This is a genomic window from Allobrachymonas sp. (assembly GCF_041912815.1).
Taxonomy (GTDB): Bacteria; Pseudomonadota; Gammaproteobacteria; order Burkholderiales; family Burkholderiaceae_C; genus Brachymonas.
Window position 1 is genome coordinate 57,672 of record NZ_JAYRLV010000008.1, and the last position, 56,566, is coordinate 114,237.

The following is a 56,566-nucleotide window of genomic DNA, read 5'->3' on the forward strand; positions in this document are numbered from 1 at the left end:
CACCAGAACGTCGTAGGCGTCTTCACCCGCATCGAGTGCAGGCGCGACGGGCGCGGAAGCGGCGATAGGAGCTGGCGAGGGGGTGGATATGGGCGCCGTCTGCATCGCCTGCCCGGAAGCCAGGGTCGCGGGAGCCTCGGGAGACGGCGCAGCAGCACCGTCTGACTGGGTTTCCAGCACGACCAGGGGCGATCCCTCGCTCACCCGGTCTCCCAGCTGTACCAGCACCTGCCTGACGATGCCTGCTTGGCTGCAGGGGATTTCCATGCTGGCCTTGTCGCTTTCCACCGTGACCAGGCTCTGCTCTTCCTGCACGGCATCGCCGGGCTTGACGAGGAGCTCGATGACGGCCACGTCCTTGAAGTCTCCAATATCGGGGACCTTGATCTGCACTTCGCTCATGATGGGCTCCCCTTTCACAGCAGCACGCGGCGGAAGTCCGCCAGGACCTGGGCCAGATAGGCGTTGAAGCGCGCAGCAGAGGCTCCGTCGATGACGCGGTGGTCCGCGCTGAGCGACAGGGGCAGCATGAGGCGCGGCTCGAAGGCGGTCCCGTTCCAGCGTGGCTTCATCTCGCTGCGGCAGACGCCCAGAATGGCCACTTCGGGCGCATTGATGATGGGACTGAAATACGTCCCGCCGATGCCGCCGAGGCTGCTGATGGTGAAGGAGGCACCGGTCATGTCGGCCGGGCCGATCTTGCCGTCGCGAGCCTTCTTGCTGAGTTCGGCCAGCTCGCGGCTGATTTCCAGGATGCCCTTCTGGTCCGCATTCCTAATGACGGGGACGACGAGGCCGTTGGGCGTATCGGCGGCAAAGCCGATGTGGTAGTAGTGCTTGCGGATCAGGCTGTCGCCGTCGAGCGAGGCGTTGAAATCGGGAAACTCCTTGAGGGCAGAGACACAGGCCTTGATGAGGAACGACAGCATGGTGACCTTGATGCCTGCCTGCTGGTTCTTCTTTTCGGCATTGAGCTGCACGCGCAGGGCTTCGAGGTCGGTGATGTCGGCGTCCTCGCAATAGGTGACGTGCGGAATCATGACCCAGTTGCGGCTCAGGTTGGCTCCGCTGAGTTTCTTGATGCGCGACAGCGGCTGCGATTCGATGGCCCCGAACTTGGTGAAATCCACCTTAGGCCATGGCAACAGGTCGAGTCCGGCTCCACCACCTGCTGGCGCAGTGGGTGCGGGCGCTGCAGCCTGCTGGGCCTGGGTGCGGGTAGCCCCGGTCATGACAGCCTTGGTAAAGGCCTGCACATCCTCCTGCAGGATGCGTCCCTTGGCGCCGGAACCCCGCACCTCGGCAAGCGAAACTCCCAGCTCGCGGGCGAACTTGCGCACGGTGGGAGAGGCATGCGGCTGCCCCACGGCGCCTGCGGCGGCCACATAGGGTGCCACCGGCGCCACGGCCGGCGCCGCCTGGACAGACGGTGCCGGCATCGGGGCCAGTGCCGGCTGCCCGGAAACCGCCGCCGGAGCCGCTTCCTGCCCGGACGCCACGGCTGCAGGCGCTGCCGCTTCTGAGGTTCCCTGCAGGGTGAGCACCAGATCCCCCTGATTGACCCTGTCGCCCAGGGCGACCTTGATGTCCTGCACGATGCCTGCCGCAGAAGAGGGAATCTCCATGCTGGCCTTGTCGCTCTCGACGGTAATGAGACTTTGCTCGGCCTCCACCCGGTCGCCTGGCTTGACCAGCACCTCGATCACCGCAACGTCGTGAAAGTCTCCGATGTCCGGCACCCGCACTTCGATGGGCCCCACCGGCGGCACTGCAGCGGCAACAGCGGCAGCAGCAACGGTCGCCGTGACTGCTGCAGGAACGGCTGCCTGGGGCACCGAAGGTTCGGTGTCCGGCACGGCCGGGGCCGCAGGAGCAGGAGCAGCCGCCTCTGCTGCCGTTTCGAGCAGCAGGAGGGTGGAGCCTTCGCTCACCTTGTCGCCGAGGCCGACCTTGAGCTCCCGAACGATGCCGGAAGCCGACGACGGGATTTCCATGCTGGCCTTGTCGCTCTCTACCGTGACCAGGCTCTGTTCGGTGCGCACGGTATCACCCGGCTTGACGAGCAGCTCGATGATGGCCACGTCCTTGAAGTCCCCGATGTCGGGGACCTTGACTTCGATGATTGCCATGGGTTGTCTCCTTGTGCTCGCACGTCAGGCGTTGAGCGGATTGATCTTGTCGGCATCGAGACCGTATTTCTCGATGGCCTCCTGCGCCTTGGAAGCAGGCAGCGAGCCTTCGTCCGCCAGCGACTTGAGCGCAGCCACGACGATGTAGTGGCGATCGATCTCGAAGTGGCGACGCAGGCGGGAACGGAAATCGCTGCGACCGAAACCATCGGTGCCCAGCACGCGGTAGCCCCGGCCGGCCGGAATGAACGGGCGGATCTGCTCGGCATAGGCCTTGATGTAGTCGGTCGATGCCACCACCGGGCCGATGGTCTGTCCGAGCTGGGACTCGACAAACGACGGACGGCGCTCCTCCAGCGGATGCAGCAGGTTCCAGCGCTCGGTGGCCTGGCCGTCGCGGGCCAGTTCGTTGAAGCTCGGGCAGCTCCACACATCGGCGGCCACGCCCCAGTCCTGAGCCAGCAGCGCCTGGGCGGCAATGCTCTCGCGCAGGATGGAGCCGGAGCCGAGCAGCTGCACCCGCAGCAGCGGCTGCCCCTCGACCCCGTGCCGGCACAGGTACATGCCCTTGATGATCTGCTCCTCGGTTCCGGCCTGCAGGCCGGGCATGGCGTAGTTCTCGTTGAGCAGCGTGAGGTAGAAGAACACGTTGTCCTGTTTCTCGACCATGCGCTTGAGGCCATGGTGCAGGATCACAGCCACCTCATGGGCGAAGGTGGGGTCGTAGGTGACGCAGTTGGGAATCGTGCCCGCCAGAATGTGGCTGTGGCCATCCTCATGCTGCAGCCCCTCGCCGTTGAGAGTGGTCCGACCGCTCGTGCCACCGAGCAGGAAGCCGCGCGCCTGCATGTCGCCTGCGGCCCATGCCAGATCGCCCACCCGCTGGAAGCCGAACATCGAGTAGTACACATAGAACGGGATCATGATCCGGTTGCTCGTGCTGTAGCTCGTGGCGGCCGCCATCCAGCTGGCCATGCCGCCGGCCTCGTTGATCCCTTCCTGGAGGATCTGGCCGTTTTCCTGCTCCTTGTAGTACATCACCTGGTCCCGGTCGACCGGCGTGTAGAGCTGGCCCTTGGGGTTGTAGATGCCGATCTGGCGGAACAGCCCTTCCATGCCGAAGGTACGAGCCTCGTCGACCAGAATGGGCACCACACGGGGGCCCATCGCCTTGTCGCGCAGCAGCTGGGTGAGAAAGCGCACATAGGCCTGGGTGGTGCTGATCTCGCGCCCCTCGGCCGTGGGATCGAGCACGGCCTGGAAGGTGTCAAGCGCAGGCACGGTGAAGCTCTCGTCGCTGCGCACGCGGCGATGCGGCAGGTAGCCGCCCAGCGCCTTGCGGTGCGCGTGCAGGTACTGGATCTCAGGCGTGTCGTCAGCGGGCTTGAAGTACGGAATCTTGTGCAGCTCGCTGTCGGGAATCGGTACGTTGAAGCGGTCGCGGATGTACTTCACATCCTCGTCGCTGAGCTTTTTGGTCTGGTGCACGGTGTTCTTGCCCTCGCCGGCCTTGCCCATGCCATAGCCCTTGATGGTCTTGACCAGCAGCACGCTCGGCTGCCCACGGTGGGCATTGGCCGCATGGAAGGCAGCGTACACCTTCTGGGGATCATGGCCGCCGCGGCGCAGATCCCAGATTTCCTCGTCCGTCATGTGCTCCACGAGCTTGGCGGTCTCGGGGTACTTGCCAAAGAAGTGCTTGCGCACATAGGCCCCGTCGTTGGCCTTGAGCGCCTGGTAGTCGCCGTCGAGCGTTTCCATCATCAGCTGGCGCAGCCTGCCTGTGGTGTCGCGGGCGAGCAGCGGATCCCAGTTGCTGCCCCAGATGAGCTTGATCACGTTCCAGCCCGAGCCACGGAATTCGCCTTCGAGCTCCTGGATGATCTTGCCGTTGCCACGCACCGGGCCATCGAGCCGCTGGAGGTTGCAGTTGATGACGAAGATGAGGTTGTCCAGCCCCTCGCGCGCTGCCAGGCCGATGGCTCCCAGGCTCTCCGGCTCGTCCATCTCGCCGTCGCCGCAGAAAACCCACACCTTGCGGTTGGCCGTGTCGGCAATGCCGCGTGCATGCAGGTACTTCAGGAACCGTGCCTGGTAGATGGCCATCAGCGGCCCGAGGCCCATGCTGACCGTGGGAAACTGCCAGAAGTCATGCATCAGCTTGGGATGCGGGTAGCTCGACAGACCATGCCCACCCACTTCCTGCCGGAAGTTGTCGAGCTGCTCCTCGGTCAGGCGCCCCTCCAGAAAGGCCCGCGCATAGATGCCCGGTGCGCTGTGCCCCTGAATGTAGATGCAGTCGCCGCCATGGGACTCGCTCTCGGCGTGCCAGAAATGGTTGAAGCCCGCCCCCAGCATGGACGCCAGCGAGGCAAAGGACCCGATATGTCCCCCCAGATCCCCGCCATCTTCGGGATGCAGGCGGTTGGCCCGCACCACCATGGCCATGGCGTTCCAGCGCATGTAGGCACGCAGCCGCTTTTCGATGGCGATATTGCCGGGGCAACGCGCCTCCTGCTCCGGTTCGAGCGTGTTGACGTAGCCGGTCGTGGCGGAAAACGGCATGTCGATGCTGTTCTGGCGCGCGTGTTCGAGCAGCTGTTCGAGCAGGAAATGTGCCCGGTCCTTGCCCTCGTTCCGGATCACGCTTGAAAGCGCATCCATCCACTCGCGGGTTTCCTCGTGATCGACATCGCCCGGCACCTGGCCGGGGTACGGTTGCTGTGCAGAGGACATGTCTTGTCTCCTTGTCTCTGGGTGTCTGGTATGTGGGCGCCCGGCCATGTGGCATAGGCATGTTCCGGGTGCCTGTGCAAGAGTTTGCCAGCGAAGTATCCCATAAGAAAGTCAAATTCCAAATTGCGATTATTGATTTCTCACTGTGAAATAAAATCACACCACTGCAAGGTGCTGGAAAGAAAAATCCTTGAAAATCCAATGCATACACCGCTCCCTCATGTCACATAAACGTCCTGAGACAGGTGTCATCCGCCCTTTTTCCCCCTCTCCTGCACTGTCCATACGGGAATATCCTGATCTGATCCATGCCACGCGTGCCGTGTCGTGGCCTGCCTGCGCACAACCATGTTGAACACCGTCCTGCCCAGCCCCTGGCGCGCCGCCTTCCAGCGGTGGTGGGGCACCCTGCCCGCCCATCGGCAGGACCGCGTCGCCAGCCTGCTGCCACTGCTGGCAGTGGCCATGTTCGCCATGGCTGTCGTGAGCGCCATCGGCTACCTGCGCATGGAGGAATGGCACACCGAGAACCAGACCCTCCAGCGCGACGGCGAATACTCCCGCCAGCGCATCTCGGTGCGCCTGGCCGAACGGCTCGAACTGCTGCAGAAGTTCGGCCATGAGCTGACCCTGCCGGCTGGGGCGCTGATGCACTTCAATCGGAAGGCCGATCTTCTGCTGGCCGACAACCCCGAAATCCGCGATCTCACCTGGCTCGACGCACAGGGACGCGTGGTGGCAAGCCGCGACCTCATGGGCGCCATGGCGAGCCAGCCGCTGCCCGACGGCGAAGGTGCCGCCCCTGCCCTGCATCCCGATCCGGCCCTGCTGGCCCGGGCCGGCAGCGAAAAGCGCGCGCTCTACCAGGTCACGCGTGCCTCGCAGGGCAACGACGCCGTGCTCGGCATGGTGGTGCCGCTGTATGCACACGGCAAACTCTCGGGCTATCTCTATGCCCGCCAGCTGCTGAGCTCGCTGCTGTACTACGCAGTTCCCTCGGACATCTACGCCCGCTACACCGTGGCGCTAGTCAACTCCGCCCAGCAGGTGCTGGCGGGACAGGTGGCCACGCAGCACGCGGCAGCGCCCTCCTCGTGGCCCGTATGGCTGTCGCAGTCCGGCAATGCCTACAGCGCTCCCATTGCACCGCTCGGCGGCGACATTGCCCTGCACCTGCAGTCCTACCGTGCCGATGACCGCATGGTCAACCGTTCCATGCTCCTGGTGCTGCTGGCCATGAGCGTGCTGACCGCCTGGGCGCTGCTCGCCAACTGGCGGCACCTGCGGCGGCGCCAGCGCTCCCAGCATGCCCTGGAACAGGAAACCAGCTTCCGCCGCGCCATGGAGGAATCCATGGTGGTGGGCATGCGCGCGCTGGACATGGAAGGCCGCATCCAGTACGTCAATGCCGCCTTCTGCCACATGACAGGCTGGTCGCCCGAGGAACTCATCGGCGAGGCCCCGCCCTACAGCTTCTGGCACCGGGACGACTACGAGCGCAACACCCGCATCCTGCAGAAGACCCTCGACGCCCAGATTCCCCAGGGCGGCTACGAAATGCGCGCCCTGCGCAAGAACGGCACCACTTTCGACGCCCGCATGTACATGGCGCCTCTCATCGGAGCCGACGGCGTGCAGACCGGGTGGATGTCCTCCATGACCGACATCACCGAGCCCAACCGCATCAAGCGGCAGCTCTCCAGTGCCCACGAACGGTTCGCCCGCGTGCTCAACTCGCTCGACGCCACGGTCTCGGTCGCCCCGCTGGGCGGCAAGGAACTGCTGTTCGCCAACAACGTCTACCGGCAATGGTTCGGAGACGACGGAGCCTCCGGCCATCTCCAGATGCTCACCGAGGCCGCCACCCAGATCCCCGCCCACGTCGAGGCCGATGCCTCCTCTTCGGAAGGACTGCACCCCAGCATGCTGCCCGGCATCTCCAGCAACAACACCGAGGTCTTCATCCCCGAGCTCGACCGCTGGGTGGAAGTGCGCTCGCGCTATCTGGAATGGGTCGATGGCAGCCTGGCCCAGCTCGTCATCGCCACCGACATCACCGCCCGTCGCCACGCAGAGGAACTCAGCCAGCAGCAGGAAGCCCGTGCCCAGGCTGCGAGCCGGCTCATCACCATGGGAGAAATGGCCTCCAGCGTGGCCCACGAGCTCAACCAGCCCCTGACCGCCATCACCAACTACTGCAACGGCATGACCAGCCGCATCCGGGCCGGCACCATGGACGACGGCGCCCTACTCGACGCCCTGGCCAAGACCAGCCGCCAGGCCCAGCGCGCCGGCCAGATCATTCAGCGCATCCGCTCCTTCGTCAAGCGCAGCACCCCCAACTACGCCGAGGCAGGCGTGGCTGGCATGGTCACCGAGGCCGTGGAGCTGGCCGAGATCGAAATGCGCCGCCGCCACGTCCGCCTGCGCTCGCGCATCACCCCCGGCCTGCCGCTGCTGCATGTCGACCGCATCCTCATCGAACAGGTGCTGGTCAACCTCATGAAGAACGCTGCAGAAGCCATCGACACGGCAGGCATGCCCACCGACCGGCGCCTGATCGACCTGGATGTGGGACTGGCCATGCGCGAGCAGAGAACGGTGGTCGAATTCCGCATCACCGACACCGGCAAGGGCCTCTCGCCCGACACCCAGCAACACCTCTTCGAGGCCTTCTTCACCACCAAGACCGAGGGCATGGGCATCGGGCTCAACCTCTGCCGCAGCATCGTGGAATCCCACCATGGCCGGCTGCGCGCGGAGAACCTCTACAATGAAGGCCAGGTGACAGGGTGCTGCTTCAGCTTCTGGCTGCCCGTGCCGGAAACTGGTCATGCCGGGTGATGGCAGGCGGCATCCTCCGTCTTTTTCCTAGTGCTTCTTCCCGAATGGCGTTGCAACGATGAGCTTGATTCCCGACAAAGGCACCCTGTATGTGATCGATGACGACGAGGCCGTGCGCGACTCGCTCCAATGGCTGCTCGAAGGCAAGGGCTACCGGGTGCGCTGCTTCGACTCGGCCGAATCGTTCCTGTCGCGCTACGATCCCCGCGAAGTGGCCTGTGCCTTCGTCGACATCCGCATGGAAGGCATGAGCGGACTGGAACTGCAGGATCGCCTGATCGAACAGAAGTCCCCGCTGCCCATCGTCTTCATCACCGGCCATGGCGACGTCCCCATGGCCGTGGACACCATGAAGAAGGGCGCACTCGACTTCATCCAGAAGCCCTTCCGCGAGGAAGACGTCGAAGTGCTGGCCGAGCGCATGCTGGCCCGGGCCCGCACCGCCTTCGTCGAGCACCAGCAGGCCAGCACGCGCGAAAGCCTCCTCGGCAAGCTCACCAACCGCGAATCCCAGGTGCTCGAACGCATCGTGGCCGGCCGCCTCAACAAGCAGATCGCAGACGACCTCAACATCAGCATCAAGACTGTGGAGGCCCACCGCGCCAACATCATGGAAAAACTCCATGCCAACACCGTGGCCGACCTGCTCAAGGTGGCCCTGGGCTCCGGCACTCCCAAGGCGTGACGCCGCAGGCGCTCCACCTTCCGCATTCCCGCTTCCGGCGGGAATGTTTTTTTTGAACCATCCCTTCCGCCCATTTCACTCCCATGACCGCCCAACTCATCAACGGCAACGAACTCTCCAAGCAACTGCGCGCCGAAGTGGCCCAGCGCACCACGGCCCTGCGCGCGCGCGGAATCACCCCAGGCCTCGCCGTCATCCTGGTGGGAGACAACCCCGCCAGCCAGGTCTATGTGCGCAACAAAGTCAAGGCCTGCGAGGAAGCCGGTCTGCACTCCGTGCTCGAAAAGTACGACGCCTCCATGACCGAAGCCGAACTGCTGGCCCGCGTCGAGGCCCTCAATGCCGACGCGTCCATCCATGGCATCCTCGTGCAGCTGCCTCTGCCGGACCATATCCATGCCCAGCGCGTGATCGAGGCCATCAGCCCCGCCAAGGACGTCGACGGCTTCCACGTGGCCAGCGCAGGCGCTCTCATGACGGGCATGCCCGGCTTCTGGCCCTGCACGCCCTACGGCTGCATGAAGATGCTCGAATCCATCCACTATGATCTGCGCGGCAAGCATGCCGTGGTCATCGGACGCAGCAACATCGTGGGCAAGCCCATGGCCCTCATGCTGCTGGCCAAGGACGCCACCGTCACCATCTGCCACAGCCGCACCCCCGACCTCAAGGCACAGACCCTGCAGGCCGACGTGATCGTGGCAGCCGTGGGGCGCCGCAACACCGTCACGGCCGACATGGTCAAGCCCGGTGCCGTGGTGATCGACGTGGGCATGAACCGCAACGATGCCGGCAAGCTCTGCGGCGATGTCGACTTCGATGCCGTCAAGGAGGTGGCCGGCTACATCACCCCCGTGCCGGGCGGTGTCGGCCCCATGACCATCACCATGCTTCTGGTCAACACCCTGGAATCGGCCGAACGCGCCGCCCAGGCCGCAGGCGTCTGAGCCCCATCCGGCCGGCACACAGAAAAGCCAGGGGGAGCATCAGGCGGCTCACCGCTTGAAGCCGGGAGTTTTGCCCATAAACTCCCCACATGAACCTCACGACCACTTCCCCCTCCCTTTCGGCCGATCTCGCGTCCAATCCGCTGCTGCAGGACAGCGCGCTGCCCCTGTTCGACCGCATCCGCCCCGAGCATGTCGGCCCTGCCATTCAGTACCTGCTGCAGGCCTGTGACCAGGCACTTGCCCAGGTCACTGCACCCGACTTTCCGGCCGACTGGCACCAGCTGGCCCTGGTGCTCGACGTGGCCACCGAACGGCTGGGCCGTGCCTGGGGGGCAGTGGGACACCTCAAGAGCGTATGCGACACGCCGGAGCTGCGTGAAGCCTACAACGCCATGCTTCCGGCGGTCTCCGACTTCTTCACCCGCCTCGGAGCAGATGAACAGCTCTACGCCAAGTACAAGGCCATTGATCCGTCGGGACTCGACTCTGACCAGCGTCAGGCCCTGCACAATGCCCTGCGGGACTTCCGGCTCGGCGGCGCCGAGCTCCAGGGGGATGCCCGCGAGCGCTACGCCACCATCCAGGACCGCCTGGCTGCCCTGACCCAGAAATTCAGCGAAAACGCGCTCGACGCCACCGACGTCTGGTCCCTCTACGTCGAGGAATCCGACCTGGCAGGCGTGCCGGCCGATGTGGTGGCAGCCGCCCGTGCAGCTGCGCAGGCCGATGCGCATGCAGGCTACAAGCTCACGCTCAAGCTGCCGTGCTATCTGCCCGTCATGCAGTTTGCCCAGAGCAGCTCCCTGCGTGAAACGCTCTACCGCGCCTATACCACCCGCGCAAGCGAACAGGCACAAGGAGATGGTCGCCGCTTCGACAACAGTGCCGTCATTGCCGAAATCCTGGCCCTGCGCGACGAAGAGGCCCACCTCCTCGGCTACCCCAACTACGCAGCCATGTCGCTCGTGCCCAAAATGGCGGAAAGCCCCGAGCAGGTCATCGCCTTCCTGCGCGACCTGGCCGCCAGGGCACGCCCCTTTGCCCAACAGGACATGGCCGATCTGCGTGCCTATGCCCAGGAGCATCTCGGCCTGCAGGATCCGCAGCCCTGGGACTGGACCTATGTGGGCGAAAAACTCAAGGAAGCCCGCTACGCCTTCAGCGAGCAGGAGGTGAAACAGTATTTCCCGGCACCGCGTGTGCTCGCCGGTCTGTTCCGCATCGTCGAACAGCTCTTCGACGTCCAGGTGCTGCCCGACCAGGCACCCGTGTGGAACGAAGGGGTCACGTTCTACCGCCTCGAACGCCAGGGCCAGCTGGTCGGCCAGTTCTATCTCGATCCTGCTGCACGCAAGGGCAAGCGCGGTGGCGCCTGGATGGACGACGTGCGTGCCCGCTGGCTGCGCCCGGACACCGGCACCCTCCAGACTCCCGTGGCCCAGCTCGTGTGCAACTTCGCCAGCGGCGTGGACGGCAAGCCCGCCCTGCTCACCCACGACGATGTCATTACCCTCTTCCACGAAACCGGACACGGACTCCACCACATGCTCACCCGGATCAACGAGCACGATGTCTCCGGCATCAGTGGGGTGGAATGGGATGCCGTGGAGCTTCCGAGCCAGTTCATGGAAAACTTCTGCTGGGAATGGAAGGTGCTCGAAGGCATGACGGCGCATGTCGACACCGGCGCGCCCCTGCCCCGCGCCCTGTACGAACGCATGCTCGCTGCACGTAACTTCCAGAGCGGTCTGCAGACCGTGCGCCAGATCGAGTTTGCCCTGTTCGACATGCTGCTGCACAGCCAGCCGGTCCCTCCCGCGGACATCATGCCCCTGCTGGAGGAAGTGCGCCGCGAAGTGGCCGTGATCCAGCCCCCGGCCTACAACCGCATGGCGCACACCTTCAGCCATATCTTTGCCGGAGGCTATGCGGCCGGCTACTACAGCTACAAGTGGGCCGAGGTGCTGAGCGCCGATGCCTATGCCGCCTTCGAGGAAACGGCCGCTGCCGACGGCAGCGCAGACCCGCAGACCGCCCTGCGCTACCGCCAGGAAATCCTGGAACGCGGTGGCAGCAGACCCGCACTCGAATCGTTCGTGGCCTTCCGTGGACGCAAGCCTACGGTCGATGCCCTGCTGCGGCACAGCGGCATGGCAACCTCATCGGCCCAATGCCCCATGCGGGAGGCCTCGGGCCGACGCCTTTCCTGACGCTCCAAGGACAAGGCGCATCCCCTGCTGCCCCCTGCAGTCGGGAGTGACAGGCAGCAGCAGGGCTGCCTGCCTGCGTGGTGATGCCGGCAGCTTGCTGCGACAGCGGAGGACTTGAGCTTACTTGAGCCGGAACTCGGCTGCACGGGCGTGGGACTGCAGTCCTTCCCCGTTGGCAAGCACGCTGGCGATGCGTCCCAGCGTCTGAGCTCCGGCTTCGCTCACCTCGATCAGGCTGCTGCGCTTCTGGAAGTCATACACGCCGAGCGGCGAGGAAAACCGGGCCGTCCCGCTCGTGGGCAGCACATGGTTGGGGCCTGCGCAGTAATCCCCCAGGCTTTCGCTCGTATAGGCCCCCAGGAAGATAGCACCCGCATGCCGCAAGAGCGGCTCCCAGCGGTGCGGCTCGCGGCTGCTCACCTCCAGGTGCTCGGGCGCGATGCGGTTGCTGATGTCGCAGGCTTCTTCCATGCTGCGGGTATGAATCAGGGCACCGCGTCCTTCCAGACTCTTGGCGATGATGGCGGCGCGGGGCATTTCGGGCAGCATGCGCTCCATGGCCTCGGCCACAGCGTCGATATAAGCAGCATCGGGACACAGCAGGATGCTCTGCGCCAGCTCGTCGTGCTCGGCCTGACTGAACAGATCCATGGCAACCCATTCGGCGGGCGTGCTGCCATCGGCCAGTACGAGGATCTCGCTGGGCCCCGCAATCATGTCGATACCGACCGTGCCGAACACACGGCGCTTGGCGCTGGCCACATAGGCATTGCCGGGCCCGGTGATCTTGTCGACCTTGGGAATGGTGGCCGTGCCGTAAGCCAGCGCTCCCACAGCCTGCGCACCGCCCACCGTGAAGGCGCGTGTGACACCGGCCACATGGGCTGCCGCCAGCACGAGCGGATTACGCTCGCCCCGGGGCGTGGGCACCACCATGAGAATTTCGGGCACCCCGGCCACATGGGCCGGAATCGCGTTCATGAGCACACTGCTCGGATAGGCGGCCTTGCCGCCGGGGACGTAGATGCCCACCCGATCCAGTGGAGTGACCTTCTGTCCCAGCAGGGTGCCGTCCGCGTCGCGGTAGGTCCAGCTTTCACCGCTGGCCTTCTTCTGTGCCTCGTGGTAGCTGTGCACGCGCCGGGCCGCTGCCTGCAGAGCGTCGCGCTGATCGGTGGGCAGTCCTTCGAAGGCCACCCGAAGGGTATCGGCTCCGAGTTCGAGCTCGGCCATGGACTGCACACCCAGACCGTCGAAGCGCTGGGTATAGTCCATCACCGCCGCGTCACCCCGCGTCTGCACATCTGCCAGGATGTCCGCCACGCGCTGCTCGATCTCGGCGTTGGTATCCGCACTCCAGTGCAGCCGCGCCTGAAAGGCGGCATCGAAATCTGCCTGTGCAGTAGACAGGCGCAGGGGACGGGCGTGCAGGGTCATCTTGGTATACCTTCGGAGCAGATGCGAAATGAAGACACGGCCCTCCCCCACCGCCTTTTCTTCAGAAAGGCTGCGGGGGGACGAGACCGCAGGCAGAAAACCGGCAGCAGGATCAGGCTGCTTCCTTCTGATGCTGAACCGCCTGTGCAAAGGTGTCAATCAGGCGGCGGATGGGCTGCTGCTTGAGCTTGAGCGCAGCCTGGTTGACCACCAGGTGGGAGCTGATCGGCATGACATGCTCCACTTCCACCAGGTTGTTGGCGCGCAGGGTATTGCCGGTCGAAACCAGATCGACGATCGCATCGGCCAGTCCCGTGAGCGGAGCCAGCTCCATGCTGCCGTAGAGCTTGATGATGTCCACATGCACCCCCTTGCCGGCAAAGAAGTCACGGGCGATGTTGACATACTTGGTGGCCACGCGCAGGCGGGCGCCCTGCTTGACCTTGCTGGCATAGTCGAACCCGGCAGGCACGGCCACACTCATGCGGCACTTGGCGATGCGGAGATCCAGCGGCTGGTACAGTCCCGTCTCGCCCCACTCGGCACAGTGCTCGATCAGGGTGTCGCGTCCCACCACACCCATGTCCGCCCCGCCGTACTGGACATACGTCGGCACGTCGGTGGCGCGCACCATCACCACCCGCATGTCGGGCTGGTTGGTGGGCAGAATGAGCTTGCGGGACTTCTCGGGGTCTTCCAGCACCTCGATGCCGGCTGCTGCCAGAAAGGGCAGCGTTTCCTCGAAGATGCGACCTTTGGAAAGGGCTAGGGTAATCATTCGGATACTCGTTCAATGTCAGCCCCGAGCGCGCGGAGCTTGACTTCCATCTGGTCATAGCCGCGGTCGAGGTGGTAAATGCGATCGATGGTCGTCTGGCCTTCGGCCACCAGGCCGGCAATCACCAGGCCGGCAGAGGCACGCAGGTCGGTGGCCATGACAGTGGCACCGGAGAGCTTGCCCACGCCTTCGACCATGGCGTTCTTGCCGTCGATCTGGATGTTGGCACCCAGGCGAGCCAGCTCGCTGACGTGCATGAACCGGTTCTCGAAAATGGTTTCGGTCACCATGCTGCTGCCCTGGCTCACGGCATCGAGTGCCATGAACTGGGCCTGCATGTCGGTGGGAAATCCGGGGTACTCGGTGGTGCGGAAGCTCTGGGCCTTGAGATGCTGCCAGGCCGGGCCGGACGAATGCACGCGCAGGCCCTCCGGCACTTCGGTGATGTCCACTCCGGCGTCGCGCAGCTTGTCGATGACGGCATCGAGGTGGTCACGCCGTCCGTGCCGCAGCACCACGTCGCCCCCCGTGGCAGCCACCGCGCACAGGAAGGTGCCGCACTCGATGCGATCCGCCACCACGGCATGCTCGCAGCCGTGCAGCCGCTCCACGCCCTCGATGACGATGCGGCGGGTGCCGTGCCCCTGGATGCGCGCCCCCATGCGGATGAGCATGTCGGCCAGGTCAGTGATCTCGGGCTCCTGTGCCGCGTTCTCCAGCACGGTGGTGCCTTCGGCGAGCGATGCCGCCATCAGGAAATTCTCGGTGCCGGTGACCGTGATCATGTCGGTGGTGATGCGCGCGCCGCGCAGGCGGGACTGTCCTTCCGGCAGTCGGGCCACCATGTAGCCCTGCTCCACGTCGATGATGGCCCCCATGGCCTGCAGCCCCTTGATGTGCTGCTCGACGGGACGCGCACCGATGGCGCAGCCTCCGGGCAACGACACCCGTGCCCTGCCGCAGCGGGCAAGCAGCGGCCCCAGGGCCAGCACGGAAGCCCGCATGGTCTTGACCAGCTCGTAGGGGGCTTCGGGATGGATGGGGTCGAGAGCATGAAAACTCATGCCGCCGCGTTCGCCATGCGTCTCGATGGTCATGCCCATGTTTTCAAGCAGGCGCCGCATGGTCGCGACATCGCGCAGGCGGGGCACGTTCGTGAGCTTGACGGGCTCATCGGTCAGCAGGGTGGCGCACATCTCGGGCAGGGCGGCATTCTTGGCCCCGGAAATGTCGATGGCGCCATGCAGGGAGCGGCCGCCCCGGATCAGGAGTTTGTCCATACGCGTCGTTTCCTTTGTTGGTTCTACTAGTCTTGGAGCTGTGCCCACTCCGTGGGAGTGTAGGTCTTCATGGACAGGGCATGGACCTCGTCGGTGTGCATGCGTGCACCGAGGGTGGCATACACCTGCTGGTGGCGTGCCACGGCACGCCTGCCCTCGAAGGCAGGCGAGACGATGGTCGCAAACCAGTGCCGGCCATCCCCTTCCAGGGTGATGTGGTCACACGGCAGTCCGGCGGAGATGAGTTGTCGCAGTTCGTCAGCAGTCATGGTGCGAGAGGAAAAAGAAGGAGATGCGATGTGCGTCCACTATCGGAGAACAGCGCACGGGGCGGCACACGCACGCCCCGGCGCGTCAGCCGCGCAGCTTGTATCCCGTGCGCAGCAGATGCATGCACAGAGCCGACAGCAGCAGCAGCGTGGTTCCCGACACGCCCAGACTCCACCAGGGCGACACGTCGCTCACCCCGAAGAAGCCGTAGCGGAAGCCATCGATCATGTAGAAGAAGGGATTGAAGTGGCTCAGTACCTGCCAGATGCCCGGCAGGGAATGGATCGAGTAGAACACCCCTGCCAGGAAGGTCATGGGCATCACCACGAAGTTCTGGAACATGGCCATCTGGTCGAACTTGTCCGACCACAGTCCGGCGAGCAATCCCAGGGTTCCCATGAGCCCGTTGCCGATCAGGGCGAACACCGCGATCCAGAGCAGCGAGGCGGCCTGGGCAGGCGCATACAGCAGAGTGACCAGATACACCCCGATGCCCACAAGAAGCCCCCGGGCCATGGCAGCCCCCACATAGGCCACGAACCAGTTGCCCGCCGACAGCGGCGTGAGCAGGATGAAGACGAGGTTGCCCATGATCTTGCTCTGCACCAGGCTGGAGGCGCTGTTGGCGAAGGCATTCTGGAGCATGCTCATCATGACCAGGCCGGGCACGAGGAAGGCGATGTAGCTCACGCCCGGGTACACCTGCACCCGGTTGCTGAGCACCTGCCCGAAGATGAGCAGATAGAGCACGGCCGTCAGCACGGGCGCGGCGATGGTCTGGAAGGCGACGCGCCAGAAGCGCAGGACTTCCTTGTAGAGCAGCATCTTCCAGCCGTCGGTGGCGGCCGGAGGAACCTGCAGGCCGGCAAAACCGCTGCCGCCGATGGTGGTCGTGGCCGGTGCGTCATGGGGAATTCGGTCGAGGGCGCTCATGGCTTCTCCGTGGCGTGCGCTGCAGGAGGCGCTGGCTCGTGCATGAGATGGATGAAGACATCCTCCAGATCCGGCTTGCGGATCTCGATGTCTTCCACGGTCACTCCTGCCTCGCGCAGCACGGCCAGATCGTGCTCGATCTCTGCAGGGGTCTGGGCTGGCAGCTCCACCGAGCGCCCGGTCTTGCGGGCACGGGCCGCCAGTTCGGGCGGAAGGCTGCCATCGGTCTTGAAATGCAGCATGGTCGAGGTCGCGCTCGCCAGCAGGGTGCTGGTTTTTTCCAGGGCGATGACGCGCCCGTTCTTGAGCATGGCAAGGCGGTGGCACAGGGCCTCAGCCTCCTCGAGATAATGCGTGGTCAGCAAGACGGTATGGCCCTTGCGGTTGAGGTCGGCCACGAACTGCCACAGTGTCTGGCGCAGTTCGACGTCGACGCCTGCCGTGGGCTCGTCGAGCACGATCACGGGAGGACGATGCACCAGCGCCTGGGCCACCAGCACCCGCCGCTTCATGCCGCCCGAGAGCTGGCGCATGTTGGCGTCCGCCTTGTCTGCGAGACCCAGCCCTTCGAGCAGGGTATCGATCCAGGTGTCATTGTGGTGCAGGCCGAAATAGCCCGACTGGAAGCGCAGCGCCTCGCGCACCGTGAAGAACGGGTCGAACACCAGCTCCTGCGGCACGATGCCCAGATGCCGACGGGCCTGGGCGTAGTCGGTGCGCACATCAAAGCCGTGCACCCGCACGGTTCCGGAGGTGGCCTGCGCAAGGCCCGCGAGAATGGAGATCAGTGTGGTCTTGCCTGCACCATTCGGCCCCAAGAGGCCAAAGAACTCTCCGTGGGCAATGTCGAAGCTCACATGATCGAGCGCAGCCACGGCAGGCACATGTCCGCGTGGCGGATAGGTCTTGGTGAGCGATTGAAGGGAGACAGCAGGCATAAGGCAGCAATTGTAGCTTTCCGGCGCCCTGCCCACCGTCCACCCCGCGCATCGCGGCAGATCAGGTCTGCTGCGAGACCTTGATGGTGGGGAACTTGTGCGTATAGTCACGCCCCGATCCGGCAATCTCGGCCGCGACACGGCGCGCGATGTCGCGGTAGATGCCGGCTTCCGCACTCGCGGGGGCAGCCACCACAGTGGGCTGTCCGCCATCGGCCTGCTCTCGAATCTGCAGCGACAAGGGCAGCGCACCCAGATATTCAAGACCCTGTGCCTGCGCCAGGCGCTTGCCGCCTTCCTGACCGAAGATGTGCTCCGCATGACCACACTGGCTGCAGATGTGCACGGCCATGTTCTCCACGATCCCCAGAATGGGCACTCCCACCTTCTGGAACATGTTGATGCCCTTCTTGACGTCGAGCAGCGCAATGTCCTGCGGGGTAGTGACCATCACCGCCCCCGTCACCGGCACCCGCTGGCTCAGGCTGAGCTGGATGTCGCCCGTGCCGGGAGGCATGTCCACCACCAGATAGTCGAGCTCGTCGTCCGGTGCCGTGCCCCAGTGGGTCTGGTGCAGCAGCTGGTCGAGCGCCTGGCTCGCCATGGGGCCACGCCAGATCATGGCCTGGTCGCCCTCGATCAGGAAGCCAATGGACATCACCCGCAGGCCATGGGCCACCAGAGGCTCCATGAGCTTGCCGTCCAGGCTCTCGGGGCGGCCCTGCACGCCCAGCATCATGGGCATGCTGGGGCCGTAGATGTCGGCGTCGAGCACGCCCACGCGTGCGCCCTCCGCCGCAAGCGCCAGGGCCAGGTTGGCCGCAGTGGTGCTTTTGCCCACCCCGCCCTTGCCGGAGGCCACCGCCACCACATTGCGCACGCCCTTGATGAGCTGGATGCCGGACTGCACCACATGGGGCACGACCTCGGTGCGGATGTCGACCGCCACCTCCCGCACGTCCGGCAGGGTGCGGGCCGCCGCCTCCAGTTCGGCCCGGATGCGGGCATGCTGGCTCGCGGCCGGATACCCCATGACCAAGGTGAAAGACAACCGGCCCTGCGTCCAGACAAGATCCCGGATCGTGCGTTCATTGACCAGGCTCTGGCCACATTCGTCCCTGACACCAGCCAGTGCCTGCAGAAGAGGAGCGGGTATGCTCATTGCGAATATCCTATGCGGTGAAAATCAGAACGACGGCCAGCTTGCCCCGGGAGAGACGCCCGTTCGCACAGAAGGACTCCATGCCCCTGCGCGACCGACCTCCTCCGCGATCACTGCCGTCCCGACTGCCCCGCAGTGTAGCCAATGCCACCATGTCCCCACACCGATGCGGTCATGGAAAGGGCCGCCGGGGGTGTCCTGCAGCCAAAGGGGCGCCGCCCCATGCCGGGCCACGGCACCCCGTTTAGAATCGGAACCCCGGGCCCGGACATCCGAGGATGCCGCTGCCCCATGCATGCCATGGCCCTGCCGGAACCAGGTTGCCCATCATTGCCCATTTCCGTTCCGTCGATCGATTCTCCCTTCCGCATCATGTCGCGCAAACTCTTCGTCACCACTGCCCTGCCCTATGCCAACGGCACCTTTCACATCGGCCACATCATGGAGTACATCCAGGCTGACATCTGGGTGCGCTTCCAGCGCATGCAGGGCAACGAGGTCAAGTTCGTGGGCGCGGACGATGCCCATGGCGCCCCCATCATGATCGCCGCCGAAAAGGCCGGCATCACCCCACAGCAGTTCGTGGCCAACATCGCGGCGGGCCGCCGCCAGTACCTCGAAGGCTTCTACATCAGCCACGATCACTGGTACAGCACCGACAGCCCCGAGAACACCGAGCTCGCCCAGGCCATCTACCGCAGCATCAAGCAGGCCGGTCTCATCGCCACACGCACCATCGAACAGTTCTACGATCCCGAGAAGGGCATGTTCCTTCCGGACCGCTTCATCAAGGGCGAGTGCCCGAACTGCGGTGCCCATGACCAGTACGGCGACAACTGCGAGGTCTGCGGCGCCGTGTACGCCCCCACAGAGCTGCGCAACCCCTACTCGGCCCTGAGCGGCGCCACCCCCGTGATGCGGACGAGCGAACACTACTTCTTCCGCCTGTCCGATCCGCGCGCCGTCGCCTTCCTGCAGGAATGGACCGCCAGCCAGAGCCGTCCGGGCGTGCCCCATGTGCAGCCCGAAGTGCTCAACAAGATCCGCGAATGGTTCACCCCCGACGAGAACGGCCACACCCAGCTTGGCGACTGGGACATCTCGCGCGATGCCCCGTATTTCGGCATCGAGATTCCCGACGCTCCGGGCAAGTACTTCTACGTCTGGCTCGATGCCCCCATTGGCTATCTGGCCAGCCTCAAGCATCTGCTGGGGCAGCAGGGCATCGACTATGACACCTACGTCAACGACCCTGCGGTGGAGCAGTACCACTTCATCGGCAAGGACATCATCACCTTCCACACCCTGTTCTGGCCGGCCATGCTGCATTTCAGCGGCCGCAAGACGCCCACCGGGGTGTTCGTGCATGGGTTCCTGACCGTCAACAACGGCGAGAAGATGAGCAAGAGCCGCGGCACCGGCCTGGATCCGCTCAAGTATCTGAGCCTGGGAATGAATCCCGAGTGGCTGCGCTACTACCTCGCTGCCAAGCTCAATGGCCGCAACGAGGACATCGACTTCAATGCCGACGACTTCATGGCCCGCGTCAACAGCGACCTCATCGGCAAGTTCGTCAACATCGCCAGCCGCTCGGCGGGTTTCCTGACCAAGCGCTTCGGGGGTCGGCTCGGCACACTCGACGCCTCCGGCAGCGCGCTGCTTGCGGACCTGCAGCAGGCCGGCGCAACCCTGGCCGACCTCTACGAAAAGCGCGACTATGCCCGCGCCGTGCGCGAGATCATGGCCCTGGCAGACCGCGTCAATGCCTATGTCGACCAGAACAAGCCCTGGGAGCTGGCCAAGTCGCCTGAGCAGTCCGAGCGCCTGCATCAGGCCTGCAGCCTGTGCATCGAGGCCTTCCGCGTGCTGGCCATCTACCTCAAGCCCATCCTGCCGCAACTGGCGGCCGAAGTGGCGCAGTTCCTCATCGTGCCGCCCGAGAACTTCGCCGATGCGGCTCGGGCACTCGGCGCAGAGCACCAGCTTGGTGACTTCAGGCACCTGATGCAGCGCGTCGACGCCAAACAGCTAGACGCCCTGTTCGGCGTGGCCGAGCCTCAGGCAGCCCCTGCCAAAAAGGCAGCCCAGACCGCAGCCCCTGCTGCCTCCGCCTCCGATCCGTCAGCTCCAGGTGGCGAGCCCATTGCAGACACCATCGGCATCGACGACTTCGCCCGCATCGACCTGCGCATCGCGCGCATCGTCGCCTGTCAGGCCGTGGAAGGCTCCAGGAAGCTGCTGCAGCTCACACTCGACGTGGGCGAAAAGGACGATGCCGGACAGCCCCGCACCCGCAATGTGTTCAGCGGCATCGCCAGCATGTATGCGCCCGAACAGCTGGTGGGCAAGCTCACCGTCCTCGTCGCCAACCTCGCTCCGCGCAAGATGAAATTCGGCCTCTCCGAAGGCATGGTGCTGGCCGCCAGCCATGCCGACGAGAAGGCCCACCCGGGCATCTACGTGCTCGAACCCTGGGAAGGCGCGCAGCCCGGCATGCGCATCCACTGATCCACTGCTCCCCTTGCCGGTCAGCCCTGGCCGCCCGGCAAGGCTCCGTCCCATGTACCGAGTGTGGTTCCGTCCCTTTGCCGATCTGGTCAGCCTGCAGCGCACACCGCAAAAGGATCTGCGCCTGGGCATCGTGCTTACCTTCATTGCAGGAGCCACCAACGCCGGTGGCTTCCTGGCCGTGGGGCAATACACCTCCCACATGACAGGCATCATCTCGCATGTGGGGGATGAATGGGTGCTGGGCCATTGGCGACCTGTCATCATCGGCCTGCTGGCCTTTGTCTTCTTCGTGCTGGGCAGCATGTTCTCCACCTGGTGCATCCAGTGGTCGCTGCGCCGCCGGCTGCGGAGCGCCTATGGGCTGCCCTTCCTGTTCCAGGCGGCGTCCATGGTGGTGTTCGGCTTCTTCGGAGCGGCCATCACCCGTACCGGCCATCTGCTGGTGCCCCTGACCGTGCTGCAGCTGTGCTTTCTCATGGGCATGCAGAATGCAGCCTACGGCCAGATCACCCTCAACAACGCACGCAGCACCCACATCACTGGCATGACCACCGATCTGGGCATCGAGCTCGGACGCCTGACCTACCGCAACCGCATGCCCGGTCCCCACAGGGTGCTGGCGCACCGCTTCAGACTCTGGTCGCAGGTCTGGATGCTGGCGGCCTTTCTTGCCGGCGCCATCGTCGGCTCATGGGGATTCAACCGGGTGGGCTACATCACCATCCTGCCCTTTGCCTATGCGCTGGTCCTGTTCTCTGCCGCCACCCTGCAGGACGATCTGCGCAAGCTGCGGCGTCTGTACCGACTGGCTCACCGTCAGCGCCAGACCTGACAGAAAGAAGAAAGAGCCAGCCAGATCCGTCGCCTGTCACCTGTTGCATCCCGGTTTTTGAGGCGCGAGAGCCCCTCCATGAACGGCCCTTTCTTCTCGTCAGGGCTTGCCGGCCGTGGAGCTCATGTCCTGGGGATCCTCGCCGATCGCGGTCGACACCACAGCCAGATCCGCATCGAACGTGGCTGTGAACAGGCTCGCGGCACCGTGCCCTTCACGGAAACGCCATGTGTAGACCGTCTGATGCTGCAGCGGATATGGCGTCACCCTGGCAGGCTGCCCCAGCAGTTTGCGCACATCCTCCATGGGCATGCCCGGCTGAACCCGGGCAAAGTTCTCGCGCGTGAGCACCTGTCGCAGCGCCGTCACCTTGCCATCCTGGCCGATGGTGATCATGTAGTTGGTGGTGCCCTGGGGCTGCCGGTTGTATTCGAACACCCGGGCGCCATCCGGCCCATCCCAGATGTTGGCAGGCTTGCCCCAGCGCGCCAGCACTTCGCTCTCGGTCGTCACATCCTCCTCCGTGCCAGCCACGCGGTCGTTGTCGCACCCTGCCAGCACCAGCATGGCCCCCATGCCGGCTGCAAGCAGAAACCGGCGCCCGATACCCTCGCGAACCGCAAAAAATCCACCCATGCATACGCTCCATTCGCCACGCCCCTCGGCGCCGCACGAAGACAGCCTACCATGCGCCCCATCCGCTAAAATGGCGACAACTGTAAGAATATGGACGTCCATGCTTCCTCCGGGAAGCGATGAGGGAGTTTTCCGGCCATCCGCGCTGAGCCCCATGCGCCCGGCGCCCTCATCTCTTGCTCTGTTCCACCGGCAGCCCGTCCGCTTCCCTTTTCTGTATCTTCATCATGAGCATCTTCCGCCGCCCCGACTACCAGTCTGACGCCACCCGTTTCCTCAAGGAACTCCACAAGGAACGCCCCGGGCTGGATGAGCGCCAAATGGCAGGCCGTGCCCTGCTGTGGGACAAGGACATCAACCGCGAACTGCAGTCCGAATTCAAGGCCGGTCGCGTGCCCCAGAAGCCCTACGTCTACCAGACCAGCGGAGAGTGACCACCAGGTCCCTGTCTGCCGATACAGCGGCATCCCCGCCCCCTGGCCTGGCGTCCTCCTCAAGAACAGCCGTGCCTGCTCTTGCGTGTGCTCCGGACGAAGCAGATATGCCCGAGGCGGTTGACCATGTGGCCGTGGCGCGTCTGTACGGGGAACCGCTGTTCAACGTCCCGCAGGATCTCTACATCCCGCCGGAAGCTCTGGAGATCTTCCTCGAGGCCTTCGAGGGGCCCCTCGATCTGCTGCTCTATCTGATCCGGCGGCAGAACTTCAACATTCTCGACATTCCCATGGCTGCCGTGACGCGGCAGTATCTCGAATACGTCGAGGAAATCCGCAACCGCAATCTCGAACTTGCCGCCGAATACCTGCTCATGGCGGCCATGCTCATCGAGATCAAGTCGCGCATGCTGCTTCCCCCACGCCGCACACCCGAAGGCGAGGAGCCGGAGGACCCACGCGCAGAACTCGTCCGGCGCCTGCAGGAGTACGAACGCATCAAGCTGGCTGCCGCACAGCTCGCCACCCATCCACAGCAGGGGCGCGACTTTCTCCCCGCCCATGCCACCAGGTCGCAGGCCCCCGAGCCGCTGCGGCCCAGCGTGGGCCTGCAGGAACTCCGCACCGCCCTGTCTGACATCTTTCGGCGGGCTCGTCTTGTGCAGACCCACCGCATCACGCGCGAGGAACTCAGCGTGCGCGAACACATGACGCTGGTGCTCAGAACGCTGCAGGGACGACGTTTCGTGGCCTTCGAGGATCTGTTCGACCTCACCCGTGGAGTGCCCGTGCTGGTCGTCACCTTCGTGGCGTTGCTGGAACTGGCCAAGGAGTCGCTGGTCGACATCACCCAGGCGGCAGCCTACGCTCCCATCTACGTGCGCCTGGCGTACATCCCCGCCTGAGTCCCGCGTTCCGATACGGACTGCTTTCTGCTGCCGCGATCCGGCCGGCAAGGCAGAAGCCGCTGTCTCGTTCGGTCCCCCATGGCCGTCGCACACTCATCCGTGTTCACTGCGGGCATCACGCTCCATCAGCATGACCGCCGTCTCCACGGGGCTGATGCTCCCGTCGAGCAGCGCCACCACGCACCGGGTGATGGGCATATCCACCCCGAGCGACTCGGCACGCGCCAGCACCGTGCGCGCGCAATACACCCCCTCGGCCACATGGCCCAGGCTGCGCACAGCCGCATCGGCATCGAGCCCCTGCGCCAGCAGCAGCCCCACCCGGCGATTCCGGCTGAGGTCGCCGGTCGCCGTCAGCACCAGATCGCCCATGCCACTCAACCCCATGAAGGTGGTCTCGTCCGCCCCCAGCGCCACCCCCAGACGTGTCATCTCGGCCAGCCCACGGGTCAGCAGCGCTGCCCGGGCATTCTGGCCGGGCATGATGCGCGCGGATGCCAGCTGCGCCTGCTGGGCAGCCAGACCGTCGAGCACGCCGGTGGCGATGGCCAGCACGTTCTTGACGGCACCGCCAACCTCCACCCCCATCCAGTCCCGGCTGCTGTAGACACGCATGTCCCGTCCGTGCATGGCGCGAACGGCAGCACGGCAGACGGCTTCATGCGGGCTGGCCGCCACCAGTGCCGTGGGCTGACGACGCGCCACCTCCTGTGCAAAGCTCGGCCCACTCAGCACGCCTGCCACCAGATCGGGAACCACCTCGGCCATGACCTCATGTGGCAGCAACCCCCAGAGCGCGCCCGGGCGCGCCTGCTCGAAGCCCTTGCACAGCCAGACCACCGGAACGGGTGAACCGCGCAGGGCCGTCAGCTGCGCACGCAATCCCGCAACAGGGCAGGCAATGACCACCAGGTCACAGGCCGCCACCTCGACAGCACCCGCCAGCCCAGCCCGGGTCTGCAGCCCTTCAGGGAAATCAGCACCGGGCAGATAGCGCGCATTGGTGCGCTGGAGCTGCATGGCTGCGGCATGGTCCTCATGACGCGCCCACAGCGTCACCTCGTGATGCCGCGCCATCTGGATGGCCACCGCCGTACCCCAGGCCCCGGCCCCCAGCACGGCAATCTGCATGGGGCGGGAAGAAGGAGAAGGAAGCGTCGTCATGGGAAGCTCTGGACAGCGTGTCTGGAAAAGAGAGGAAAACCGGAACCTGCCTCCTCATGCAAGGAGACAGAAAGACAGGGGCACAGAAAAAACCCCGCGCAGCGATTGCCTGTCGCCCACGGGGTCGGAAGCAGCGCTGCATGCGCTCCTTTTTACTGCATCGACGTGGCGCCGTCTGCAGCGGCCGCAGCCTGTTGCTGCTCGTACATGGCCTGGAAATTGATCTCGGCCAGATGCACGGGCGGGAAGCCGGCACGCTGCACCAGATCGGCCACATTGCCGCGCAGGTAGGGGAACACGATCTGCGGGCAGGCCACGCTCAGAATGCCGCCCATCTGTTCTTCGGGAATGTTGCGAATCTCGAAGATACCCGCCTGCTTGGCTTCCACCAGGAACACGGTACGGTCATCGGAAAGCTTGGTCTGCACCGTGGCCATCACCGTCACTTCGTAGACGCCTTCGGCGATCTCCTCTGCTCCCAGAGAGAGCTGGATCTCGACGTTGGGCGTTTCCTGCTCCAGCAGGATGGCCGGCGAATTGGGCTGTTCGAGCGATGCCTCCTTGAGGTACATGCGCTGGATGCTGAACACGGGATCTGCAATCTGGGAATCGTCGGCCATGATGGAAATACACCTTGTGTGTGGAAAGCATCCATTATGGCAGGGTGCAAATGCAGTCCTCGAGCCCTGCAGGTGCAAGGACTGAACAGGATCAAGAAACGTCCCGTCCCTGCCACCCCGCTCCCAATCCGTCCGTCAGTGTCCCTGCTGCAGGAGAGGCATGAGCCCCCCCTGCTGATCGAGCGCAATCAGATCATCGCAGCCACCGACATGCAGGTCACCGATGAAGATCTGCGGCACCGTTCTGCGCCCGGTGATTTCCATCATGTGCGCGCGCTGGGCAGCATCCTGGTCGACGCGGATCTCCTGAATGTCCTCCACCCCCCTGTTCTTGAGCAGCTGCTTGGCCCGAACGCAATAAGGGCAGAACGCGGTGGTGTACATCGTGACTTGTGACATGGCAGAACCTTCTGGAATCTCCGGTGGGACTTTCCTGCCCTCTGTACAGGCAGAAAACGGTCCGCATCCACCGCCTCAGCGGGACGCGGCTCCCTTGACGACCGGCATGTTCGCATTTTTCCAGCCGCCCATGCCGCCAGCCACGGAAAAGGCCTGCTCATAGCCCAGTTTTCGGGCGACCTGCATGGCACGGGAAGAGCGCACGCCCGATGTGCAGATGAACATCACCGGCACATTCTTGTTTTTCACCATCTGCGGAAGGCGGGCTTCCACTTCAGCCAGGGGCAGGTGCCTGGCCTGTGCAATGTGCTCGGCCGCGTAATCGGCGGCATCCCGCACGTCGATGAGCACGCCCTTCTCGCGATTGAGCTTCTGTACCGTCTCCGAGACTGCAATGCCGGCCTGCCCCATGCCTCCGGAAAGCGTCTGCCAGAGCAGCATGGCCCCGGAACCGACGGCAACCAAGATCAACATCCAGTTATGAACAACGAAATCCACCACAATTTTCTCCAAACGGCTGCCCGGAATTTCAGGCGTCAGCGGGAGATTCTAAAATAGACAGATTGCCCACCGGGGCCCACCCCGGCACCTGCCGCGTTTCAGGCGGCAGAAAAGGCCCTCTTTCGCAGTTTTCTCATCAACGACACGCACACCATGTACCAACTCGTTCTGATCCGCCATGGCGAATCCACCTGGAACCTCGACAACCGTTTTACCGGCTGGATGGATGTCGATCTCACGCCCACGGGCATTGCCCAGGCCCAGCAGGCCGGCAAGCTGCTGACCGAGGCCGGTTTCGAATTCGACCAGGCCTATACGAGCGTGCTCAAGCGTGCCATCCACACCCTCTGGCACTGCCTCGATTCCATGGATCGCCCCTGGCTGCCGACGCAGTGCTCCTGGCGCCTCAACGAGCGTCACTACGGAGGGCTGCAGGGTCTCGACAAGGCCGAGACCGCCCGCAAGTACGGAGATGATCAGGTGCTGGTCTGGCGCCGCAGCTACGACGTGCCGCCGCCCGCGCTCGAGGCCGACGATCCGCGCTCGCAGCGCAGCGACATCCGCTATGCCGGCCTGCCCACCGAAGACATTCCCCTGACCGAATGCCTCAAGGACACCATTGCGCGGGTGCTGCCCTTCTGGAACGACACCATTGCCCCTGCCATCCTGTCCGGCAAGCGCGTGCTGGTCGCCGCCCATGGCAACTCCATCCGTGCCCTCATCAAGTACCTGGACGGCGTTTCCGACTCCGACATCGTGGGACTGAACATTCCCAACGGCATCCCGCTCGTGTATGAGCTCGATGCCGACCTCAAGCCGATCCGCCACTACTACCTCGGCGACAGCGCGGCGGCCGAAGCCGCAGCCAAGGCAGTGGCGCAGCAGGGCAAGCAGTAAGCAGGTGCCGCGAACCGGCTGCGCCCCCACTGCGCAGCCGTTGCACTGGCTGGCATAGGTGGCACTGGCCCAATGCCAGCATGCCCACGGCGCCTCTGGCGCCGTTTTGCATGGCCGCTGACTTCGCGTTACACATGATTCGCCCCTGTGCTCCCATGGGGCTGACGTGCAGCGTGTATAGTCTTCGTGTCCCTGTGGGCAGGAGCCGGCTCGAGGAGCCTGCTGGTGTCTTCGTGCAGATCGACCTCCATGGCCCCCGGACACTTTCCACACAGATTGAGATGGCCACCTCTCGCACGGCCAGGCAGCAGAAGGGTTGATTCATGGGTTCCAAGTTGAAAGCGGCAGGGTGGGTATCGATCGGAGTGCTCACGGGGGCCCTGGCCACCGTGTCGGTCCAGACCGCCGCGCGCAGCACCACGACCCCGCTTCCGCTCGACGAGCTCCAGCAGTTTGCCGCTGTGTACGGCATGATCAAGAGCAACTACGTCGAGCCGGTTGACGACAAGAAGCTCATCACCGATGCCATCTCCGGCATGGTGTCCGGCCTCGATCCGCATTCCCAGTATTTCGACAAGCAGTCGTTCAAGGAATTCAAGGAAAGCACGAGCGGCAAGTTCGTCGGGGTAGGCATCGAGATCAGCCAGGAAGACGGCCTCATCAAGGTCGTGTCCCCCATCGAGGGGTCTCCTGCCGACAAGGCAGGCATCAAGGCCGGTGATCTCATCACCCGAATCGACGACAGGCCCGTGCGCGGCATGTCCATCAACGATGCGGTCAAGCGCATGCGCGGCAAGGCCAACACCAAGGTCACGCTGCTGATCTTCCGCAAGGCAGAGAACCGCACCTTCCCGGTCACCATCACCCGTGCCGAGATCCGCACCCAGTCGGTGCGCGCCAAGATGATCGAGCCCGGCTATGGCTGGATCCGCATCACCCAGTTCCAGGAACGCACCACCGAGGACTTCGTCAAGAAGGTGGAGGATCTGTACCGCCAGAACCCCGACATGAAGGGGCTGGTGCTCGACCTCCGCAACGATCCCGGTGGCCTGCTCGAATCGGCCGTGGCCGTGTCCTCGGCCTTCCTGCCTGCCGACAGCGTGGTGGTATCCACCAAGGGCCAGATTCCCGAAAGCAACACCGTCTACCGCGCCACCCCGCGCGACTATGTGCGCTCCTTCCTGGGCAGCGACCCGCTGCAGGGTCTGCCACCCGCACTCAAGAAGGTGCCGCTCGTCGTGCTGGTCAACGAAGGCTCTGCCTCTGCAAGCGAGATCGTGGCTGGCGCCCTCAAGGACCACAAGCGCGCCATCATCATGGGCAACCAGACCTTCGGCAAGGGCTCCGTGCAGACGGTGCGCCCGCTGGGTCCGGATACCGGACTCAAGATCACCACGGCGCGCTACTACACCCCAAGCGGCAAGTCGATCCAGGCCACCGGCATCGTGCCCGACATCCTGGTCGATGAAACCCCCGAGGGCAGTCCCTACGCCATCCTGCGCACGCGGGAAGCCGACCTCGACCACCACATCACCAACGGCACAGGGGCTGGCAAGCCCGATGCCGCGGCGGACAAGGCCCGTGAAAAGGCCCGCGACGAAGCCCTGCAAAAACTCGAAAGCGAAGCCAAGAAGAAGCCCGAAGACCTCAAGCTGCCCGAATACGGCAGCGACAAGGACTTCCCGCTGATCCAGGCCCTGCGCAAGCTCAAGGGCGAAACGGTCGTGGTCAGCAAGACCCTCACGGTCCGCACGCTCGATGCCAGCGACAAGACCTCGAATGCCGACCACACGGCCAAGGCCGCACGCAAGCCGGCCTCCGCTCCCAGCCAGGTGGCTCCTGCCCCCGTGCATCGTCCGTCCCAGCCTGCCTCGCACTGAGACGGGGATCTGATGGCGCCTCCTCGCGGCGGTGTGCTCCACGGAACCACCACCGGAGGGCGCGCACGGGCTTTCTCTTCTTCCACGAAGGCATGAGGCCCGGCCCCCTGCCTTCTCTCCTGGCCCTGAATCTGTCTGCACTGTCCATGAACGACGCACAGCTCCTGCGATACTCCCGGCATCTCATGCTCAATGAAATCGACGTGGAGGGGCAGGAGCGCCTGCTTGCTGCCCGTGTACTCATCGTGGGTGCGGGCGGGCTCGGTTCTCCCGCCGCGCTGTACCTGGGAAGCGCAGGGGTGGGGCACCTGACCATCGTGGATGACGACACGGTGGACGCCACCAACCTGCAGCGCCAGATCGCCCATACGCAGTCGCGCATCGGCCTGGAAAAGGCCCTGTCGATCCGTGAGGCCGTACAGGCCATCAATCCCGACGTCGTGGTCGAGCCGGTGATCGCCCGCGCCGATGAAGCCCTGCTGGCGAAGCTGGTGCCTGCGGCCGATGTCGTGCTGGACTGCACGGACAACTTCCTCACACGGCAGCGTGTCAACCGTGCCTGCGTCGAGGCAGGCAGGCCCCTGGTGTGGGGAGCCGCCATCCGTTTCGATGCCCAGCTCGGTGTCTATGATCCCAGGCAGAAGGACAGTCCCTGCTACGCATGCACCTTCGATCCCGCCTCAGCACCCACCGAAGAGCGCTGCGCCACGATGGGGGTCTTTGCCCCGCTGGTGGGCATGATCGGAAGCATGCAGGCCGCCGAGGCCATCAAGCTGATCTGCGGCATGGCAAGCGATCTCACCCGCTCCATGCTGCTCGTCGATGCCAGAGGCATGCGCTTCATGCCCATCGGGCTGTCATGCCGCAGCGACTGCCCCGTCTGCGGAAATCCGGCTCACGGTCACTGAGCCGGCGACGAGCCCTCCCCTTCCTCAGTCACACTGCGGCATGGGTACGGCCTGACAGTGCTGGAAGGCATCGGCACGGGTCTTGCCGCCTTCGATCTTGTAGCGTCCAAAGCAGGCCTCGCTCTCCTGGTAGGCGCGCATCTGGCGTTCGCAGGCTTCCCGGTTGGTGACCTGGCGTTCCGTGGAGGCATCCGACATGGCGGATCCGCCAGCCGAGCCTTTCTGCGCACTGCTCGCCGGAGTGGACGCGGCATGCGCCGGTCGGGCAGCAACCTTGGGCGATACGGCAAAACCGCCGTTCTGCACCTGGACATGCAGCAGTCTGGCCTTTTTGCGATAGGCAGGAGGCACCACATCGCCTATATGCACCGCGCCGCGGGAATCGGTCCAGCGGTAGATATCGCCAGCATGAGTGAGGGCGGCAGCCCCCATGGCGGCCGCGGCCATGAAACCGATACGGAAAAATCGTGACATCACAGGGTCTCCAGGGCATTTCCATGCGCCCCATGACGCATTGTAGGCAGCTGCTTCCGATTTTGCGGCAGAGAGATGCAAGGGCATGGCACGTACAGCGTGCGCCTGCATTGGACGTGGCTGAATATTCATGGGATAATCAAAAGCTTTGATGCGGAAAGTACAACTGGAATAGGCCGGTTGCGGCTACCGCAGCGACACTGAGGAAAATCCCCATGAAAGAAGGCATCCACCCCGAATATCGCGAAGTGTGCTTCGTCGACCTGTCCAACGGCTTCCAGTTCGTGACCCATTCCTGCGTGAACACCAAGGAAACCGTCAAGCTCGACGATGGCCGTGAACTGCCCCTCTTCAAGCTCGATACCTCCAGCGAATCCCATCCCTTCTACACCGGCACCCAGAAGTCGGTGGACAGCATGGGCGGCCGCGTAGAGAAGTTCCGCAACCGCTACGCCAAGAAGCGCGCCTGATCCTGTTGCTGTGCAACGCGCATCCCTGGCCCCTGGCCGGTGCGCGTTTTGCAGTGGCTCGCTCCAGAGCTTCCCGAAGCAGCCTCCGGCTGCTTTTTTTGTTTCCATGCCATAGCGGCCTGATCGGCACACAGGCTCCCATCGCACATGGGGCACGCTACACTGCCCGCACTCCTCCCTTTCCCTGCCCGACAAGTGAACCTTCCCACTCCTGCCATCGTGAGCCAGGCTGGCGTGCGACGCCTCCCGCGCCTGGGGCTGCTGCTTTTCTGTGCTGTCTATGTGATGGCAGGATTCGTGGGTCGCGCGCCCTGGAAGCGTGTCGACATCACCAGCTTCGGCTACATGCTGGAGCTGGCGCATGGCCATGGCGCATGGCTGCGTCCCGGGCTGCTGGGAGAATCCGCCTACTTCGATGCCCTGCTGCCTTATTGGCTTGGAGCCGGGGTGATCCGCCTGACTCCTGCTGGCATCGACCCGTTTCTGGCCGTGCGCGTGCTGTTCATGGGGCTGCTGGCCCTGACGCTGCTGGCTGTGTGGTTCGGCATTTACTATCTGGCCCGCACACCCCAGGCGCAGCCCGTTTCCTTCGCCTTCGGGGGAGAGGCCAGACCGAGCGACTATGCACGGGCACTGGCCGATGGCGGGCTGCTTGCCTTCGTGGCCTGCCTGGGACTGGCACAGAGCGCACACGAGGTGGGACCGGGGCTGGTACAGCTCTGCGCGAGCGCCCTGCTGCTCTACGCCCTGGCGGCACTGCCGTACCACGTCTTCGGCCCCATTCTGGCCGGTGTGCTGGGCATGGTGGGACTGACGCTTTCGGGGGCTCCGGTTCTGGCGGTGGCCTTTGGCCTGCTGGGGGCCCTGATCCATGCCCGGCGCGGCACCGAATGGGCCGAACAGGCGCGGCAGGGACTGGAATACGAACAGCATCCGGAAGAACTGGCACGGGTGCAGCGCAGCCGCTGGTACTGGGTGGCCGGTCTGTTGCTGCTGGCTGTGGGCTGTGCAGTCACGAGCACGCTGCTGGATCTGTGGCGCTGGCGTCTGCAGCCTCTCTCGGCCCAATGGGTGCCGTGGCGCAATCTGCTGCGCACCTACCTGTGGTTCACCTGGCCGACCTGGCCCTTTGCCATCTGGACCCTGTGGCGGTGGCGTCAGATGTGGCGCCACCAGGTGCTGAGCCGCCATATTGCGCTGCCCCTGGCTGTCATTGTGCTGTGCACGATCAGCCAGGTGATCTCGGAACGCAGCGACACCATTCTGGTGATGTCCCTGCCCAGCTACGCGGCGCTTGCGGCCTTTGCACTGCCGACGTTCAGACGCAGCGCGGGAGCCTTCATCGACTGGTTCAGCCTCATGTTCTTCACCTTTGCCGGAGTCATGCTGTGGTATCTGTGGAGCGCCATGCTGACAGGACACCCGGCGGGACTCGCTGCCGGCATCGATCGCAAGCTCTCCGGCTATGTCCCGGGTTTCCTGTGGCTGCCTTTCCTGGCGGGGCTGGGGGTGACGCTGGGCTGGGTGGCACTGGCACGCTGGCGTACGCGCAGGCTGCCTCCGGCCATCTGGAAAAGCATGATCCTGCCTTCAGGCGGTGTGGTGCTGTGCTGGGCACTGGCCATGACCATCTGGCTCCCGCCGCTCGACTTTGCTCGCAGCTATGTGCCCATGGTGCAGGAAATCCAGCGCGTGATGCAGCAGGCATCCCCACTGCCGAACCACCGTGAAAGCGGCAATATTGCCGGTTGTGCGCAGGAATACGGTCTTGATGACGCCCAGATCACTGCGCTGCAATACCATGCTCGCTTGACCGTGACGCGCGACCGCAGCAGCACCTGCCGCTGGCTGATGGTGGGAGAAGGATCGATGCCGATTCTGGCCCATGCCTTGCCCATTGCCCCTTGGAAGATGCTGGGGATTGCGCGACGGCCTACCGACCCTGCTGAAGCCATCTACGTATTCGTGCGTCGCTGACGAACGACCGCCGGAGCAAATGTCCAGCAGGGGCGATTTTCCAGATAGTGCCCCATGCCATCACGTCTCTTCGCCCTGCCCCGCCTGTTCGATCTGCGTGCCATGCTGCAGCATGCCACCACCATCTGGATCGGGCAATTGGCGGTCATGGCCTTCGCGATTGCCGATACGCTCATTGCGGGCCGATACGCCACCGAGGCCCTGGCCGCCCTGTCGGTGGGCACGGCCATCTATTTCAGCGTGTACATCGGCCTGCAGGGGTTCATCCAGTCGCTGCTGCCGCTGTGGGCGCGGATGCATGGGGCGCGGAAGATGGAGGAACTGGGGTTCAGCGTGCGGCAGACGGTCTACATTCAGGCAGGCTGCACACTGCTGGGGGCCATGGCGCTGCTCTTTCCCGATCCAGTGCTGCGTCTGGCCGGAGTGCCGGGCACAGTCCAGCCGCTGGTGCGTGACTACCTGGCCGTGCAGGCCCTGACGCTGCCACTTGCCCTGGTGGCCCGCAGCTTCAACACCTTCAGCCAGAGCATCGGTCGGCCGGAATGGGTCACCCGCCTGCAGGCTGGGGGGCTGCTGGTCAAGCTCCCGCTGTCACTGTGGTTCACGTTCGGTGGGCTGGGGCTGTCGCCCGCAGGGCTGGTGGGCTGTGCCTGGGCCACCTTTGTCACCCAGGCGCTGATGGCAGTGGTGATCGGTCGACTGGTAAGCCGCCATCCCCACTATCTGCCCTATGCCCTCTGGCGCCGCCCCGAAAGGCCGCATGGCCCGACGCTGCGCGCCTTTGTCCATCTGGGATTGCCGGGCAGCGTGGCGATCTGGGTGGAAGTGACTTCGTTCACCACCATGGCACTTCTGGTGGCGCCCATGGGAACGGTGGCCTCGGGCGCGCAACAGATTGCCAGCAACATGGCGGCCGTGCTGTACATGTGGCCCCTGTCGCTGGCCATTGCCGCCAGCACGCGCGTGAGCTACTGGCGCGGCGCCCGACGCCATGCCTGCTCGATTGCAGCCTTGCGCACGGGGCTGTGGGTGGCTGCAGGCAGTGCCGTGATGGCCTCTGCCCTGACCCTGGTGTTTCGCAGCGTGATCGTGCACTGGTATTCGGATGCACCGGATGTCACGCGCATTGCTGCTTCGCTGCTGATCTTCGTGGCTGCCTACCATCTGGCCGATGCCATGCAGACCATGGGACTGTTTCTGCTGCGCTGCTTCGAGGTGGTACGTACCCCGGCCTTCATCTATACCCTGCTGCTGTGGGGGATCGGACTGGGAGCAGGCCACTGGCTGGCCTATGGGGTACGGTCGGCAGGGGGCATGGATCTGCACAGCCCCGATGCTTTCTGGATGACCACCGTGGTGGCACTGAGCGGTGTGGCGCTGCTGTTCATGCTCCTGCTGAGGATGCAGATCCGCCGCATACCTGCCATGGCCTGAACCCCGTCACAGGGATCAGACAGCCCACCTGACTGAGCAGCGGTATGGTCCGCCCCAGCAGGCCCCTCACTCGACTGCGGCCAGAATCGGTCTGTCGTGCAGCGGAGCGGCATCGACATGGCAGACCCGCTGTGCCGGAAACTCCAGCGCAAAGCATGACCCCATGCCCAGGTCGCTCGTGATCTGCAGCTCGGCCCCATGACGCTGGGCCACGTGCTTGACGATGGCAAGCCCCAGCCCCGTGCCACCGGTTTCGCGCGACCGGCTGTGGTCGATGCGGTAGAAGCGCTCGGTCAGGCGGGGCAGATGTTCGCGGGCGATGCCCGGACCGCTGTCGCGCACTTCGAGGCGCACCCCCCCCTCGGGCAGCATGCGTGCCGAGGCGATGATCGTTCCTCCGAAGGGGGTATAGCGCACGGCATTGCCAAGCAAATTCCCGAAGGCGCTTTCCAGCTCGGTCCGGCTGCCGAGCACGCACAGAGAGTCGTCCACCTGCACGTCGGCCTGCACCTGATGTTCGGGGTGTTCTCCATTGGCCAGCACGCCGGACAGGGCCTGTGCGTTGGCACAGCTCTGCGCGAGCAGATCGCGCACGACGATGCGTTCGCTGAGGTCGGGAGGTGGACTGCCCTCCAGCCGCGACAGGGCCAGCAGATCCTGCACCAGTGCCTGCATGCGGCCTGCCTGCTGCGCCATGAGGGCCAGATAGTGGGCCTGTTCCTCGGAGCTGAGCTCCACGCTCTGCATGGTTTCGATGAATCCCGAGAGAACGGTGAGCGGGGTGCGGATCTCGTGGGAGACGTTGGCCACGAAGTCACGGCGCATGCGGTCCGCCTGTTCAATGGCGGTGATGTCACGCGACAGCAGCAGGCGCTTGCCCTCCCCATAGGGAAAGAACTGCACCGACAGGCGCACCGGACGCTGCGTCGTGTGCTTGCGGCCCACGATGACCACGCCCGTGCCGCTCAGCGGCTGCACCCAGTAGCGCACGAAATCCGGATTGCGCACGAGGTGGATGATGTGCTGGCCCAGATCATGCGGATTCTGGAATCCGAAGTGTTCGGCCGCGATGAAGTTGAACCATTCCATGCGCCCGACCTCGTCGAGCAGCACCACGCCCATGGGCGAGGCCTGCATGGCATCGAGAAAGACATCGAGCTTGTCTTCGGCCGCCAGGGTGTTGCGCAGGTGGCGGCGATGCTGCACGTCTGCGGCTTCGGACATTTCGCCCCACATCAGCGGCAGACCCGGTGCGGGAGTGGACAGACCGCGCCGCACCCACAGCAGGTAGCGCCAGCCCAGCCAGCTGTCCCATGCCAGCCAGGCCATGTCGAACAGCACCAGCCACAGCAGCACCATGCGCGAATCGAAGGCATCCTGCCGAAGGTCCAGCCACCAGGCCAGCCCCAGCGAGATGACATGCACGATCGTCAACCAGGTCAGACGCCAACTCATGTTCGTATACCCACCTTGTGTTCTAGTGTGGCATCTCCCGCAGGCCCGGAAACGATGCGGAGAAGGTGCGGAAAGGTTTTTTAGCGCGGCAGGCCCGATGAGAAGATGTGCTCCGCCCCGCACGCCAGCAGGAATCGGCTGCGGGCCGCACGGCCGCATCCATCGCCTGCAGCAGTGCGCCTCCTGCGCTCAGCGTGCCGTGGCGACGGGGGCGTGGGCCGTGATGCGGTATCCGGCTCCGCGCACGGTTTCGATCATGGGGGCCGCAGGCCCCATCGACTCGCGCAAGCGCTTGACATGCACGTCCACGGTCCTCTCCTCGATGAACACGTGGTCGCCCCATACCCGATCGAGCAGCTGCGCACGGGTGTGCACCCGCTCGGCATTGCGCATGAGGTAGTGCAGCAGCTTGAACTCCGTCGGCCCCAGCTTGATGGGCTGATCGCCGAAATGCACGCGATAGGTTCCCGTGTCGAGCGTGAGCCGGCCCAGCTCCAGCAGGGTTGTCTCGGGTTCCGGGGCTCGGCGCCGCAGCACGGCACGGATGCGCGCGAGCAGTTCCTTGGTCGAAAAGGGCTTGGTGATGTAGTCATCGGCCCCTACGTCGAGCCCTGCCACGCGGTCGTTCTCGTCACCTCGTGCCGTGAGCAGGATGATGGGCACCTGGCGGGTGCGCGCATCGGCCCGCCAGCGCCGCGCCAGCTGCAGTCCGCTTTCGCCAGGCAGCATCCAGTCCAGCAGGACCAGGTCGGGGAGCTGGGCATCGAGCTCCCGCTGGGCCACTGCCCCATCCGTGGCCCAGGTGATCTGGTACCCGTTGTGGCGCAGGTTGACCGCGATCAGCTCGGCAATGGGGGCTTCGTCCTCGACGACGAGAATTCTCGGCTGAATCTTCATGACCCGTCAGTTCAGTTGCGATTCAATGGTCTGCAGGGGGGTGTGGCGCACATCGAGGCCATTGACGATGTAGATCACGCTTTCCGCAATGTTCTTGGCATGGTCACCGATGCGCTCGATGGACTTGGCCAGGAACATCAGGTCCAGGCTGGCGGTGATGGTGCGCGGATCTTCCATCATGTAGGTCACGAGCTTGCGCATGAAGCCGTCGTATTCGGCATCGATCATGTTGTCCTCGCGCAGGATGTCGAGAGCAATGCGCACATCGAGACGCGCAAAGGCGTCGAGCGACTTGCGCAGCAGATCGCTGGCCAGGCTCGCGCCGACCCGCAGCTCGGAAGAAGGCAGCGACCGGGCAAAGCCCGACTGGATGACCCCCTGCACGGTGCGGGCGATCTTGGCAGCCTCGTCGCCGGCACGCTCCAGGTTGGCCGTGGTGCGCGAGATGGCGATGAGCAGGCGCAGATCGCGCGCCGTGGGCTGCCGACGGCCGATGATGGAGGTCATCTCGTGGTCGATCTCCATTTCCATGGCGTTGACCTGGGGCTCGTTCTTGAGCACGGACTGGGCCACATCGGCGTCGTAGTCGATCATGGCCTCGACCGCCTGGCGCATTTGCTGCTCCACGAGGCCTCCCATTTCCATCACCATGCTCGACACGTGGTTGAGCTCGGCGTCGAACTGGCTGGACAGATGCTTTTCAGGCATGGCTATTTCTCCCTCTGTACATCAGCCGAAACGGCCGGTGATGTAGTCTTCGGTCTCCTGCCGCTTGGGCTTGAAGAACATTTCCTTGGTATCGCCGAATTCGATCAGGTTGCCCAGATACATATAGGCGGTGTTGTCGCTGCAGCGTGCGGCCTGCTGCATGTTGTGGGTGACGATGACCACGGTGTATTCGCTCTTGAGCTCGGCAATGAGCTCTTCGACCTTGCTGGTGGAGATCGGGTCGAGGGCGGAGCACGGCTCGTCGAGCAGGAGCACCTCCGGCTTGATGGCGATCCCACGCGCAATGCACAGGCGCTGCTGCTGGCCGCCGGAAAGGCCCGAGCCACTCTGTCCGAGCTTGTCCTTCACTTCGTTCCACAGGGCTGCCTTGCGCAGGGCCCATTCGACACGCTCTTCCATCTCGGCCTTGCCCAGATTCTCGAACAGGCGCACACCGAAGGCAATGTTGTCATGGATGGACATGGGGAACGGCGTGGGCTTCTGGAAGACCATGCCGATCTTGGCGCGAATGAGCGCCACGTCCTTCTTGCGGTCGAGCAGATCCTCGCCGTCGAGCGTGACCGAACCCTCGGCCCGCTGATCGGGATAGAGCTCGTACATGCGGTTGAAGATGCGCAGCAGCGTGGACTTGCCACACCCGGAAGGACCGATGAAGGCAGTGACCTGCTTCTCGGGAATGTCCAGGTTGATGCCCTTGAGCGCATGGAACTTGCCATAGTAGAAGTTCAGGTTGCGCACCGACAGCTTGGCAGGCGACAGGAAGGGAGCAGAAGCAGTAGCGGGAACGGCACTCACGATGGATGTCCTCGGAATGGATGATGGGAGGTCAGGCGGACTTGCGGGTCAGCAGGCGCGCGAGGATGTTGAGGCCCAGCACGGCCATGGTGATGACGAACACGCCCACCCATGCCAGCTGCTGCCAGTTCTGATAGGGGCTCATCGCGAACTTGTAGATCATGGTCGGCAGGCTTGCCATGGGTTGGTTCATGTCGCTCGTCCAGAACTGGTTGTTGAGCGCAGTGAACAGCAGGGGAGCCGTCTCGCCGGCGATGCGCGCCACGGCCAGCAGCACACCGGTCACGACGCCAGCCCGTGCGGCCTTGAGCGTGATGGAGGAAATCACCTTCCACTTGGGTGTGCCGAGCGCATAGGCGGCCTCCCGGAGGCTGCTGGGAACGAGATTGAGCATGTTCTCGGTCGTGCGGATGACCACCGGGATCACCAGCAGGGCCAGAGCCACGGAGCCTGCCCAGCCGGAGAAGGTCTTGAAGGGCACCACCAGAATGGCCGACACGAACATGCCGATCACGATGGAGGGAGCAGACAGCAGGATGTCGTTGACGAACCGGGTGAGGTTGGCAAGCCAGCCGGTGCGGTTGTATTCGGACAGGTAGATGCCTGCCATGACGCCGATGGGCGTACCCACCAGTGCAGCCACCAGCACCATCAGGAACGACCCCCAGATCGCGTTGGCGATGCCACCCGCATCATCGGGAGCCGGAGTCATCTGCGTGAACACGCTCAGGCTCAGTCCGCCGATGCCCAGACGCAGGGTGTCCAGCAGGATCCAGAACAGCCAGAACACGCCAAATGCCATGGCCAGAACCGACAGCACGAGCGCCACGCGGTTGACCAGCTTGCGCCGCTCGAAGCGGGCGACGCGGAAATCGAGATGCGGAAGAACGGCACTCATGACTTGCTTCCTTCGTTGCGCTGCAGACGGTTGAGCAGCAGTTTGGACAGACTCAGCACCACGAAGGTGATGAAGAAGAGCACCAGCCCCAGATAGATCAGGGAAGCACGGTGCAGGCCATCCCCTGCCTCGGCAAACTCGTTGGCCAGGGTGGCAGTGATGCTGCTTGCGGGCTCGAACAGACTCAGGCTCGCGAGCTGGTTCATGTTGCCGATGACGAAGGTCACCGCCATGGTCTCGCCCAGCGCACGCCCCAGACCCAGCATGATTCCGCCGATCACGCCGGCCTTGGTGTAGGGCAGCACCACCTTGTAGACGACTTCCCAGGTAGTGGCTCCGAGACCATAGGCAGACTCCTTGAGCAGGCCCGGAGTCACCTCGAAGACATCCCGCATCACCGACGCGATGAAGGGAATGATCATGATGGCCAGAATGATGCCTGCCGACAGGATGCCGATGCCCACCGGGGGACCTTCAAGCAGCGTAGAGAGCACGGGCACATTGCCGAACACCTTCTGGAGCGGCTGCTGTACCCAGGTGGCCAGAATGGGCCCGAACACCAGGAGCCCCCACATGCCGTACACGATGGAGGGAATGGCCGCCAGCAGCTCAATGGCAGTCCCGAGCGGACGCTTGAGCCATGCCGGCGACAGCTCGGTCAGGAACAGGGCGATGCCGAAGCTCACCGGCACGGCAATCACCAAGGCGATGAACGAAGTGGCCAGCGTGCCATAGATCATGACCCAGCCGCCGAAGTCCTCGGATACGGGATCCCAGGCGCTGGTCACGAGGAACTTGAGGCCGAATTTCTGAATGGCAGGCCATGCTCCCCATACGAGGGACAGCAGAATGCCCAGAAGCAGGCCCAGGGTGATGTACACAGCCAGCCGGGCCCCGCCCGCAAAGAGCATGTCCGCCAGCGCTCCCCGGTGCCGGGTGTCGGGCGGAGGGTTGTTCGCCGGCCGGGAGACGGCAGGCTGATCGGTGCGTGTAGGGGTCATGGCAGGAAGGGAAGGAGCTACGGTAGACATGGCAAAGCATCCGGGAAAAAGTTCTGCAGGGCAAGAGGCCTGCCGCATGCGCGACCCCCCTTCCCTGCAGTCAAACACCGCTTACTTGTAGGCGATGGGCTTGCCGGAGCCGTCCTTGATGTTGGCCCAGGATTGCTGGATCACGGTCTTGACCTCGGCGGGCATGGGCACGTAGTCCAGATCGCCAGCCATCTTGTCGCCACCGGTGTAGACCCAGTCGAAGAACTTCAGCACGGCAGCTGCCTTTTCAGGCTTGTCCTGCTTGGACTGCATCATGATGAAGGTGGCTGCGGTGATGGGCCAGGCTTCCTTGGCAGGCTGGTTGGTCAGGATCTGGTAGAAGCTCTTGCTCCAGTCGGCAGCGGCAGCGGCGGCCTTGAAGCTGGCTTCCTCAGGAGCAACCACGGCGCCTGCGGCGTTTTTCATCTTGACGAAGGCCATCTTGTTTTGCTTGACGTAGGCGTACTCAACATAGCCGATCGAGTTGGGCAGGCGGCCAACGAATGCGGCCACCCCTTCATTGCCCTTGCCGCCGGTGCCGACCGGCCAGTTCACGGCCTTGCCTTCACCGACCTTGGTCTTCCAGTCGGGGCTGACCTTGCTGAGGTAGTTGGTGAAGTTGAAGCTGGTGCCGGAGCCATCGGCGCGACGCACGGGCGCAATGGTGGCATCAGGCAGGGTCAGACCGGGGTTGAGGGCCTTGATGGCCGGATCGCTCCACTTGGTGATCTTGCCCAGATAGATGTTGGCCAGCGTGGGGCCGTCGAGAACCATGGCACCGGCAGCCACGCCCTGGATGTTGACCACGGGCACCACACCGCCCACCACGGTGGGGAACTGCACCAGGCCCTTGGCCTTGAGATCGTCGTCCTTGAGCGGCTCGTCGGAAGCACCGAAGTCGACCGTCTTGGCCTCGATCTGCTTCATGCCGGCGCCGGAGCCCACGGACTGGTAGTTGACCTTGACGCCAGCCGTCTTGGCGTATTCGGAAGCCCACTTCGCATACAGCGGAGCGGGGAAGGAAGCGCCGGCACCGGTCAGTGCGCCATCGCTGGCGGCAGCCGTAGTGGCGGCAGGGCCGGAGGCACCGTTGGCGCCAGCGGTCTTCTGTTCACCTTGCTTGCTGCAGGCGGACAGGCCGGCCATCAGGATGACGGCCATGCTGGCCAGGGCGATTCTGCGTTGCTTTTCCATTGTGAGCCTTTCGAGCTGGAATGAGGGAGAGGGAGGGATCGTGGTTCGGAGCCTGCCCCAGGACAGGGACTCGTGACACGGAATGGGCAGACTGTAAGAAATGTTTGTGTCAACCATGTGACACATTCATGAGATCTGCAAGACGCTCGCACTTTTATGGTGCATACATGCGCTGCGTGCGAGGGAAAGGCCTGCTCCGCCGGGGCTGTGTCCCCAGAAAAAACGGCCCCACCACAGAGGCAGGGCCGCAAGCATGAAGCGCGCTGCATGGACCGCGCTCCACCATGCCTGTCACGGCATTCGATCAGTGCATGGCGATGGGCTTGCCGGATGCATCCTTGATCTGGCTCCAGGAGTGGGCGATGACCGCCTTCACGTCCTTGGGCATGGGCACATAGTCCAGATGCAGCGCGGCCGCATCTCCCTGGGTATAGGCCCAGTTGAAGAACTTGAGCGCAGCAGCAGCCTTCTGCGGCTTGTCCTGGCGCGTGTGCATCATGATGTAGGTCGCTGCCGTGATGGGCCAGGCATTGCGGGCATGCTGGTTGGTCAGGATCTGGTAGAACGACTTCTTCCAGTTGGCAGCACCTGCGGCAGCACGGAAGGTGATGTCATTGGGCGCCACGACCACGCCGGCGGCGTTCTTCATGCGCACATAGGTGAGATGGTTCTGCTTCACATAGGCGTATTCGACATAGCCGATGGAATTGGGCAGACGGCCCACAAAGGCGGCCACGCCCTCATTGCCCTTGCCACCCACGCCCACCGGCCAGTTCACGGCCTTGCCTTCGCCGACCTTGGCCTTCCAGTCATGGTTGACCTTGCTGAGGTAGTTGGTGAAGTTGAAGCTGGTACCGGATGCGTCGGCACGGCGCACGGGAGAGATGGCGGCCTCGGGCAGATGCAGCGAGGGATTGAGTGCCTTGATGGCCGGATCATTCCACTTGGTGATCTTGCCCAGGTAGATGTCGCCCAGGGTCTTGCCGTCGAGCACCATGGCGCCCGGGGCGATGCCGCGGATGTTCACCACCGGCACCACGCCCCCCACCACGGTGGGGAACTGCACCAGGCCCTTGGCACGCAGGGCGGCGTCCTGAAGGGGTTCGTCAGAAGCGCCGAAGTCGACCGTCTTGGCCTCGATCTGCTTCATGCCGGCACCGGAGCCCACGGACTGGTAGTTGACCTTGGAGCCGGTGGCACGGGCGTAATCCGAAGCCCACTTGGCATACAGCGGAGCGGGAAACGAGGCGCCGGCGCCGGTGATGTCTTCGGCCTGTGCGGCCGATGCGGCGCCGAGGCCCAGAGTGATGGCCAGACCCAGAAGCGTGAAACGGTGGTTGGATTGCATGCTGGTGATTCCTCCTGTGGATGCAAGCGTCATGAATGGACATGTCGGCCGCCGGAAAACGGCACCGGCCGTGTGCTGACACGGGCGGGACTGTAAAAGAGGCCTGTGTCATCCTCGTGACACCCGAGAGCCTTCAGGCGACGGCTGTCCACCACAACATCCCCAGAGAGTGCAGGGGTAAAGGGGCTATCATCCAAAGAGGGCATGTGCCCTCTGTGCTTCCCTTCTTTTCCCAGTGTCAGGACATGGGTTCCCCACCAGGGTGGAAAGTTGCGCGAGGCATTGCCCCCAGACCCGCCTCTGTGGTCGGCCTCTGCTCCCCGCAAGGGCATGGCCTGCTGCAGCGGTGGCTCCTGCCCCTGATTCCTGGAACATCATGCGAAATGGCACCCGACTGGCCGCACTTGATCTCGGCTCCAACAGTTTCCGTCTCGAAATCGGCAAATACGACCGAGGCCAGATCCACCGGGTCGAATACCTGAAGGAAGCCGTGCGCCAGGGCGCCGGACTTGATGAGAACAACAACCTCTCGCTGGAGGCCATGCAGCGCGGCTGGGACTGCCTCGCACGCTTCAGCGAGCGACTCGCCGGCATCCGCACGAGCCAGATCCGTGCCGTGGCCACCCAGACGCTGCGGGAAGCTGCCAACCGGGATGTATTCCTGTCCAAGGCACACCAGATCCTCGGGTTTCCCATCGACGTGGTATCGGGACGCGAGGAGGCCCGCCTGATCTATCAGGGGGTGTCGAACCTGCTCCCACGTTCGACCGACCGCCGGCTGGTGGTGGACATCGGCGGGCGTTCGACCGAAATGATCCTGGGCCGGAACCTGGAAGCCCAGCAGCTCGAATCATTCCAGGTCGGCAGCGTGACGTGGTCGATCCGCTACTTTCCAGACGGGAAGTACACCGAGGGAGCTTTCCGCAAGGCGGTCATTGCCGCACGCGCGATGCTCGACGAGGCGGCAATGACCTTTCGTGCCGGCAAATGGGACGTGGCCTACGGCTCGTCAGGCACCATTGGAGCCGTGACGGACATCCTGGCTGCCGGAGGCTTTCCGCCCGGCATGGTCACCATGGAAGGCCTGCTGTGGCTGCGGCAGCGGCTGATCAAGGCACGCGACCTGACCAGCTTCACCATCGCCGGCCTCAAGGACGAGCGCAAGCCCGTGCTGGCAGGAGGCCTGTGCGTGCTCATGGCCGTGTTCGAGGTGCTGCAGATCCGTGAGATGGCTGCGGCGCAGGGTGCCCTGCGCCAGGGGGTGCTCTATGACCTGATCGACCGTGAACAGTCCACCACCGATCTCCGCGCCGAATCGGTGGCCCTGCTCATGGAAAAGTTCTGTGTGGATCACAAGCAGGCCACGCGCGTCGAGCGCACAGCCATGAGCCTCTACCGCCAGATGCCCCATCTCGACGACTCGGTGCTGGCCGAACGGCGCGAACGCAAGCTGCGCTGGGCGGCACGCCTGCATGAAATCGGCGCCCACATCTCGCACAGCAACTACCACCGCCATGGCGCCTACATCCTCGACCACGCCGAGGCTCCCGGCTTTGCCCTGCCCGAGCTGCACTACCTGAGCCTGCTGGTGCTGGGCCACCGGGGCAAGCTGCACAAGCTCGACACCGACTTCAGCGACGCCGTGTTCGTCTCGCTGCTGCTGAGCCTGCGGCTCGCCGTCATCTTCTGCCATGCCCGGCGCACGCCGGTACTCGACGACATGCGTCTCGCACGGCGTGTGGCACCGTCCCTGGGCTTCACCCTGAGCGTCTCCAGGGACTGGGCCGCCAGCTACCCGCAGTCCATGTACCTGCTGCGGCAGGAAACCGACGCCTGGGACCGGATCGGCCTGAGCTTCAAGGTGGTGGTGAAATAAACACGGCAGGGCCGTGCCGGCCCTTCTGCCTCAGAAAGAACGCCCGGATCAGGGTCAGGCAGGCGTCTGCTGCGCCCGCCCGGGGTGCGGCATCCCCGGGGATGCATCACAGCAGGCGCGGACTCTGCACCGCACGCAGAATGATCTGCGACTCTCCCTCTCGCTCGCGCGACTGCAGCCACCATACGGATCCCTTCTTGATCGCGCAGGGCATCTGCATGCCCAGCAGACGCTGGGCGGCAAGGCCGAGGGTGGGCTGGTGCCCGACCACCAGGGCAGCAGTTCCGGCATCCGGCCATCCGACCACACGCAAGAGATCATCGACCTGGCCGTTGGGCGCCAGTTCCTGGCAGATGGTGTAGCCGTTCTTGGTCAGGCGCAGTGCAGTCTGGCGCGTGCGCAGTGCCGGGCTTACCAGCACGCGCGTATCGGCGGGCAGATGCCGCCGCAACCAGACCGCCATTTCCTTGGCCTGTTCCTCGCCTTCGCGCGTGAGGGGACGCTTGAGGTCGTCGATATGGTCATCGGCATCCACCGCCTGGGCGTGCCGCCAGAGAATCAGATCCATGCCAGGGCTCCTTGTCACATGAGGCCGGCCAGTGTCCTGGCGAGGACGCCGGTCCGGGGCCAGTCCGAAAAAACGTCCCGCCCCTGCCGCGAAGGCCCGCCTGTCCCAGGAAAGCCAGGACCGGTCAACGCGCCTTGCGCGCCACCACCTTGCGCCCGGTCTTGCCGGAAGGCTTGCTGCCATTGCCGCGATACCGGTCCATCAGCGCACGCTGCACGTTGCGCGGTGCATCGAGCGGTGCCGAAGGCGGCGCATAGCTGCCATCGGGGCGCATCTGCCAGGACAGGGCCTCGTCGTAGAGGTAGGCGAGCAGACACTCGTCGATGATACGAGCCTTGAGTTGCGGCTCCGTGACAGGCCAGGCCAGCTCGATGCGGCGCAGCATGTTGCGGTTCATCCAGTCGGCGCTCGACAGGTAGAGATGCTCGGCCTCGTCGATGCCGAAGTAGAACACGCGCGAATGCTCCAGAAAGCGGCCGATGATGGAGCGCACGCGAATATGGTCGCTCACGCCTTCGAGCTGCGCCGGCAGCATGCAGGCGCCCCGCACGATGAGGTCGATCTGCGCGCCCTTGCGCCCCGCATCGAGCAGCGCCTGGATCAGCACCTCGTCGGTGAGCGCGTTCATCTTGGCCACGATACGGCCACGCTTGCCGGCTGCGGCTGCCCTGCCCGCCTGTGCAATGCGCTGCACCATGTGCTGCTGCAGCCGGTAGGGCGCCATGACCATGCGCGACAGCGCAGGAATCTCGCTCTGGCTTGCCAGATGGACGAACACCTTCTGCATGTCGCCGGTGAGCGCATCGTCGGCCGTGAAATAGCTCAGGTCGGTATAGAGCCGGGCCGTGCGCGGGTTGTAGTTGCCGGTGGAAAGGTGCCCATAGCGCTTGAGCTTGCGCCCTTCTCGACGGGTGATGAGCAGCATCTTGGCATGGGTCTTCATGCCCACGACACCGTACACCACCTGCGCCCCGACGGATTCGAGCTTTTCCGCCCAGTTGATGTTGGCTTCTTCGTCGAAGCGTGCCTTGAGCTCGACCAGTGCCGTGACCTCCTTGCCCCGACGGACTGCATCGCGCAGCAGCGTCATGAGCTCGGAATCGGAGCCCGTACGGTAGATGGTCTGCTTGATGGCCAGCACGTTGGGGTCGTTGACAGCCTCGCGCAGCAGGTCAAGGACCGCATCGAAACTCTCGAAGGGCTGATGCACCAGCACATCGCCTTCACGGATGCGGTCGAACATCGACTCGCTCCCGCGCAGGGCCTTGGGATAGCTCGGCACATAGGGCGGAAAGAGAAACTGCGGCTTGTTGACCAGATCGATGAGCATGCCCATGCGCACCAGATTCACGGGGCCATGCACCCGATAGAGCGACTCGGCCGGAAGATTGAACTGGTGACACAGAAGCTGTGCAAGCTCGGGCGGACAGTTGGACGACACCTCCGCCCGCACAGCCTTGCCGAAGTGCCGCTGCTGCAGCCCCTCGCGCAGCGCCATGCGCAGGTTGTTCATGTCGTCCTCGTCCACGGCGAGGTCGGAATGCCGCGTGATGCGGAATTGCGAGAGCTGCTCGACCACCCGGTTGGGAAACAATGAATCGAGGTGCGCACGGATGATGCTGGGCAGCGACACCAGCAGGTCCTGTCCGCCGCACAGCTGCGGCGGCATGTGAATGAGCCGGGGGATGGTGCGCGGCACCTTGAGAATGGCAATGCTGTTGGAGCGCCCGAGCGCGTCCTGGCCGCCGAGCTTGACGATGAAATTGAGCGACTTGTTGGCCACCTGAGGAAAGGGGTGGGCCGGATCGAGGCTGACCGGCAGCAGGAGCGGCTTGACCTGCGACTCGAAGAACTGCTTCACCCAGGTGCGCTGCTCGGGTGTGCGACGCGCATGGGAGACGATGGAGATGCCGTGCGCCTCCAGCGCGGGCGAGAGCTGGTCACGCAGGATGTCGTACTGTCGCGCCACCAGATCATGGGCCTTGGCCGATACCTGACGATACTGCTGCTCGGTGAAGTCGCCCTCGATGATGTGGTTCTGTGCAGCGTCGAGCAGCTCGGCCATGCGCACCTCGAAGAACTCGTCGAGATTGGACGACACGATGGTCAGGAAGCGGATGCGCTCCAGGAGCGGAACCTCGTCCCGCGCCGCCCAGTCCAGCACGCGGGCATTGAATTCAAGAATACTTTCGTCGCGGTCGAGCAGGACGAGGGAGGAGGACATAGACGGAATGCAGATCCGGCCATGCACCGGAAACCTCCGGCGATGGCCATGAAGACGAAAAGAAGCGGTACGGAGCAGAGCACACTGCCCTGCCGACCCAGTGAAAAGAAAGCAGCTGGAAGCAGATGTGTGCACCTTCTGCGTGCATGGGCCGACTATACCGCAGCCCTGTTCGCACGGGGCGCGGATCATCGCGCACGGGAGCCTGGTCCGCCCCTGCACCGGCAGGGGGGGTTGGCAATTCAGCCCTGCGGCAGATCGAACAGGCGACGATAGCGCGGCGGGAGCTCGTGCACCCGCATCAGCAGGGGCAGATCGGCCGTGTTGAAGTCGGGATCCCAGGCCGGAGCCCCCAGTACCTTGGCTCCCATGCGCAGATACCCCTTGACCAGTGCCGGAGGCTCCACGGCGACTTCACACCGCAGCTCGTCGACGGGCAGAGGCAGGCGGGGCGTCACGCGGTATTCGATGGGCGCCAGATGGGTGGTGCGGACCTGTTCCCAGATGCTCGCAGCCGCATGCCCGCCCGGCAGGCCCTGGTGCTGCATGGGGATGCTGGCGCAGCCCACCATGGTGTCTAGGCGGTTGCGTGCCATGAACTCGGCCAGCGCCCCCCACAGGGCGAGAATCACGCCACCGTGGCGGTGGTCGGCGTGCACGCAGCTGCGCCCCAGCTCCACCATGTTGGCGCGCAGATGCCGCAGACGCACCAGATCGAATTCGGTATCGCTGTAGATGCCGCCGATGCGGCGCGCCTGAGCCGGCGTCAGCACGCGGTAGGTGCCCACCACCATGCCGGTTTCCTGATCGCGCACGAGCAGGTGCTCGCAGTAATCGTCGAAGATGTCGACATCGTGCCCGGGCAGCTCGCAGGGAAGCCGGGCACCCATTTCCACCGCAAATACCTCGTGCCGCAGCCGCTGAGCCTCGCGCACCTCGTCCAGATGGCGTGCCCAGTGGGCCTCCAGGCCCGCCTTGCCGGCGCGGCGCGCAGGGGTTTCCACGGTGGAGATGGGGGTCGGCGCCGTGCTGCAGACGGGCACATCCGAGAGCACATGCACAGCCGCAGAGGCCCGCAGCGGTTTGCGCAGCAGCGCGGGCAGGCCCCGCTGTGCGGGAGAGAGATCGAAGGTCGGGGTCGGAAGCTCTTTCATGGATGGCGTACTCTTGGTCATGCGGTCATGCAACTTGAAGTTCAACGCGCCCAGTGTCGGGGCCGCACATGACGGTTTGACTGCGAGCGCATGAAAGTTGCATGACAGCCCCTGCTCTTTCCGCTTTCCCTCGGCGGCCCTCCCCTCCTTGCGCCGAATCTCCCTGCCGCAGGCCCTATCCGCTGTCGCTCCCGTGTCGACCAGAGCTGCTGCTCCGATTCACTCCGGCACGGCAGTGCGCGGCATGACCGCATCGACTCCCGGCAAAGGCTGCACGGGCTCCACATCGACCGGCATCATCTCGATGGTGGCATGCAGCCCCTGCACGGCATCCACCAGCTGCTGCTCGACGGCATTGCGCAGCGCCGCCGCCTGCCCGAGGCTGAGTCCGGCAGGCAGGTGCATGTGCATCGACACGAAACAGCGCTGGCCGGCCTGGCGCGTGACCACGTGGTCGAACCGCAGCGGCACGCCCTGGCACGCATCCTGCCGGGCACAGCGGTCGAGCACCTGCTGGATGCGCTGGGCCGTTTCCCCGTCGACGGCGCTGTCCATGAGGCCGTTGCTCGAATTGCGGATCAGGTGCCAGCCCTCGCGCAGGATGTTGAGCGCCACCCCCATGGCCACCAGCGGGTCGAGCCAGAGCCAGCCGGTGACTTCCACCATCAGCACCCCGGCGATCACGCCGATGGAGGTGTACACGTCGGTGCGCAGATGCCGGCCGTCGGCTTCGAGCGCAATCGACTGGTGCACCCGCGACGCCTTGATCAGCACCCACGCCCCCACTCCATTGAGCACAGTGCTGGCCACCGAAAAGGCCATGCCCCAGTCCAGCCGCTCCAGCTCCGCAGGGTGCAGCAGGCGGTCGACCGACGTCCACAGAATGCCGAGCGCAGCCCCGAAAATCAGCATGCCCTCGAAGCCGGAAGAGAAATATTCCGCCTTGTTGTGTCCGTGCGGATGCCCGGCATCCGCCGGCTGCTCGGCCAGCGACACCATCATCAGCGCAAAGAGGGCTCCCGCCAGATTGACGAAAGACTCCATGGCATCCGACAGCAGCCCCACCGAGCCGGTCACATACCAGGCCAGCGTCTTGAGCACAATGGTGGTCACCGCCGCAGCGGCCGACAGCTTCAGGAGGGTACGGGGACTTGGGAAATGCATGGCGACAACGGACCCAAGGTGCATGAATCGAGGACAGGTCTCCGCCCCACGGACAGGGACCGATCCGGCGGCGTCCCGCCAGTGTACGCGCCCCAACCCTGCAGCCGCAGCACATCCCCCGGCGGAAAGTCGGGCGCGATCAGTCCGGACCGATGTCGTGCACCATGCGCCGCACCCAGGCGGACTGCGGCGACAGCTGCCAGAAAATCCAGGCCGAGGCCAACGTCATGCCCCCCATGCAGATGAAGGTGGCATGGAACACCGTCAGCATCCGGTCGGCATGCCCTTCCGCTCCGAGCCAGTTGGTGAACCCGGCCAGCACCGTGCTGGCCAGCGCCACCCCGAGGCTGATGGCCAGCATCTGCACCATCGACAGCAGACTGTTGCCACTGCTGGCCTGCGCGGAGTCGAGGTCACGCAGCGTCAGCGTGTTCATGGCCGTGAACTGAAGCGAGTTGCAGGCCCCGAAGCAGGCGAAATGCACCAGCAGCAGCCACATGGGTTCGCCACGCCCCACCAGCGCAAAGCTGGCAATCAGCCCCCCCACCAGCATGGTGTTGATGACCAGCACCCTGCGGTAGCCATAGCGGGTAATCGACCAGGTGGCAAAGCGCTTGACGGCCATGCCGGCTGCGGCGATCGGCAGCATCATCATGCCGGCCTGTGCAGGCGTGAACCCCAGGCTGAGCTGCAGCATCAGCGGAATCAGGAAAGGCACTGCGCTGCTGCCCAGCCGCGAGAACAGATTGCCCGTGAGCCCGATGGACAGCGCAGGCACCCGGAACAGCATGGGCGAAAACAGCGGATGCTCCTGCCCCGACGCCCGCAGCCAGTAAGCCACCATGCAGGCCAGCCCCGTGATCAGCCCCACCAGCGCAATGGCCGAAGGCATGCCGAACTCGGACATGCCGTCCACCGACAGGGACACCAGCACCATGCCCAGGGCCAAGAGCCCGTAGCCGGCCAGATCCAGCGGCTGGTGCGTCACGCCACGGAAGTCGGGCATCAGCTGCCGGGCTGCCACCCACCCCACCAGCCCCACCGGCACATTGACCAGAAACACCCAATGCCACGAGGCCATCTGCACGAGCCAGCCCCCGAGCGTGGGGCCCAGCAGCGGGCCGATCAGCCCCGGAATGGCAACGAAGCTCATGGCTGCCAGGAATTCGCCGCGCGGATAGGCTCGCAGCACCGCAAGACGCCCCACCGGCAGCAGCAGGGCTCCGCCCGCTCCCTGCACGATGCGGGCCATCACCAGATGCGACAGCGACGTGGACATGCCGCAGGCCAGCGACCCCGCCGCAAACACCAGAATCGCCCCCATGAACACGCGACGCGTCCCCAGATGGTCCGCCAGCCATCCCGAGAGGGGAATGAACATGGCCATGGTCAGCGAATACGCCACCAGCACCGACTGCATCCGCAGCGGACTCTCATGCAGACCATCGGCCATGGCCGGCAGGGCCGTGTTGACAATGGTGGCATCCAGCGTCTGCATGAAAAACCCAATCGCCACGAGCCAGAGCATGCGCTTGCGATGGGCCTGCTCCGCCGCTGAGGCAGGCACGCCAGCGGCCATGGCCACAGCCTCCGTCTCACCGGCAGCAGTGGCGTCAGCCGGGAACCCTGCCGGCGGGACAGACCGACTGGAAGCATCGGAGGAAGAAGACGCTGGAGACGCGGGAGACGTGGAAGACATGCAGAAAACTAGCGAGGAAAGAGCACAGGCCCCAATGGGGCTGACCATGATGCCACAGGCCTCCCGCCGACACCGGACGCCCACCCAACACCCCTGCGCCCATGAAAAACGCTCCCCGAAGGGAGCGTAACGGCAGGACCAAACAGGGCAGCGCAGGGCTGCCCAGAGTGTGTCTTACACGCTGAAGCTCGAACCGCAGCCGCAGGTGGTGGTGGCGTTCGGATTGCGAATCACGAACTGCGCTCCCTGGAGGTCTTCCTTGTAGTCGATCTCGGCGCCCACCAGATACTGGAAGCTCATGGGATCGATCAGCAGCGACACCCCGTTCTTCGTCATGATGGTGTCGTCGTCGTTGGCGATCTCGTCGAACGTGAAACCGTACTGGAAGCCAGAGCAGCCTCCACCCTGCACGAAAACGCGCAGCTTGAGTTCGGGATTGCCTTCTTCGGCGATCAGATCGGCCACCTTGGCGGCGGCGCTCTCGGTAAAGATGATGGGGTCGCTGGAAGCGGTTTCTGCAGCGGCAGAAGCGGCCTCGACAGGAGCTGCGTTGTCTACGGCAGTGGTCATGATCGGAATGCTCTCATGTGGTCAATGGGCGCAATAGTACACGTATTTTCTCGGGATTTTCCCCAACATCCCTATCGGCATTGGGGTCGCCGAACGGCTCCGCCCACCCACGGATTCCGTGCCCGCACCCCCTCCTGGCCTCCCCTCGCACAGTCCGTGCGTGCTCCCGTGCGGCTCCTGCCTGCGCACCGGTCCTCACCCTCCGGTGGCACCCGCTTCAAATGATGTAAAACTTTTGAATCTATTGAGTGGCACGGGTTTTGCTTTTTGCCCCCCGTTTGCGTCCTTTCGATCGCGGACGATCTGCCCGGCCGGTTCCACCTTCCAACCACGAGTTGTCCTGTGTGTCTGCCCCGGTGGCACCTCGCCCCCATCCCGGGCCCGAACGCATACCAGCGACATCGCATCGCATTTGTCTTTTCAGGGGGAATCTCCATGCATTCACATCTCCGTACCTGTTGCTCCTGGGCAACCGGTCTCGCGCTTCTGGTGGCCAGTCAGGCTTCCTCGGCCCATCCCCATCTCGCGCCTGTCGCCGACATCCACGCGGGAGACACGGCCTGGCTGCTGACAAGCACCGCATTGGTGCTTCTGATGACACTTCCTGGCGTAGCGCTGTTCTACGGGGGCATGGTACGCACCAAAAACGTGCTCAACACCATGGCCTGCGTGCTGGCCATCTCGGCCCTGGTGACGGTGGAATGGTGGCTGCTGGGTTACTCCCTGGCCTTCACGCCGGGCTCGGGCTGGCTCGGCGGCACCGAGCGCTTCTGGTTTGCGGGGCTCGACTTCATCCAGCACAGCGGCCAGGTGGCGGTGAGCCACATCGCCCCCCATGTGCCCGAATCGGTATACGGCATGTTCCAGCTCGCATTCGGCGTCATCACCACGGCGCTGATCGTCGGCGCCTTCGTGGAGCGCATGCGCTTTGGCCCCATGCTCGTGCTCATGGGACTGTGGTTCCTGCTGGTCTACGCGCCCGTGGCGCATTGGGTCTGGGAACCCGGTGGCTGGCTCGCCCAGCTCGGCGTGCTGGACTTCGCCGGCGGATCTGTGGTGCACATCAACGCGGGCATTTCGGGGCTGGTCATCGCCGCCATCCTGGGCCGCCGCGAAGGGTACGGCAAGGAGCCCTTCCGCCCCTTCAACCTCGGCCTCACCATGACGGGCGCCTGCCTGCTGTGGATCGGCTGGTTCGGCTTCAATGCCGGCTCTGCGCTGGCTGCGGACGGACGCGCGGGGCTGGCCATGGCCGCCACCCACACGGCAGCAGCCTGTGGCGTGCTCGGCTGGATGCTCGCCGAATGGCTGGTCAAGAAAACCCCCACCCTGCTGGGCATGAGTTCCGGCGCCATTGCCGGGCTGGTGGCCATCACCCCGGCATCGGGTTACGTGGGCATCGGCTCGGCTGCAGCCATCGGCGCCATCGGCGGAGTGGCCTGCTTCTGGGGCGCGACCTGGCTCAAGCACAAGCTGGGCGTGGATGATTCGCTCGATGTGTTTGGCGTGCATGGCATCGGCGGGCTCGCAGGCTCGCTGCTCACCGGCGTTTTCAACGATCCGGCCATCAGCGGGCAGCACACCGATCTGGCCACCCAGGCCATGGGCGCAGGCGCAGTCCTGGCCTACAGCGCCTGCGTGACGGCCCTGCTGACCTGGATCGTGCAGTTCGGCTTCGGGCTGCGCGTAAGCGCCGGGCAGGAGCACTACGGTCTCGACCTCACGACCCATCATGAACGCATAGGAGATTGAACCATGTCCGACAGCGAACGCCTCGCCACCGCCGCCCGCCTGCACGTGCTGCTGCGCCGCAAGACAGGGCGTGTGACCGACGTCGAATGGATGGCGGCCCACCCCGATTACGCCGAAGCCATGATTGTCTTCTCCCGCCAGAAGGCCCAGGAACTGGGCGATGTCGAACTGGCCGAATGGGCCGGCAAGTTCGAACAGCTCATGCCGCGTGCCCCCCAGGAGCAGCGCGCCCCGAAACGCGGGCTGTTTGACCGTCTCAAGGGCCATGCCGACGACGGCGAGGACCACCAGTACGTAGGCGGATTGCGCTGACCTCCTCCCCCGCATGCAGCAGCTCCCGGACACGGAACCCTGCATCGCGGGAGTGCATGTTCTACAATGAAAACACCCTCTTTCCGCACACGCCTCTTGCGGGCCTGTGCGGATGCTTTTTTATGGAGCCGCCCATGTCCGATCCTGTGTCTTCCCTGTCCCCCCATGTCATGAACACCTATGGCCGCCTGCCGATTGCCATGTCGCATGGCAAGGGCTGCCGCGTGTGGGACACCGAGGGGCGAGAATACCTGGACGCCCTGGGCGGCATTGCCGTCAACACCCTGGGCCATGCCCATCCCGAGCTGGTGAGCGCCCTGCAGGACCAGGTGGCCAAGCTCATCCACTGCTCGAACTACTACCACGTGCCCGGTCAGGAACAGCTTGCCTCCGCGCTGGTGCGTCTGTCGGGGCTGACCAACGCCTTCTTCTGCAATTCCGGTCTGGAAGCCAACGAGGCCGCCCTCAAGATTGCCCGCAAGTACGGGCACCAGAAAGGCATCGACCGGGCCGAAGTGGTCGTGTTCGAGAACGCCTTCCATGGTCGCAGCATCGCCACGCTGAGTGCCACCGGCAACCCCAAGGTGCATGCCGGCTTCGAGCCGCTGGTCGAAGGCTTCATCCGCGTGCCCCGCAACGACATGGAGGCCCTGCGCCGCGCCACCGAAGGCAATCCCAACGTGGTGGCCGTGCTGCTCGAACCCATTCAGGGCGAAGGCGGCATCCGCCCCATGCACGTGGAATTCCTCCAGCAGCTGCGCCGCTACTGCGACGAACAAGGCTGGCTGCTGATGCTCGACGAAATCCAGTGTGGTCTGGGCCGCACCGGCAAGTGGTTCGCATTCCAGTGGGCCGACATCCACCCCGACGTGATGAGTCTTGCCAAGGGGCTCGGCTCTGGCGTGCCCATCGGCGCCGTGGTGGCCGGGCCCAAGGCGGCCGAAGTGCTGCAGCCGGGCAACCACGGCACCACCTTCGGCGGCAACCCGCTCGCCATGCGTGCGGGAGTCGAGACGCTGCGCATCATGGAAGAGCAGCACCTGCTCGACAACGCGGCCGAGGTGGGCGAGCATCTCAAGCACGCCCTGGAGAAGGGATTCGAGGGTGTGCCCGGCGTGATCGAAGTCCGTGGCCACGGCCTGATGCTGGGCATCGAGCTGGCCAAGCCCTGCTCCGAGCTGCTGCAGCGTGGCGCCGAAAACGGCCTGCTGTTCAGCGTCACGGCCAACAGCGTCATCCGCCTGGTGCCTCCCCTGATCCTCACCAAGGCCGAGGCCGACGAGATCGTCGCCATCCTCGTCCCCCTGGTCAAGCAGTTCCTGGCCGAGTGAGGTCGGGGCGTCCGCCCTGCGCTCCTCTTTTGCCCCTGCCCACGCAACCGACACCCATCATGATCAAGCACTACCTTCAGTTCACCGATCTCTCCGCTGCCGACTACACCTACCTGATAGACCGCGCCGGCTTCATCAAGCGCAAGTTCAAGGCCTATGAAAAGCACATGACGCTGGTGGATCGCACCCTCGCCATGATCTTCGAGAAGGCCAGCACGCGCACGCGCGTGAGCTTCGAGGCAGGCATGTACCAGCTCGGCGGCAATGTGGTGCACCTCACCAGCGGCGATAGCCAGCTCGGCCGTGCAGAGCCCATCGAGGACAGTGCCCGTGTCATCAGCCGCATGACGGACATCGTCATGATCCGCACCTTCGAGCAAAGCAAGATCGAGCGCTTCGCTGCCCATTCGCGCGTGCCCGTCATCAACGGTCTGACCAACGAGTTCCATCCGTGCCAGATCCTGGCCGACATCTTCACCTACATCGAACATCGCGGCTCGATCCAGGGCAAGGTCGTCGCCTGGGTGGGCGATGGCAACAACATGGCCAACACCTGGCTGCAGGCCGCCAAGCTGCTCGGCTTCACCGTGCATGTGAGCACCCCGAGCGGATACGGCATCGACAGCAGCATACCCGGCGTCGAACTCGGCGACCATGTGCGGCTCTTCAAGGACCCGCGCGAGGCCTGCGTCAACGCCGATCTGGTCACCACCGATGTCTGGACCAGCATGGGCTACGAGGCGGAGAACGAAGCACGCCGCACGGCCTTTGCCAACTGGTGCGTCGATGCCCCGATGATGGCCCTGGCCAAGAAGGATGCCCTGTTCATGCACTGTCTGCCTGCCCATCGAGGCGAGGAAGTCATGGCCGACGTGATCGACGGCCCGCAGTCCGTTGTCTGGGACGAGGCCGAGAACCGCATGCATGTGCAGAAAGCCCTGATGGAATACCTGCTGCTGGGACGCCTGCAGGGCTGATGCGCCTTGGCGTCACACGGTCTGCATGACGACGTTCTGCACCACATGCGGCGCCTGCTGTGCCGCATTCCGGGTCGATTTCGCGCGTGAGGAGCTGCTTTCGGAAGGCGGCCCGGTCCCCGATGGGCTCACGGTTCCCGTCACCGGCAGGGTGATGCGCATGCGCGGCACCGACCATGCACCTCCTCGCTGTGC

The 56,566-nt window shown here is 64.5% G+C and carries 50 protein-coding genes (2 of these 50 only partly in view); 20 read left to right on the forward strand and 30 right to left on the reverse strand.

Annotation, left to right across the window (positions count from 1 at the left end; genetic code table 11):
* The 3 genes in view from lpdA to aceE are tightly spaced (at most 24 nt apart) and all read right to left on the reverse strand, a layout consistent with a single transcriptional unit that may run on beyond the window.
* A protein-coding gene (lpdA, locus tag ACE3P9_RS07795; RefSeq protein ID WP_374493065.1) for a dihydrolipoyl dehydrogenase crosses the window boundary here: on the reverse strand, positions 1-402 show its beginning. 1,431 nt of this gene lie to the left of the window's left edge; only the first 402 of its 1,833 coding nucleotides appear in the window; its start codon is at positions 400-402; its stop codon lies beyond the left edge, outside the window.
* Positions 403-416: 14 nt separating this feature from the next.
* Positions 417-2,129, reverse strand: a complete 1,713-nt coding sequence (gene aceF / locus ACE3P9_RS07800) for a dihydrolipoyllysine-residue acetyltransferase (protein WP_374493067.1) — start codon at positions 2,127-2,129, stop codon at positions 417-419.
* A gap of 24 nt (positions 2,130-2,153) precedes the next feature.
* A complete protein-coding gene (gene aceE, locus ACE3P9_RS07805) occupies positions 2,154-4,865 on the reverse strand; it encodes a pyruvate dehydrogenase (acetyl-transferring), homodimeric type (RefSeq protein ID WP_374493068.1) in 2,712 nt (903 codons plus the stop codon).
* 348 nt (positions 4,866-5,213) lie between these two features.
* On the opposite strand from aceE, the gene ACE3P9_RS07810 reads away from it, so the two are divergent.
* From ACE3P9_RS07810 to ACE3P9_RS07825, 4 genes are all read left to right on the forward strand, one after another.
* Complete coding sequence (locus tag ACE3P9_RS07810; protein WP_374493070.1) at positions 5,214-7,709, forward strand: PAS domain S-box protein; 2,496 nt, start codon at positions 5,214-5,216, stop codon at positions 7,707-7,709.
* A 58-nt stretch (positions 7,710-7,767) separates the two neighbouring features.
* Positions 7,768-8,394: a response regulator transcription factor gene (locus ACE3P9_RS07815; RefSeq protein ID WP_374493073.1), complete on the forward strand. Its 627-nt coding sequence runs from the start codon at positions 7,768-7,770 to the stop codon at positions 8,392-8,394.
* 83 nt (positions 8,395-8,477) lie between these two features.
* A complete protein-coding gene (gene folD / locus ACE3P9_RS07820; protein WP_374493075.1) occupies positions 8,478-9,341 on the forward strand; it encodes a bifunctional methylenetetrahydrofolate dehydrogenase/methenyltetrahydrofolate cyclohydrolase FolD in 864 nt (287 codons plus the stop codon).
* 89 nt (positions 9,342-9,430) lie between these two features.
* Positions 9,431-11,554: a M3 family metallopeptidase gene (locus ACE3P9_RS07825; RefSeq protein WP_374493077.1), complete on the forward strand. Its 2,124-nt coding sequence runs from the start codon at positions 9,431-9,433 to the stop codon at positions 11,552-11,554.
* 120 nt (positions 11,555-11,674) lie between these two features.
* Here the strand turns inward: ACE3P9_RS07825 and hisD are convergent, their stop codons facing one another.
* The 7 genes from hisD to apbC form a co-directional block, all read right to left on the reverse strand.
* Positions 11,675-12,991, reverse strand: coding sequence for a histidinol dehydrogenase (gene hisD, locus ACE3P9_RS07830; RefSeq protein WP_374493079.1), 1,317 nt, complete (start codon positions 12,989-12,991; stop codon positions 11,675-11,677).
* A 112-nt stretch (positions 12,992-13,103) separates the two neighbouring features.
* Entirely contained in the window at positions 13,104-13,769 is a 666-nt protein-coding gene (hisG, locus tag ACE3P9_RS07835) for an ATP phosphoribosyltransferase (RefSeq protein ID WP_374493081.1), read from the reverse strand.
* Positions 13,766-15,049 (reverse strand): UDP-N-acetylglucosamine 1-carboxyvinyltransferase, encoded by a 1,284-nt coding sequence (murA, locus tag ACE3P9_RS07840; RefSeq protein ID WP_374493083.1) that lies wholly within the window; start codon positions 15,047-15,049, stop codon positions 13,766-13,768. The genes hisG and murA overlap by 4 nt, the downstream gene beginning before the upstream one ends.
* 26 nt (positions 15,050-15,075) lie before the next feature.
* Entirely contained in the window at positions 15,076-15,318 is a 243-nt protein-coding gene (locus ACE3P9_RS07845; RefSeq protein ID WP_374493085.1) for a BolA family protein, read from the reverse strand.
* A gap of 85 nt (positions 15,319-15,403) precedes the next feature.
* The gene (locus tag ACE3P9_RS07850) at positions 15,404-16,144 is read right to left on the reverse strand and encodes an ABC transporter permease (RefSeq protein WP_374493185.1); all 741 of its coding nucleotides are present in this window, start codon (positions 16,142-16,144) and stop codon (positions 15,404-15,406) included.
* 104 nt (positions 16,145-16,248) lie between these two features.
* Positions 16,249-17,190 carry an ABC transporter ATP-binding protein gene (locus ACE3P9_RS07855; protein ID WP_374493086.1) on the reverse strand — a complete coding sequence of 314 codons (942 nt, stop codon included), beginning with the start codon at positions 17,188-17,190 and terminating at the stop codon, positions 16,249-16,251.
* Positions 17,191-17,251: 61 nt separating this feature from the next.
* Positions 17,252-18,352, reverse strand: a complete 1,101-nt coding sequence (apbC, locus tag ACE3P9_RS07860) for an iron-sulfur cluster carrier protein ApbC (protein ID WP_374493087.1) — start codon at positions 18,350-18,352, stop codon at positions 17,252-17,254.
* A 369-nt stretch (positions 18,353-18,721) separates the two neighbouring features.
* On the opposite strand from apbC, the gene metG reads away from it, so the two are divergent.
* Both metG and ACE3P9_RS07870 read left to right on the forward strand, forming a co-directional pair.
* Entirely contained in the window at positions 18,722-20,860 is a 2,139-nt protein-coding gene (gene metG / locus ACE3P9_RS07865; RefSeq protein ID WP_374493187.1) for a methionine--tRNA ligase, read from the forward strand.
* Positions 20,861-20,912: 52 nt separating this feature from the next.
* Positions 20,913-21,695: a YoaK family protein gene (locus tag ACE3P9_RS07870; RefSeq protein ID WP_374493089.1), complete on the forward strand. Its 783-nt coding sequence runs from the start codon at positions 20,913-20,915 to the stop codon at positions 21,693-21,695.
* Positions 21,696-21,794: 99 nt separating this feature from the next.
* Here ACE3P9_RS07870 and bamE read toward each other — a convergent pair whose 3' ends face one another.
* Entirely contained in the window at positions 21,795-22,331 is a 537-nt protein-coding gene (bamE, locus tag ACE3P9_RS07875) for an outer membrane protein assembly factor BamE (protein WP_374493091.1), read from the reverse strand.
* A 227-nt stretch (positions 22,332-22,558) separates the two neighbouring features.
* Between bamE and ACE3P9_RS07880 the strand changes: the two genes are divergently transcribed.
* Together ACE3P9_RS07880 and ACE3P9_RS07885 are read left to right on the forward strand one after the other, a co-directional pair.
* Positions 22,559-22,765 (forward strand): DUF3460 family protein, encoded by a 207-nt coding sequence (locus tag ACE3P9_RS07880; protein ID WP_374493093.1) that lies wholly within the window; start codon positions 22,559-22,561, stop codon positions 22,763-22,765.
* 107 nt (positions 22,766-22,872) lie between these two features.
* Complete coding sequence (locus tag ACE3P9_RS07885; RefSeq protein WP_374493095.1) at positions 22,873-23,670, forward strand: ScpA family protein; 798 nt, start codon at positions 22,873-22,875, stop codon at positions 23,668-23,670.
* Positions 23,671-23,766: 96 nt separating this feature from the next.
* Here ACE3P9_RS07885 and ACE3P9_RS07890 read toward each other — a convergent pair whose 3' ends face one another.
* From ACE3P9_RS07890 to ACE3P9_RS07905, 4 genes are all read right to left on the reverse strand, one after another.
* On the reverse strand, positions 23,767-24,804 hold the full coding sequence (locus ACE3P9_RS07890) for an NAD(P)H-dependent glycerol-3-phosphate dehydrogenase (RefSeq protein WP_374493188.1): 1,038 nt from the start codon (positions 24,802-24,804) through the stop codon (positions 23,767-23,769).
* A 185-nt stretch (positions 24,805-24,989) separates the two neighbouring features.
* Positions 24,990-25,457: a protein-export chaperone SecB gene (secB, locus tag ACE3P9_RS07895; protein ID WP_374493096.1), complete on the reverse strand. Its 468-nt coding sequence runs from the start codon at positions 25,455-25,457 to the stop codon at positions 24,990-24,992.
* A gap of 135 nt (positions 25,458-25,592) precedes the next feature.
* Positions 25,593-25,856 (reverse strand): glutaredoxin 3, encoded by a 264-nt coding sequence (gene grxC / locus ACE3P9_RS07900; RefSeq protein WP_374493098.1) that lies wholly within the window; start codon positions 25,854-25,856, stop codon positions 25,593-25,595.
* Between the two features lie 75 nt (positions 25,857-25,931).
* Entirely contained in the window at positions 25,932-26,330 is a 399-nt protein-coding gene (locus ACE3P9_RS07905; protein ID WP_374493099.1) for a rhodanese-like domain-containing protein, read from the reverse strand.
* Between the two features lie 180 nt (positions 26,331-26,510).
* On the opposite strand from ACE3P9_RS07905, the gene gpmA reads away from it, so the two are divergent.
* From gpmA to ACE3P9_RS07920, 3 genes are all read left to right on the forward strand, one after another.
* Positions 26,511-27,254, forward strand: coding sequence for a 2,3-diphosphoglycerate-dependent phosphoglycerate mutase (gene gpmA, locus ACE3P9_RS07910; RefSeq protein WP_374493101.1), 744 nt, complete (start codon positions 26,511-26,513; stop codon positions 27,252-27,254).
* A gap of 323 nt (positions 27,255-27,577) precedes the next feature.
* Entirely contained in the window at positions 27,578-29,134 is a 1,557-nt protein-coding gene (locus tag ACE3P9_RS07915) for a S41 family peptidase (protein WP_374493103.1), read from the forward strand.
* A gap of 146 nt (positions 29,135-29,280) precedes the next feature.
* The gene (locus ACE3P9_RS07920) at positions 29,281-30,042 is read left to right on the forward strand and encodes a ThiF family adenylyltransferase (protein WP_374493105.1); all 762 of its coding nucleotides are present in this window, start codon (positions 29,281-29,283) and stop codon (positions 30,040-30,042) included.
* A 24-nt stretch (positions 30,043-30,066) separates the two neighbouring features.
* Here the strand turns inward: ACE3P9_RS07920 and ACE3P9_RS07925 are convergent, their stop codons facing one another.
* Entirely contained in the window at positions 30,067-30,516 is a 450-nt protein-coding gene (locus tag ACE3P9_RS07925; RefSeq protein WP_374493106.1) for a DUF4124 domain-containing protein, read from the reverse strand.
* A gap of 215 nt (positions 30,517-30,731) precedes the next feature.
* Between ACE3P9_RS07925 and ACE3P9_RS07930 the strand changes: the two genes are divergently transcribed.
* The 3 genes from ACE3P9_RS07930 (at position 30,732) to ACE3P9_RS07940 (ending at position 34,397) form a co-directional block, all read left to right on the forward strand.
* On the forward strand, positions 30,732-30,986 hold the full coding sequence (locus ACE3P9_RS07930; RefSeq protein WP_374493108.1) for a type B 50S ribosomal protein L31: 255 nt from the start codon (positions 30,732-30,734) through the stop codon (positions 30,984-30,986).
* Between the two features lie 195 nt (positions 30,987-31,181).
* Positions 31,182-32,963 (forward strand): hypothetical protein, encoded by a 1,782-nt coding sequence (locus ACE3P9_RS07935; protein WP_374493110.1) that lies wholly within the window; start codon positions 31,182-31,184, stop codon positions 32,961-32,963.
* A 54-nt stretch (positions 32,964-33,017) separates the two neighbouring features.
* On the forward strand, positions 33,018-34,397 hold the full coding sequence (locus tag ACE3P9_RS07940) for an MATE family efflux transporter (RefSeq protein ID WP_374493111.1): 1,380 nt from the start codon (positions 33,018-33,020) through the stop codon (positions 34,395-34,397).
* A 66-nt stretch (positions 34,398-34,463) separates the two neighbouring features.
* Here the strand turns inward: ACE3P9_RS07940 and phoR are convergent, their stop codons facing one another.
* From phoR to pstS (ACE3P9_RS07980), 8 genes are all read right to left on the reverse strand, one after another.
* Positions 34,464-35,852, reverse strand: a complete 1,389-nt coding sequence (gene phoR / locus ACE3P9_RS07945) for a phosphate regulon sensor histidine kinase PhoR (RefSeq protein WP_374493112.1) — start codon at positions 35,850-35,852, stop codon at positions 34,464-34,466.
* Between the two features lie 189 nt (positions 35,853-36,041).
* On the reverse strand, positions 36,042-36,749 hold the full coding sequence (phoB, locus tag ACE3P9_RS07950) for a phosphate regulon transcriptional regulator PhoB (protein WP_374493114.1): 708 nt from the start codon (positions 36,747-36,749) through the stop codon (positions 36,042-36,044).
* A gap of 6 nt (positions 36,750-36,755) precedes the next feature.
* Entirely contained in the window at positions 36,756-37,457 is a 702-nt protein-coding gene (gene phoU, locus ACE3P9_RS07955) for a phosphate signaling complex protein PhoU (RefSeq protein WP_374493116.1), read from the reverse strand.
* Between the two features lie 21 nt (positions 37,458-37,478).
* Complete coding sequence (gene pstB / locus ACE3P9_RS07960; protein ID WP_374493191.1) at positions 37,479-38,276, reverse strand: phosphate ABC transporter ATP-binding protein PstB; 798 nt, start codon at positions 38,274-38,276, stop codon at positions 37,479-37,481.
* Positions 38,277-38,304: 28 nt separating this feature from the next.
* Positions 38,305-39,171: a phosphate ABC transporter permease PstA gene (gene pstA / locus ACE3P9_RS07965; protein WP_374493118.1), complete on the reverse strand. Its 867-nt coding sequence runs from the start codon at positions 39,169-39,171 to the stop codon at positions 38,305-38,307.
* Complete coding sequence (pstC, locus tag ACE3P9_RS07970; RefSeq protein WP_374493120.1) at positions 39,168-40,172, reverse strand: phosphate ABC transporter permease subunit PstC; 1,005 nt, start codon at positions 40,170-40,172, stop codon at positions 39,168-39,170. The genes pstA and pstC overlap by 4 nt, the downstream gene beginning before the upstream one ends.
* 111 nt (positions 40,173-40,283) lie before the next feature.
* Positions 40,284-41,348: a phosphate ABC transporter substrate-binding protein PstS gene (gene pstS, locus ACE3P9_RS07975; protein ID WP_374493194.1), complete on the reverse strand. Its 1,065-nt coding sequence runs from the start codon at positions 41,346-41,348 to the stop codon at positions 40,284-40,286.
* Between the two features lie 352 nt (positions 41,349-41,700).
* Positions 41,701-42,744 (reverse strand): phosphate ABC transporter substrate-binding protein PstS, encoded by a 1,044-nt coding sequence (pstS, locus tag ACE3P9_RS07980; RefSeq protein WP_374493122.1) that lies wholly within the window; start codon positions 42,742-42,744, stop codon positions 41,701-41,703.
* 376 nt (positions 42,745-43,120) lie between these two features.
* Between pstS (ACE3P9_RS07980) and ACE3P9_RS07985 the strand changes: the two genes are divergently transcribed.
* Positions 43,121-44,620, forward strand: coding sequence for an exopolyphosphatase (locus tag ACE3P9_RS07985; RefSeq protein ID WP_374493124.1), 1,500 nt, complete (start codon positions 43,121-43,123; stop codon positions 44,618-44,620).
* A gap of 106 nt (positions 44,621-44,726) precedes the next feature.
* Here the strand turns inward: ACE3P9_RS07985 and ACE3P9_RS07990 are convergent, their stop codons facing one another.
* The 6 genes from ACE3P9_RS07990 to erpA all read right to left on the reverse strand — a co-directional run bounded on the left by ACE3P9_RS07990 (position 44,727) and on the right by erpA (position 51,999).
* Positions 44,727-45,188, reverse strand: a complete 462-nt coding sequence (locus ACE3P9_RS07990) for a histidine phosphatase family protein (protein WP_374493126.1) — start codon at positions 45,186-45,188, stop codon at positions 44,727-44,729.
* A 124-nt stretch (positions 45,189-45,312) separates the two neighbouring features.
* A complete protein-coding gene (gene ppk1, locus ACE3P9_RS07995; RefSeq protein WP_374493128.1) occupies positions 45,313-47,412 on the reverse strand; it encodes a polyphosphate kinase 1 in 2,100 nt (699 codons plus the stop codon).
* Between the two features lie 242 nt (positions 47,413-47,654).
* Positions 47,655-48,566, reverse strand: a complete 912-nt coding sequence (locus ACE3P9_RS08000) for a GNAT family N-acetyltransferase (RefSeq protein ID WP_374493129.1) — start codon at positions 48,564-48,566, stop codon at positions 47,655-47,657.
* Between the two features lie 219 nt (positions 48,567-48,785).
* Positions 48,786-49,730 carry a cation diffusion facilitator family transporter gene (locus ACE3P9_RS08005; protein ID WP_374493131.1) on the reverse strand — a complete coding sequence of 315 codons (945 nt, stop codon included), beginning with the start codon at positions 49,728-49,730 and terminating at the stop codon, positions 48,786-48,788.
* Positions 49,731-49,869: 139 nt separating this feature from the next.
* Positions 49,870-51,309: a multidrug transporter subunit MdtD gene (gene mdtD / locus ACE3P9_RS08010; RefSeq protein ID WP_374493133.1), complete on the reverse strand. Its 1,440-nt coding sequence runs from the start codon at positions 51,307-51,309 to the stop codon at positions 49,870-49,872.
* Between the two features lie 294 nt (positions 51,310-51,603).
* Positions 51,604-51,999, reverse strand: coding sequence for an iron-sulfur cluster insertion protein ErpA (gene erpA, locus ACE3P9_RS08015; RefSeq protein WP_374493134.1), 396 nt, complete (start codon positions 51,997-51,999; stop codon positions 51,604-51,606).
* Between the two features lie 435 nt (positions 52,000-52,434).
* On the opposite strand from erpA, the gene ACE3P9_RS08020 reads away from it, so the two are divergent.
* From ACE3P9_RS08020 to ACE3P9_RS08040, 5 genes are all read left to right on the forward strand, one after another.
* Positions 52,435-53,751 (forward strand): ammonium transporter, encoded by a 1,317-nt coding sequence (locus tag ACE3P9_RS08020; RefSeq protein ID WP_374493136.1) that lies wholly within the window; start codon positions 52,435-52,437, stop codon positions 53,749-53,751.
* 3 nt (positions 53,752-53,754) lie between these two features.
* A complete protein-coding gene (locus tag ACE3P9_RS08025; RefSeq protein WP_374493138.1) occupies positions 53,755-54,063 on the forward strand; it encodes a hypothetical protein in 309 nt (102 codons plus the stop codon).
* A 134-nt stretch (positions 54,064-54,197) separates the two neighbouring features.
* Complete coding sequence (locus ACE3P9_RS08030) at positions 54,198-55,394, forward strand: aspartate aminotransferase family protein (RefSeq protein WP_374493140.1); 1,197 nt, start codon at positions 54,198-54,200, stop codon at positions 55,392-55,394.
* Positions 55,395-55,453: 59 nt separating this feature from the next.
* A complete protein-coding gene (gene argF, locus ACE3P9_RS08035) occupies positions 55,454-56,371 on the forward strand; it encodes an ornithine carbamoyltransferase (protein ID WP_374493141.1) in 918 nt (305 codons plus the stop codon).
* Between the two features lie 25 nt (positions 56,372-56,396).
* A protein-coding gene (locus tag ACE3P9_RS08040) for a YkgJ family cysteine cluster protein (RefSeq protein ID WP_374493143.1) crosses the window boundary here: on the forward strand, positions 56,397-56,566 show its 5' portion. The gene runs 148 nt beyond the window's last position; only the first 170 of its 318 coding nucleotides appear in the window; its start codon is at positions 56,397-56,399; its stop codon lies beyond the right edge, outside the window.

Bases quoted from the DNA above. Each gene is read 5' to 3' on its own strand.
- ACE3P9_RS07890 (WP_374493188.1), bottom strand. From the start codon at position 24,804: ATGCAGATTGCCGTGCTGGGGGCCGGGGCCTGGGGTACGGCGGTGGCC.
- ACE3P9_RS07940 (WP_374493111.1), top strand. From the start codon at position 33,018: ATGCCATCACGTCTCTTCGCCCTGCCCCGCCTGTTCGATCTGCGTGCC.
- ACE3P9_RS07930 (WP_374493108.1), top strand. From the start codon at position 30,732: ATGAAAGAAGGCATCCACCCCGAATATCGCGAAGTGTGCTTCGTCGAC.
- hisG (WP_374493081.1), bottom strand. From the start codon at position 13,769: ATGATTACCCTAGCCCTTTCCAAAGGTCGCATCTTCGAGGAAACGCTG.
- hisD (WP_374493079.1), bottom strand. From the start codon at position 12,991: ATGACCCTGCACGCCCGTCCCCTGCGCCTGTCTACTGCACAGGCAGAT.
- ACE3P9_RS07925 (WP_374493106.1), bottom strand. From the start codon at position 30,516: ATGTCACGATTTTTCCGTATCGGTTTCATGGCCGCGGCCGCCATGGGG.
- ACE3P9_RS08005 (WP_374493131.1), bottom strand. From the start codon at position 49,730: ATGCATTTCCCAAGTCCCCGTACCCTCCTGAAGCTGTCGGCCGCTGCG.
- pstC (WP_374493120.1), bottom strand. From the start codon at position 40,172: ATGACCCCTACACGCACCGATCAGCCTGCCGTCTCCCGGCCGGCGAAC.
- gpmA (WP_374493101.1), top strand. From the start codon at position 26,511: ATGTACCAACTCGTTCTGATCCGCCATGGCGAATCCACCTGGAACCTC.
- murA (WP_374493083.1), bottom strand. From the start codon at position 15,049: ATGGACAAACTCCTGATCCGGGGCGGCCGCTCCCTGCATGGCGCCATC.
- ACE3P9_RS07990 (WP_374493126.1), bottom strand. From the start codon at position 45,188: ATGGATCTGATTCTCTGGCGGCACGCCCAGGCGGTGGATGCCGATGAC.
- apbC (WP_374493087.1), bottom strand. From the start codon at position 18,352: ATGAGCATACCCGCTCCTCTTCTGCAGGCACTGGCTGGTGTCAGGGAC.
- ACE3P9_RS07880 (WP_374493093.1), top strand. From the start codon at position 22,559: ATGAGCATCTTCCGCCGCCCCGACTACCAGTCTGACGCCACCCGTTTC.
- ACE3P9_RS08030 (WP_374493140.1), top strand. From the start codon at position 54,198: ATGTCCGATCCTGTGTCTTCCCTGTCCCCCCATGTCATGAACACCTAT.
- pstA (WP_374493118.1), bottom strand. From the start codon at position 39,171: ATGAGTGCCGTTCTTCCGCATCTCGATTTCCGCGTCGCCCGCTTCGAG.
- ACE3P9_RS07985 (WP_374493124.1), top strand. From the start codon at position 43,121: ATGCGAAATGGCACCCGACTGGCCGCACTTGATCTCGGCTCCAACAGT.
- ACE3P9_RS08025 (WP_374493138.1), top strand. From the start codon at position 53,755: ATGTCCGACAGCGAACGCCTCGCCACCGCCGCCCGCCTGCACGTGCTG.
- erpA (WP_374493134.1), bottom strand. From the start codon at position 51,999: ATGACCACTGCCGTAGACAACGCAGCTCCTGTCGAGGCCGCTTCTGCC.
- grxC (WP_374493098.1), bottom strand. From the start codon at position 25,856: ATGTCACAAGTCACGATGTACACCACCGCGTTCTGCCCTTATTGCGTT.
- ACE3P9_RS07850 (WP_374493185.1), bottom strand. From the start codon at position 16,144: ATGCTGCTCTACAAGGAAGTCCTGCGCTTCTGGCGCGTCGCCTTCCAG.
- phoB (WP_374493114.1), bottom strand. From the start codon at position 36,749: ATGAAGATTCAGCCGAGAATTCTCGTCGTCGAGGACGAAGCCCCCATT.
- ACE3P9_RS08020 (WP_374493136.1), top strand. From the start codon at position 52,435: ATGCATTCACATCTCCGTACCTGTTGCTCCTGGGCAACCGGTCTCGCG.
- pstS (WP_374493194.1), bottom strand. From the start codon at position 41,348: ATGGCCGGCCTGTCCGCCTGCAGCAAGCAAGGTGAACAGAAGACCGCT.
- secB (WP_374493096.1), bottom strand. From the start codon at position 25,457: ATGGCCGACGATTCCCAGATTGCAGATCCCGTGTTCAGCATCCAGCGC.
- ACE3P9_RS08000 (WP_374493129.1), bottom strand. From the start codon at position 48,566: ATGAAAGAGCTTCCGACCCCGACCTTCGATCTCTCTCCCGCACAGCGG.
- phoU (WP_374493116.1), bottom strand. From the start codon at position 37,457: ATGCCTGAAAAGCATCTGTCCAGCCAGTTCGACGCCGAGCTCAACCAC.
- ACE3P9_RS07810 (WP_374493070.1), top strand. From the start codon at position 5,214: ATGTTGAACACCGTCCTGCCCAGCCCCTGGCGCGCCGCCTTCCAGCGG.
- ACE3P9_RS07920 (WP_374493105.1), top strand. From the start codon at position 29,281: ATGAACGACGCACAGCTCCTGCGATACTCCCGGCATCTCATGCTCAAT.
- pstS (WP_374493122.1), bottom strand. From the start codon at position 42,744: ATGCAATCCAACCACCGTTTCACGCTTCTGGGTCTGGCCATCACTCTG.
- ACE3P9_RS07855 (WP_374493086.1), bottom strand. From the start codon at position 17,190: ATGCCTGCTGTCTCCCTTCAATCGCTCACCAAGACCTATCCGCCACGC.
- ACE3P9_RS07915 (WP_374493103.1), top strand. From the start codon at position 27,578: ATGGGTTCCAAGTTGAAAGCGGCAGGGTGGGTATCGATCGGAGTGCTC.
- aceF (WP_374493067.1), bottom strand. From the start codon at position 2,129: ATGGCAATCATCGAAGTCAAGGTCCCCGACATCGGGGACTTCAAGGAC.
- ACE3P9_RS07885 (WP_374493095.1), top strand. From the start codon at position 22,873: ATGCCCGAGGCGGTTGACCATGTGGCCGTGGCGCGTCTGTACGGGGAA.
- ACE3P9_RS07905 (WP_374493099.1), bottom strand. From the start codon at position 26,330: ATGTTGATCTTGGTTGCCGTCGGTTCCGGGGCCATGCTGCTCTGGCAG.
- aceE (WP_374493068.1), bottom strand. From the start codon at position 4,865: ATGTCCTCTGCACAGCAACCGTACCCCGGCCAGGTGCCGGGCGATGTC.
- bamE (WP_374493091.1), bottom strand. From the start codon at position 22,331: ATGGGTGGATTTTTTGCGGTTCGCGAGGGTATCGGGCGCCGGTTTCTG.
- argF (WP_374493141.1), top strand. From the start codon at position 55,454: ATGATCAAGCACTACCTTCAGTTCACCGATCTCTCCGCTGCCGACTAC.
- ACE3P9_RS07825 (WP_374493077.1), top strand. From the start codon at position 9,431: ATGAACCTCACGACCACTTCCCCCTCCCTTTCGGCCGATCTCGCGTCC.
- mdtD (WP_374493133.1), bottom strand. From the start codon at position 51,309: ATGGCCGCTGGCGTGCCTGCCTCAGCGGCGGAGCAGGCCCATCGCAAG.
- folD (WP_374493075.1), top strand. From the start codon at position 8,478: ATGACCGCCCAACTCATCAACGGCAACGAACTCTCCAAGCAACTGCGC.
- ppk1 (WP_374493128.1), bottom strand. From the start codon at position 47,412: ATGTCCTCCTCCCTCGTCCTGCTCGACCGCGACGAAAGTATTCTTGAA.
- phoR (WP_374493112.1), bottom strand. From the start codon at position 35,852: ATGAGTTGGCGTCTGACCTGGTTGACGATCGTGCATGTCATCTCGCTG.
- ACE3P9_RS07870 (WP_374493089.1), top strand. From the start codon at position 20,913: ATGTACCGAGTGTGGTTCCGTCCCTTTGCCGATCTGGTCAGCCTGCAG.
- ACE3P9_RS07845 (WP_374493085.1), bottom strand. From the start codon at position 15,318: ATGACTGCTGACGAACTGCGACAACTCATCTCCGCCGGACTGCCGTGT.
- ACE3P9_RS07815 (WP_374493073.1), top strand. From the start codon at position 7,768: ATGAGCTTGATTCCCGACAAAGGCACCCTGTATGTGATCGATGACGAC.